33 protein-coding genes and 1 pseudogene are annotated in these 42,305 nt (G+C 54.3%); 22 read left to right on the top strand and 12 right to left on the bottom strand.

The window, feature by feature from the left end; all coding sequences use genetic code 11:
* The first annotated feature begins 67 nt into the window (after positions 1–67).
* From QK300_RS08025 to QK300_RS08050, 6 genes are all read left to right on the top strand, one after another.
* Entirely contained in the window at positions 68–721 is a 654-nt protein-coding gene (locus QK300_RS08025) for a protein phosphatase CheZ (RefSeq protein WP_281301173.1), read from the top strand.
* A 9-nt stretch (positions 722–730) separates the two neighbouring features.
* The gene (locus QK300_RS08030) at positions 731–1,399 is read left to right on the top strand and encodes a hypothetical protein (protein WP_281301174.1); all 669 of its coding nucleotides are present in this window, start codon (positions 731–733) and stop codon (positions 1,397–1,399) included.
* Positions 1,396–2,133: a flagellar motor protein MotB gene (locus QK300_RS08035; RefSeq protein ID WP_281301175.1), complete on the top strand. Its 738-nt coding sequence runs from the start codon at positions 1,396–1,398 to the stop codon at positions 2,131–2,133. Before QK300_RS08030 ends, QK300_RS08035 begins: the two co-directional genes overlap by 4 nt.
* A complete protein-coding gene (locus QK300_RS08040) occupies positions 2,123–5,041 on the top strand; it encodes a hypothetical protein (protein WP_281301176.1) in 2,919 nt (972 codons plus the stop codon). The genes QK300_RS08035 and QK300_RS08040 overlap by 11 nt, the downstream gene beginning before the upstream one ends.
* 180 nt (positions 5,042–5,221) lie before the next feature.
* Positions 5,222–7,099: a DUF885 domain-containing protein gene (locus QK300_RS08045; protein ID WP_281301177.1), complete on the top strand. Its 1,878-nt coding sequence runs from the start codon at positions 5,222–5,224 to the stop codon at positions 7,097–7,099.
* 31 nt (positions 7,100–7,130) lie between these two features.
* A complete protein-coding gene (locus QK300_RS08050; protein WP_281301178.1) occupies positions 7,131–7,598 on the top strand; it encodes a DNA polymerase III subunit chi in 468 nt (155 codons plus the stop codon).
* 32 nt (positions 7,599–7,630) lie between these two features.
* On the opposite strand, the gene QK300_RS08055 is transcribed toward QK300_RS08050, so the two are convergent.
* Positions 7,631–9,520 carry an ATP-binding cassette domain-containing protein gene (locus tag QK300_RS08055; RefSeq protein ID WP_281301179.1) on the bottom strand — a complete coding sequence of 630 codons (1,890 nt, stop codon included), beginning with the start codon at positions 9,518–9,520 and terminating at the stop codon, positions 7,631–7,633.
* A gap of 117 nt (positions 9,521–9,637) precedes the next feature.
* On the opposite strand from QK300_RS08055, the gene ndk reads away from it, so the two are divergent.
* On the top strand, positions 9,638–10,060 hold the full coding sequence (gene ndk, locus QK300_RS08060; protein ID WP_281301180.1) for a nucleoside-diphosphate kinase: 423 nt from the start codon (positions 9,638–9,640) through the stop codon (positions 10,058–10,060).
* A 101-nt stretch (positions 10,061–10,161) separates the two neighbouring features.
* Here the strand turns inward: ndk and purN are convergent, their stop codons facing one another.
* Positions 10,162–10,821 (bottom strand): phosphoribosylglycinamide formyltransferase, encoded by a 660-nt coding sequence (gene purN, locus QK300_RS08065; protein WP_281301181.1) that lies wholly within the window; start codon positions 10,819–10,821, stop codon positions 10,162–10,164.
* 4 nt (positions 10,822–10,825) lie between these two features.
* Positions 10,826–11,935 (bottom strand): phosphoribosylformylglycinamidine cyclo-ligase, encoded by a 1,110-nt coding sequence (purM, locus tag QK300_RS08070; RefSeq protein WP_281301182.1) that lies wholly within the window; start codon positions 11,933–11,935, stop codon positions 10,826–10,828.
* 332 nt (positions 11,936–12,267) lie between these two features.
* Between purM and QK300_RS08075 the strand changes: the two genes are divergently transcribed.
* The 5 genes from QK300_RS08075 (at position 12,268) to QK300_RS08095 (ending at position 19,327) form a co-directional block, all read left to right on the top strand.
* Positions 12,268–13,446 carry a DUF2066 domain-containing protein gene (locus tag QK300_RS08075; RefSeq protein WP_281301183.1) on the top strand — a complete coding sequence of 393 codons (1,179 nt, stop codon included), beginning with the start codon at positions 12,268–12,270 and terminating at the stop codon, positions 13,444–13,446.
* A complete protein-coding gene (locus QK300_RS08080; RefSeq protein WP_281301184.1) occupies positions 13,443–14,570 on the top strand; it encodes an AI-2E family transporter in 1,128 nt (375 codons plus the stop codon). Before QK300_RS08075 ends, QK300_RS08080 begins: the two co-directional genes overlap by 4 nt.
* Positions 14,545–15,228 (top strand): DnaA/Hda family protein, encoded by a 684-nt coding sequence (locus QK300_RS08085; protein ID WP_281301185.1) that lies wholly within the window; start codon positions 14,545–14,547, stop codon positions 15,226–15,228. The genes QK300_RS08080 and QK300_RS08085 overlap by 26 nt, the downstream gene beginning before the upstream one ends.
* Positions 15,229–15,459: 231 nt before the next feature.
* Entirely contained in the window at positions 15,460–17,667 is a 2,208-nt protein-coding gene (locus QK300_RS08090; RefSeq protein ID WP_348651856.1) for an RNA degradosome polyphosphate kinase, read from the top strand.
* A gap of 100 nt (positions 17,668–17,767) precedes the next feature.
* Positions 17,768–19,327: a Ppx/GppA family phosphatase gene (locus QK300_RS08095; protein WP_281301187.1), complete on the top strand. Its 1,560-nt coding sequence runs from the start codon at positions 17,768–17,770 to the stop codon at positions 19,325–19,327.
* Here QK300_RS08095 and QK300_RS08100 read toward each other — a convergent pair.
* Genes QK300_RS08100 through QK300_RS08110 form a run of 3 tightly spaced genes read right to left on the bottom strand, consistent with a single transcriptional unit; the run spans position 19,304 to position 21,255 of the window.
* Complete coding sequence (locus QK300_RS08100) at positions 19,304–19,795, bottom strand: hypothetical protein (protein ID WP_281301188.1); 492 nt, start codon at positions 19,793–19,795, stop codon at positions 19,304–19,306. The genes QK300_RS08095 and QK300_RS08100 overlap by 24 nt on opposite strands.
* Positions 19,796–19,798: 3 nt before the next feature.
* Complete coding sequence (locus QK300_RS08105; protein ID WP_281301189.1) at positions 19,799–20,173, bottom strand: rod-binding protein; 375 nt, start codon at positions 20,171–20,173, stop codon at positions 19,799–19,801.
* Positions 20,173–21,255 (bottom strand): flagellar basal body P-ring protein FlgI, encoded by a 1,083-nt coding sequence (locus tag QK300_RS08110; RefSeq protein ID WP_348651857.1) that lies wholly within the window; start codon positions 21,253–21,255, stop codon positions 20,173–20,175. Before QK300_RS08110 ends, QK300_RS08105 begins: the two co-directional genes overlap by 1 nt.
* A 367-nt stretch (positions 21,256–21,622) precedes the next feature.
* On the opposite strand from QK300_RS08110, the gene QK300_RS08115 reads away from it, so the two are divergent.
* Both QK300_RS08115 and dksA read left to right on the top strand, forming a co-directional pair.
* Positions 21,623–22,051 (top strand): flagellar assembly protein FliX, encoded by a 429-nt coding sequence (locus tag QK300_RS08115; RefSeq protein WP_281301191.1) that lies wholly within the window; start codon positions 21,623–21,625, stop codon positions 22,049–22,051.
* Positions 22,052–22,333: 282 nt separating this feature from the next.
* Positions 22,334–22,750, top strand: coding sequence for an RNA polymerase-binding protein DksA (gene dksA / locus QK300_RS08120; RefSeq protein ID WP_042084340.1), 417 nt, complete (start codon positions 22,334–22,336; stop codon positions 22,748–22,750).
* A 38-nt stretch (positions 22,751–22,788) separates the two neighbouring features.
* On the opposite strand, the gene rnd is transcribed toward dksA, so the two are convergent.
* Positions 22,789–23,958, bottom strand: a complete 1,170-nt coding sequence (gene rnd, locus QK300_RS08125; protein ID WP_281301193.1) for a ribonuclease D — start codon at positions 23,956–23,958, stop codon at positions 22,789–22,791.
* Between the two features lie 273 nt (positions 23,959–24,231).
* Between rnd and aspS the strand changes: the two genes are divergently transcribed.
* A complete protein-coding gene (gene aspS, locus QK300_RS08130) occupies positions 24,232–26,040 on the top strand; it encodes an aspartate--tRNA ligase (protein ID WP_281301194.1) in 1,809 nt (602 codons plus the stop codon).
* Between the two features lie 104 nt (positions 26,041–26,144).
* On the opposite strand, the gene QK300_RS08135 is transcribed toward aspS, so the two are convergent.
* Positions 26,145–27,371 (bottom strand): alpha/beta fold hydrolase, encoded by a 1,227-nt coding sequence (locus QK300_RS08135; protein WP_281301195.1) that lies wholly within the window; start codon positions 27,369–27,371, stop codon positions 26,145–26,147.
* Positions 27,372–27,476: 105 nt separating this feature from the next.
* Between QK300_RS08135 and QK300_RS08140 the strand changes: the two genes are divergently transcribed.
* Both QK300_RS08140 and QK300_RS08145 read left to right on the top strand, forming a co-directional pair.
* Entirely contained in the window at positions 27,477–28,604 is a 1,128-nt protein-coding gene (locus tag QK300_RS08140) for a CaiB/BaiF CoA-transferase family protein (RefSeq protein ID WP_281301196.1), read from the top strand.
* Between the two features lie 21 nt (positions 28,605–28,625).
* Positions 28,626–29,939 (top strand): tetratricopeptide repeat protein, encoded by a 1,314-nt coding sequence (locus QK300_RS08145; RefSeq protein WP_281301197.1) that lies wholly within the window; start codon positions 28,626–28,628, stop codon positions 29,937–29,939.
* On the opposite strand, the gene QK300_RS08150 is transcribed toward QK300_RS08145, so the two are convergent.
* From QK300_RS08150 to QK300_RS08165, 4 genes are all read right to left on the bottom strand, one after another.
* Positions 29,930–30,271, bottom strand: coding sequence for a TraR/DksA C4-type zinc finger protein (locus QK300_RS08150; RefSeq protein WP_042084325.1), 342 nt, complete (start codon positions 30,269–30,271; stop codon positions 29,930–29,932). The two genes, QK300_RS08145 and QK300_RS08150, sit on opposite strands and share 10 nt — an antisense overlap.
* Positions 30,272–30,413: 142 nt before the next feature.
* The gene (locus QK300_RS08155; protein ID WP_281301198.1) at positions 30,414–31,172 is read right to left on the bottom strand and encodes a response regulator transcription factor; all 759 of its coding nucleotides are present in this window, start codon (positions 31,170–31,172) and stop codon (positions 30,414–30,416) included.
* A gap of 47 nt (positions 31,173–31,219) precedes the next feature.
* Positions 31,220–33,877, bottom strand: a complete 2,658-nt coding sequence (locus tag QK300_RS08160; protein ID WP_281301199.1) for a PAS domain S-box protein — start codon at positions 33,875–33,877, stop codon at positions 31,220–31,222.
* A 129-nt stretch (positions 33,878–34,006) separates the two neighbouring features.
* Positions 34,007–34,735: an RNA pseudouridine synthase gene (locus QK300_RS08165; RefSeq protein ID WP_281301200.1), complete on the bottom strand. Its 729-nt coding sequence runs from the start codon at positions 34,733–34,735 to the stop codon at positions 34,007–34,009.
* Positions 34,736–34,879: 144 nt separating this feature from the next.
* Between QK300_RS08165 and QK300_RS08170 the strand changes: the two genes are divergently transcribed.
* From QK300_RS08170 to QK300_RS08190, 5 genes and pseudogenes are all read left to right on the top strand, one after another.
* On the top strand, positions 34,880–36,124 hold the full coding sequence (locus QK300_RS08170; RefSeq protein WP_281301201.1) for a DUF2254 domain-containing protein: 1,245 nt from the start codon (positions 34,880–34,882) through the stop codon (positions 36,122–36,124).
* A gap of 963 nt (positions 36,125–37,087) precedes the next feature.
* Positions 37,088–38,293, top strand: a complete 1,206-nt coding sequence (locus QK300_RS08175; RefSeq protein ID WP_281301202.1) for an AAA family ATPase — start codon at positions 37,088–37,090, stop codon at positions 38,291–38,293.
* Positions 38,286–40,787 (top strand): S8 family peptidase, encoded by a 2,502-nt coding sequence (locus tag QK300_RS08180; protein ID WP_281301203.1) that lies wholly within the window; start codon positions 38,286–38,288, stop codon positions 40,785–40,787. Before QK300_RS08175 ends, QK300_RS08180 begins: the two co-directional genes overlap by 8 nt.
* Positions 40,788–41,350: 563 nt before the next feature.
* Entirely contained in the window at positions 41,351–41,728 is a 378-nt protein-coding gene (locus QK300_RS08185) for a hypothetical protein (protein WP_281301204.1), read from the top strand.
* A 40-nt stretch (positions 41,729–41,768) separates the two neighbouring features.
* A pseudogene (locus tag QK300_RS08190) lies at positions 41,769–42,305 on the top strand (transposase); the annotation flags it as partial.

Consider the following 42,305-nt stretch of genomic DNA (forward strand, 5'->3'; position numbering starts at 1 on the left):
TAAATTGACAGTCATTGACTTGACAGTAACAGATAGTCTCAGGCGCACATAATTTCGGGAGCAGCGGATGACCAAGGCGGTGGCTCTGAGCATTGAGGACAGGCTCAATGCGATTAAAGCCTCAAAGGGTGAGGCTGTAACCGTGGATGAAATCGGGTCCGTGGTCGCCAATCTGCTGACGTCCCTTGATGGTCAGGGCGTGGAAGCCAAGGCGGATGTGGGTTCCGAAGTGCGCGAATTGCTCGATTTCATTGCCCATGCCCGTGATGAACTGGCTTTCATGCGGCCCAAAACCCTGACCGACAAGCATATCGTTACCGCCCGGGATGAATTGGATGCCGTGGTAGCGCATACCGAAGAAGCGGCAGGCAAGATTATGGATGCTGCCGACAAGATGGGTGAGCTTGCAGGCGAAGTTACCGGCGAACATGGTGACCGATTATTTGAATTGAGCACCGAAATCTTTGAAGCATCAAGCTTTCAGGATATTACCGGGCAGCGGGTTTCCAAGGTTGTCAGCGTTTTGCGCCATATCGAAGAGCGCTTGACCGCTTTGGCCGAAGCCATTGGCGACACCACCATTCACGAAGATGAGGAAGAAAACATCTTCAATGAAAAAGGTGAGGTCGTGAATGAAGATGCCTTAAAGCATGGGCCCCAATTGGATGGGAAGGGGAATAATCAGGATGATATCGATGCCCTTCTTGCCAGTTTTGATTGATGAATGGCCATGTCGGCCTTTCATGAACATCATCATCAGCGGGATGGACGGGGCCGTTTCATTGATCCATCCATAGGGCTTTTTGTTTCGCTCTATCTTATTCTTCTGGCTTTTTTCATTGTCATGAATGTGATTTCAAATCGCGAAACGGCGCGCTCTGTTGCGGTGGTGCAAAGCCTTGAAGATGCGTTCGAGCGTCCGTTCGGCCCCCCGGTGCGGCGTCCGGGTTTGCTGCCGCCTGATCGCTATGCCCAATCCGATAGTGAATTTTTTCGTCTTGCCGGTGCGCTGATTTCCGAAATGCCGGGGCTTGTGCGCTCTTATCCTGCCGAAGGCGGCAATATGCTGGTTTTTGAAATGGATGCCCGGGCGATATTTTTCGCCCAAAGCGCTGAATTGAGCGAGCAGGCAACGGCTTTTTTCCAAAAAATATCAACGCTCATCAAAAGCGCCCCTTATGGTGAAAAGCGTGAAATCGCTTTTATCTTCGGGCAGGCCAAGGCGGAAGGGGATCTGGCCTATCGGCGCGCCAATGCCCTGGCCTTGAGCCTTGTGGGGCAGGGCATTCCACAATCGTCTTTGGCCATTGGCCTTGATAAAAAGGCGCCCGGGCGGCGGTTGAAAATCCATCTGCGGGCCAATCAGCCTGCCCTGGAGAGCGGCAGGGGTGCCCAATGATCAGCCCCCCGCCGATCCTTGTCAGAAAATCACAAACATCAGCCTCATGGATGGTTAGCCTTGCGGATTTATTGGCTTTAATGCTGACATTTTTTGTTTTGCTCTTTTCCATGAATGCCGTGCAGCTTTCCGAATGGGAATCGGTTCTGGCGTCGTTTCGCAAGCAATTCAATCCCAATCAGGCGCAGATCGTGGAGTCCGATAAACCCGATGCGGATCAGCTTCGTCGCTATGTGCCTTGGGGGGTTGGGCTGGATTATTTGGCGGCTTTATTGACGCATCAATGGTCAGGTAGCCAAAAAGGCGGCGATGCTCAGCCCATGGCGCAGGTTACCCGCAGTGATGATCGGGTGATCATCAGCCTGTCGTCGGATTTATCCTTTGAATTGGGGTCTACCCGGCTCAATTCAGCAGCTCAGGGAGCTTTGTCTGATCTGGCCCAGCAATTGCGACGGATCGATAATCGGATCGTGATTTCCGGCCATACTGATCCAAGCCCCATGCGGGGGCAGATTTATGCCTCAAATTGGGAGCTTTCCCTGCGCCGCGCCCAAAGCGTTGCAGATTTTTTGACAGTTAAGGGCTATCATTATCCCATGACGATCTATGGCTATGGTGCGGGCCAATTTGACGAACGCAACGCCGATGGCAACAGATCAGAAAAAATGGCGCAGGCGCGTCGGGTCGAGATTGAAATTCTGGCATGGCAAAGGGAGCCGTCCGATGATGGCTAGGCTCTTTTTGTTTCTGCTGATCTGGGGTGTTTGGCTCGTCCCTTATGAAGTCGTTTTTGCTCAGGATGAGGCAACGGCGATCTCCGTTCGCCGGGGCGAGCATCCCACTTTTAGCCGGGTGGTTTTTGATTTTTTGCAGGTTCCCCAATATCAGATCACCAAAGCGGGGGATCGGATCAGGCTTCAGTTTGCCCAAAAACATGCTTTTGATTTCAGTGTGCTGAGAAATGATCCCTTAGCCCATATCATGGCCATTGAGGCACAGGCTGATGATGATCAAAACGGGTCCGGAACGAGCCTTGTTATCACCATCAATCCCCAAAGCAGTTTCAGGCATTTTCTGAGCGGGGCCAGCCTTGTTCTGGATGTTTTTCCTGCTCAAAATGCCGAAGGGATCAGGGCTGAGGCCGCGGCTGAACCCGCCCCGCCGCCCCAAAATCCGCCACAAGACATGCGGTCGGCAGCAGCAGAGCAGGGGGCGGCCGCCTTATCCCCGCTCAGCTACCGGCCTGAGGCCTCAGCCGATCTGTTGCCGCTCAGCCTTGTGAAAGATGCGGATGGTATCGAGCTTGCCTTTGGCTGGCAAAAGGGCACCACAGCGGCTGTTTTCCTGCGATCCGGCTGGCTGTGGACGATTTTCGAGGATAGCCGTCGGGTTGATTTATCGGCCGTGGAGCGATCCGTAGCCGAGGGAAATTCCGGCCCTTTACGCAGTGCCGAACAGATGGATGCCCAAGGCTTTACGGCCTTGCGTTTCGATCTGGTGGGGGCGGTGGGCTTATCAGTGCGGCGCACGGGCCAAATCTGGCGGGTGCGGATCGTGAGCGGGGCATCGGCTCCTGCCCGGGAATTGACCCCTGTGCGTCAGGCGGGGGCACAGGGAACGGTGATTTTCGTTGCCGCCGATGAGGTGGGTGGCCGCCTCAGCCTCGTTGATCCGGCAGTGGGGGATCGGCTTTCGGTGATCCCCTTGGGGGATGATGGTCGCGGCCTGGCGCAAGATCATCAATATGTGGATTTCCATCTTTTGCCTTCAGCTCAAGGGTTGGTCATTGATCCTGTGGCCGATGGGCTTCAGATCGTTCGTTTTGCCACCGGGGTCAGTATCGGCTCGCAAAGGGGCCTGGCGATTTCAGGCTCCGATTTGGCCGCCCGGATGGGTGCGGGGCGGGGCGGCATTGTGGTCTCGCGGATGATTGATCTTGATGCCTGGCGACAAGGAGCCCATGAGGGCACAAAAGCCGATTATACGGCCCGCGAACAGCAGATGCTGGTGGATTTATCCCTGGCGGATGCGGCATCACGTAAATCGGTGCGCTGGGATCTCGCCCGTTATTATGCTGGCCATGGGGCCTATCCCGAAGCTTATGCGATGCTGGCGCTTTTGGCGGATACCGATCCCGAAATCAAAAATACCCTGCAATGGAAGGCCGTTTCGGGGGTTGTTCTGTTGGGTCTCAATCGGCCTCTTGAGGCTTTGTCGGCCCTGCTTGATCCAAATCTGGATGCCGAATCCGATCTATGGTTGTGGCGGGCCTTGGCTGCCAATCGTGCCGAGCGCCATGCCTTGGCTCTTGATTATTTTCGTCGTGGCAGCGAGGCCTTGGCCCTTCATGATCGGCCTTTTCTGGCAAAAATCCATCTCGCCATCGCCCAATCGGCTATGGCGGAAAAAGCCTATGATCTGGCCAGCGGGCAGATCACCAGCCTGCAAAATATGGGGTTGAGCGGCAATCAGGCGCTAGCCGTTGATTATCTTTATGGCCAATTGGTGCAAAGCCGGGGGGATATTGCCACCGCCCGCGCCCGCTATCAGGATGCCGCCAGCGCCCGGGATCGTCATTTAGCCACAAAAGCCCGCCTGCAATTGGCAAGGCTGGAATATGGCGAGGGCAATATCTCGATCAGCGAGGCCACGGCCCGGCTGGAAAGGCTCCGCTTTGCCTGGCGGGGCGACAGGCTGGAGATGGATGTTTTGGAAACGCTGGCGGATCTTTATCGCCAGCAAGAGCAATATCGTCAGGCGCTTTTAACCCTTCAGCTTGCGGCTTCGGCTTTTGCCACCGATGCCCAATCCCGGGATCTGGCGGCACAGATGTCGGCTATTTTTTCCAGACTGTTTCTTGATGGCGCTGCCGATAAACTGCCGCCCTTGGAGGCCTTGGGGCTTTTTTATGATTTCAGCGAATTGACCCCCTTGGGCAGTTCCGGGGATCGGATGATCCGCCATTTGGTTGAGCGGTTGGTTTCCGTTGATCTGGTTGATCGTGCTGCCGAGCTTTTGGAACATCAGGTCAGCTATCGGCTGGAAGGATCGGCACAGGCTTTGGTCGCTGCACAATTGGGCAAGATTTATCTGCTGGATGGCCGCCCGGAAGATACCCTGCGGATCATGCGCGCCACCCGCCAGCCCATCTTGCCTGATGATGTGCTAAAGCAGCGTACCCTTGTTTCGGCCCGGGCCTTGTCTGAATTAAAGCGCTATGAGGAAGCTTTGGTCCTGTTGGAAAACACATCAGGGCGCGAGGCGGATCAGTTGCGCGCCGATATTTACTGGGCGAGCCAGGATTGGTCTGCCTTGGCCACCATATCAGATCGGCTGCTGGGCAATCGCTGGCGGAATGAGGCGCCCCTGGCCTTGCCGGAACGGGAAGTTCTCATCCGTCAGGCCCTGGCGCTTTCCTTTAATGATGCGCGGGAACGTTTGGCGCAATTGCGGTCCCGCTATCGCCCCCTGATCATGGAGGGGGATTATGCCGGGGTCTTTGATTTATTGACCAGCCCATCGGGAACCCCCGCTGGTGAATTGGGGCGGATTGCCGGTGAATTGGGTGGCGTTGATCAATTCCGCTCTTTCCTCTCAGCTTATCGGGCTGAATTCACCCCCACGGGCGGCACGGCTTTTTAATATTTCCAGTACTGGATCATCACAGTCTATGGCTTGCTGTCAGCCGCGCCCGGGTCTAGGATCATCTCCATAAAACCTTAGATAAGATGGCCGCCTGCGGTGCTTTTTTCATTAAGGGCGGCAGAGAATGGTTAATTCATAAAAATGATCGCAAACCAAGATCACTCAAGGGAGCGTAAGATGGTTCAAAAGAGCGTGTTATATCGGCTTATTCTGGGCGGGGCTTCGGCTTTAGCCTTATCGATTGCCGTATCTGCCTGCGATAATGCTGGCAATCAGAATAACCAAACGAGCCAGAGCGAAAGACCGGCCAGCGAACAGGTGCAAACCGAATCCCAACGGCTTTACAGCTTTTTTGAGCAGGCTTTTGAAGACGATGTGGCCCGCTCACCCATGCGCCAGGCCTATCTGGGGCGGAAAACCGAAGATTACGGCAAATGGGATGATCTGTCGGATCAATTTGCCGATGAAACCCTGGCGATCTATCAGCAGCGCCTTGAAACGTTGAAGGGTTTTGATGCGGATGCCCTTGATGCGCAGGCCAAATTATCGCATCGCCTGTTCAAGATCCTCACCCAAAGAGACATCGATGGCGAAAAATGGCGTCATTACAGCTATCCGATCAATCAGATGTTTGGTTGGCAGCAGCAAATTCCCAGCTTTTTGATCAATATCCACCGGGTTACACAGCCTTCGGATATCGAAGCTTATGTATCGCGCCTCGAAGGGGTATCGGGGCTGATGGATCAGATCCTTGCCAATGTCAAAAAAAGCGAGGAACTGGGGGTGGTACCGCCGCGTTTCGTCTATCCCCTCGTGCTTGAAGCCTCGCGCAATGTGATCACGGGCGCTCCCTTTGATGAAAGCGGCGATGATTCTGCTTTGTGGGATGATTTCAATGAAAAGCTCGCCGCCCTTGATTTGAGTGAGGATGAGGCCACCGCTTTGCGCGAGCAGGGCCGCGATGCCTTGCTGACATCGGTGCAGCCCGCCTATGAACGGCTGATTGCCGAATTGGAACGGCAAGAACAGATCGCCACCACCGATGATGGCGTCTGGAAACTGCCCAATGGCGAAGCTTATTATAATGATCGCCTGCAAAATTACACGACCACCGATCTTAGTGCCGCCGAAATTCATCAGATCGGCCTGGATAATGTTGCCCGCATTCATGAAGAAATGCTGGGCATCATGAAGCAGGTGGAGTTTGTGGGGAACTTGCAGGATTTCTTTGAATTCATCCGGACCGATGAGCAGTTCATCTATCCCAATACCGATGAAGGGCGGGCGCAATATCTGAATGAGGCGAAGGCGCTGATTGATCAGATGCGCGACAAACTGCCGGATTATTTCGGCATTCTGCCCAAAGCCGATATGGTGGTGAAGCGGGTTGAACCCTTCCGCGAAAAGGCGGCGGGCAAGGCTTTTTACCAGCAACCGGCGCTTGATGGCTCGCGGCCCGGCACCTATTACGCCAATCTATATGATATGACGGATATGCCCATCTATCAGATGGAAGCCTTGGCCTATCATGAAGGCATTCCCGGCCATCATATGCAGATTGCCATTTCGCAGGAGCTTGAGGGCGTGCCCATGTTCCAAAGGATGGCGCGCTTCACTGCCTATACCGAAGGCTGGGGTCTTTATTCGGAATATCTGCCAAAGGAAATGGGCTTTTATGAAGATCCCTATTCCGATTTCGGGCGGCTGGCGATGGAATTATGGCGGGCAGCGCGGCTGGTGGTGGATACCGGTTTGCACGATAAAAAATGGACTCGTGAAGAGGCCATTGATTATCTGCGGACCAATACCCCCAATCCCGAGGGCGATCTTTCAAAAGCCATTGAACGCTATATCGTAATGCCGGGGCAGGCCACGGCCTATATGATCGGCAAGGAAAAGATCCTCTCCCTGCGTGAAGAAGCCCGTGAAGCCTTGGGCGATGCATTTGATATTCGGGGCTATCATGATGAAGTTCTGAAAGACGGGCCGCTTCCCCTTGATATTCTTGAAGAAAAAATCAATGGCTGGGTCGAAGCCCGGAAAACTGCGGGCTGATGGCGATCCGCCTTTCAAGATGTGATCGCTGATGCTCGAAGAGGTCCGTTTCTACCATCTTCAACGTCAGTCGCTAGAGGCCGCGTTTCCCAAATTACTTGAAAAAGTTATGGGGCGCGGCCTGCGCTGCTTTGTGCGGGTGCCCGATCAGGATGTGCTCGATCGCCTTGATCGTGCCTTATGGGCCTATGATCCGGTATCTTTCCTGCCCCATGGCACGGCAGCCAGCCCTCATGCCGCTTTGCAGCCGGTTTATCTGGCGGCGGGGGATGATGCCATTGCCGATCCCCCTAATGATCCTGATGTGCTGATCTTAATCAATGGCGGCGCGCTGCCCGATGCTCCGCATCCTTATAAGCTGTGTCTCTATATGTTTGATGGCCATGATGATGCCATCGTGCAGAGCGCACGCGCGGATTGGTTGCACTTTAAGGCCAAGGCGGAAAACCAGAGCTATTGGCAGCAAAAAGAGCAGGGCGGCTGGGAGCAGAAAGCCTGATCTGTCAGGCCAGATTTTTCAAGCCAGATCTTTCAAGCCTGAGCCTCTTCCAACTTATCCTGGGCCATCAGCCATTCATCTTCGGCCTTGGCGATCAGCTTTTCCAATCGGCCTTGTTCCTGCTGCAAATGCGCGGCTTTAGCGGGCCCATTGGGCTGGCTACCATCATAAAGGGCAGGGCTGTTCAGCGCTCGGGCAATGCGCTCTTTTTGCTCGTTCAGATAGGCCAGCTTTTGTTCCATATCGCTGACCGCCTGGCGCAAAGGGGCCAATCGGGTGCGTTTATCGGCAGAAGAGCGGCGGCCGATTTTGCGTTTATCGCTGGCGGCATCGCGCTCACTGGATTCGCTGCGGGCCCCGCGTTCGCGCAAAAGCCTTTGGCGATAATCTTCGATATTGCCATCGAAAACATTGATCCCGCCATTTTCCACGATCCACAGGCGATCGGCACAGGCTTCCACCAAACGACGATCATGGCTGATCAAAATCACCGCGCCTTCATAATCATTCAAGGCGCGGATGAGGGATTCGCGGCTATCGATATCCAGATGATTGGTCGGTTCATCCAAAATCATCACCTGAGGTGCGGCATGGGTCATCAAGGCAAAAAGCAGCCGGGCTTTCTCCCCACCCGATAAGGTTTCCACGGGCCTGTCGGCTTTATCGGCGGAAAAGCCAAAGCTGCCCAATCGCGTGCGCACCTTGGTTTCGGTGGCATCCGCCATCAAACGGGCCATATGATCAATGGGCGTTTCTTTTTCATGCAGTTCATCAAGCTGATGCTGGGCGAAATAGCCCACCTTCAGGCTGCGCGGCATGGTCATCTTGCCGCCCATCGGCTTTAATCGTTTCGATAAAAGCTTGGCAAAGGTTGATTTGCCATTGCCGTTCGATCCCAAAAGGGCAATCCGATCATCGGGATCAATGCGCATATCAAGATGGCTCAGGACCGGCTCATTTTCATGATAGCCCACCGAAATCCCATCCAGCGTGATCAGCGGCGGCGACAAGGGCGCGGGCTTTGGAAAATTGAACGGCACGGTATGTTCTTCGACAACCGCCGCGATGGGCTGCATTTTCTCAAGCATTTTCAGGCGGCTTTGGGCCTGGCTTGCCTTATTGGCCTGAGCGCGGAATCGATCAACGAAGGATTGCAGATGACGCCTTTGGGCATCCTGCTTTGATTTCATCGAGGCCAGTTGTTCATTGCGCAGAAGCCGGGCCTGCTCGAAATCATCATAGCCACCGGCATAAGCCACCAGCTTACCACCTTCCAGATGGAGGATCGAGGTGATCGCCCGATTGAGCAAAGACCGATCATGGCTGACCACCACCACGGTATAGGGATAGGTGCGGAGGAAATTTTCCAGCCAGATCACGCCTTCGAGATCGAGATAATTGGTCGGCTCATCCAGCAGCAAAAGATCGGGCCGGGTGAACAAAGCTGCCGCCAAAGCAACCCGCATCCGCCAGCCGCCGGAATAGCTGTCGAGCGGGCGTTCCTGCGCTTCCTGATCAAAACCAAGCCCCGAAAGGATGGCCGCTGCCCGTGCTGGCGCGGAATGAGCATCGATATCGGCCAAACGGGTATGGATTTCCGCGATCCGATTGGGATCGGTTGCGGTTTGGGCTTCGTCCTCCAAAGCCCGCATTTCCTTATGGGCATCGAGAACAGCGGTGATCAATGTGCGCGGGCCGGAAGGGGCTTCCTGCCCCACCAGCGTGAAAGAAGCGCGGGGGCGGATATTGATCGATCCCCCTTCCGGGGTGAGGGCGCCCGTGATCAATCCCAGAAGTGTTGATTTCCCAGTGCCATTCTGACCGATCAGGCCAAGCTTTTGACCAGCGGTGATGCGTGCCGTGGCGTGATCGAGCAAAAGCCGGTCGCCGATGCGGTAGGTGAGATCTTTGATATGTAACATGACGCAGTGCCTCTAACACGACCCGATGAAAAACGGTAGTCCTTGCAGTTCGCTTTCTCATCGCTTAAAAACCGCCGCGAAGCTTCATGCAAACCAATTTTGAGGGAAAAGAGTCTTATGGCACTTCAGCGTACGTTTTCGATCATCAAACCCGATGCCACCCGCCGCAATCTGACCGGCCAGATCAATGCTGTTCTGGAAAACGCCGGGCTGCGGATCATTGCCCAAAAGCGCCTGCACCTCACCAAAGCGCAGGCCGAAGCCTTTTATGCCGTGCATAAGGAACGCCCGTTTTACAATGATCTGGTCGCCTTTATGACCTCTGGCCCTGTGGTTGTTCAGGTTCTGGAAGGCGAAGATGCCGTTGCCAAAAATCGTGAGGTGATGGGGGCCACCAATCCTAAGGAAGCCGCCGAAGGCACTATCCGCAAAAGCTTTGCAGAAAATATCGAAGCCAATTCCGTGCATGGCTCAGACAGTGCGGAAAATGCCGCGATTGAAATCGCCTTTTTCTTTGCCGGGATTGAAATCGTCGGCTGAAGATCTGCTGATATGGCCGCATTTTGGGCCATTCTTTGAATGACGATGATGGCGCGGGGGTTTTCTCGCGCCATTTTCATGGGGACGGGGCCTTTGCAATTTCAGGCGTCGTCAGGCGTCGGGCTGATCAGGCCTTTTTTGGGGAATTTCAAGCCCTTAGTTGCGGTTTTATTGCCCCGGGGGCGGATGTGTCCGCTGGCGATCAGACGCACCGATTCAACATAAATCTTGTGCTCATAAGCCAGAACCCGCCGGGCAAGTTTTTGGGGGGTGTCATGATCATCAATGGGCACAACAGCCTGCATGATGATCGGCCCTTCATCCATTTGCGGCCTGACATAATGCACCGTGCAACCGGTGAAGCGCACGCCATCTTCCAGAACCCGTTCATGGGTTTTCAGGCCGCGATAGGATGGCAGCAGGGACGGATGGATATTGATCATGCGATCATGCCAGCGCTTTACGAAATCCTTATCCAGAAGGCGCATGAAACCGGCGAGACAGACAAGCTCCACACCATGATCACGAAGCGCCTGATCGAGATCTCTCTCAAACTCCGCACGGCTTGGATAGGCCTTGTGATCGATGATCATGGTTTTGATCCCCGCATGACGGGCTGTTTCAAGGCCCTCGGCCGAGGCGACATTGGATAGGACCAACGCGATGTCTGCGGGATAATCGGCCTTTGCACAGGCATCGATCAGGGCTTTCATATTCGAGCCCCGACCGGAAATCAGAATGCCAAGTTGCATCCGGGCCATGGGCTTAGCCTTCATCGGTGATATGATCAAAGCCCTGCCGCGCGCCCCAGGCACCCGCCTTGCCGCGCAGCCTGCACCGTGCCTTGCCGGGTTTTTCTTCAACCATGCCAATGTGCATTGCGCTTTCGCCCGCACCATCGAGAGCAGCCATTATCTGTTCCGCGCGATCAGGATCAACGAACAGCACCATGCCCAGACCGCAATTGAAGGTGCGCCCCAATTCATAGGGGGTAATGTGCCCGGCTTCCTGCAGCCAGCGAAAAACAGGGGGCAGGGGCCAGCGATCCACATCGATGGTGGCGCACAGATCCTTCGGCAAACAACGGGGGACATTTTCCAGCAATCCGCCGCCGGTAATATGGGCCATGCCCTTGATCTCGCCTGATCGCAAAAGCGGCAAACAGCTTTTGATATAAAGGCGGGTGGGGGTGAGTAGAGCCTCGCCTAAGGATTTTTGGCCATCAAAGGGCGCGGGCTGATCATATGCCAGATCAAAATCCGCGACCAGCTTACGCACCAGTGAAAAGCCATTGGAATGAACCCCCGATGAGGCCAGCCCGATGATTGCATCGCCGGGTTTGATCGTGGCGCCGGTGATGATCTGATCCCGTTCCACGGCGCCGACCACAAAACCGGCCAGATCATAATCACCATGGGCATACATGCCGGGCATTTCAGCAGTTTCGCCACCAATCAGGGCGCAACCGGCTTCAACACAGCCCCGCGCGATCCCTTCGATCACTTCGGTAGCGATCTTCGGATCCAGTTTGCCGGTGGCGAAATAATCCAGAAAGAAAAGGGGTTCGGCCCCTTGGACCAGAATATCATTGGCGCACATCGCCACCAGATCGATCCCCACATTTTGATGCAGACCGGTATCGAGGGCGATGCGCAATTTGGTGCCAACCCCATCGGTGCCGGAAACAAGAATGGGATCATGATAGCCCGCCGCTTTCAGATCGAACAAAGCCCCAAAGCCGCCCAAACCGGCATCGGCCCCAATCCTGCGGGTGGAGGCCGCAGCGGGCTTGATCGCGGAAACCAGCGCATTGCCTGCCGCAATATCAACACCGGCAGTGGCATAATCATAAGAGGGGGGGAGGGGGTCGCTCACGGGTTTTAAACCTTTCTGCTTGCCATCCAAAGGCTGTGCAACATGGGGCGAAAGGGTGATCGAGAGCAAGCCCCTTTAGCCAAAATCTGAACAGATTTCATGATCATGAAGATGATGTCTTGTTGCTATAAGGGATTTATGCTGACCCCATCCAGGGTCTTGCCCCTGAGATCGTCGGTTTTATCTGTTTCATGGCTTTGCCTGCGGGCATTGGGGCGCTAAGGTGGTGCGAACCAAAGGAGAACGAAGATATGCGGCTGGGCCTTTCTGCAGTGATGATGATCCCAGTGCTTTTTGTGCCAGTGCTTTTTGTGCCAGTGCTTTTTGCCCTTATGCTATTCGGCATAGGTGGGCCGGCACAGGCGCAAATGCAGGTGCAGGCGGATCGGGATGCTTCGGCGCGCTTGTTTAGTGTGTATGGCATCGATGTTGATGTAGAGGCCGCCAATGCCACCGAAGCCCGCAGGCAGGCTTTGGCCAATGCGCAGGAACGGGCCTGGCAATCGTTGATCGAAAAGCTGGTGGCGGATGAAAGCCTTGGCAATCTGCCCCCGGCCAGCCCGCCTTTATTGCAAAGCCTTGTGCGGTCGGTGGATATTCGCGAGGAAAAATTCTCATCGCGCCGTTATATGGCCGTGCTCGATGTGTCGTTTTCGCCCGATGCGGTGCGTGATATCTTTGCCCGCACCGATGTTGCCTATACAGAATCACTGGGCGGACCTTATCTTTTGGTGCCGGTGCTTTATGATCGCGGCGTGCGCAGGGTTTTTGGGAATCACGAATGGCAACAGGCGCTGGCCGGAGCGGATCTGCAAAACCGCTTGATCGCCTATCGCTTTGCCCCGGATCGGATTTCATCGCGGGCCGTTTTGTCTGATGATCTGCTGGCCAATCCCGATCCATCCAAGCTTGCCAAGGCGGCGCGATTTTTCGCCGTACCGCGAATCGTGATTGCCACGGCAAGGCTGGTGCCAAATTATCGCACCGGCCAGCCCGATTTGCATTATGATCTGGTGGTTGGCCCCTTGGATGATGAAGGGGAAAGCCGCATAAGCCATGCTGAGGGCAGTTTATCGGCTTTTATGGAAGATTTTGGGCCATCGGAAACGGCGGCGTCAGAAACCGAAGCCGAATTGCTGCAGCGGGCGGCTAATCTTATCCTGCGCCGATCCGATGCTTTATGGAAAGAACAGACCCTTTTGGCCGCCACCGGCGATCAATCGGTCATCAGTGTCATGGCGCCGGTCGATCATGCCGAGGATTGGCTGTTGATCCGGCAAAAGCTTGCAAGCGTGGGGATCGTGCGCTCATTTGAAATGATCGAAATCGGGCTGCCGCTTTCGCGTTTTACCATCAGCTATGTGGGAACGATTGAGCAATTGCGGTTGGCTTTAGCCCAAGCCCGGCTTCAACTGTTGAACAGCGATCAGGGACTGGTGCTCATAACCGATACAGCCGATGAAGGGCGAGAGATGCGGGCACCACAAGCGGACAGAGGATCACGGAGATGAGCGACGCCGGGAAAGCGGATGAACAGGGCTTGAGCCCGCGCCTGATGTCGCGTTTGATCCCATGGGGTTTGTTGCTCATAGCCCTTTTATTTGCCTATCTCACCCGGGGTATTTTGCTGCCGTTCCTTGCCGGTTTCGCGCTGGCTTATCTGCTCGATCCCCTGGCTGATCGATTGGAAACCTATCATATCGATCGGGGGCTGGCGGCGGGTTTGATCATCTTTTTGTGCTTCATCATCAGCTTGTGTGTGCTTTTTGGCTTATGGCCATTGTTGCAAGCGCAGCTTGTGGGTCTGGTGCGGGCCGTTCCGGGGGTTATTGCCGATCTGCGGATTTGGACATCTTCCATGATGCTCAATATGGAAACCGAATTTGGCTCAGAAATCGGTCAGCAGGCTCAGGATGTTCTGGAATCGATGGTCCGACAAGGTCTTGGCATGGCGCATCAGATGATCATGGGGGTGTTCACCGGTGGGCTGGCTTTGTTCAATATTTTGGCATTGGTGCTGATTTCGCCGATGGTGGCTTTTTATATCCTGCGTGATTTCGATAAAATCATCAGCCGGGCCAATGCTTTGCTCCCTGCCCATCAAGCCCCCTTTGTGCGCAGAACCATGATCGAGATCGATCAGGTGCTTTCAGGCTTCGTGCGTGGCCAGCTCAGTGTGATGCTGGCGATGGCGGTGTTATACAGCATTGGCTGGTCTGTGGTGGGGCTTGATTATGCTTTGATTTTGGGGATGCTGGCGGGGATTTTGGGGTTCATTCCCTTTTTCGGCACGGCCTTTGCGCTGGCCGTGGCCCTGTTTGTGGGCTTTGGCCAATGGGGGCTTGATTATCCCAATCTGGGACTGGTCGGTCTGGTTTGGGTGTTTGTGCAGATTTTGGAAGGTGCCGTTCTCACGCCGCGCTTATTGGGCCGCCATGTGTGCCTGCATCCGGTTTGGGTGATCTTTGCCGTTTTTGCCGGGGGCGAGGTTGCAGGCTTTGTGGGGGTGCTGGTCGCTGTGCCCGCAGCGGCGGTGATTGCCGTTCTCGTGCGCTCCACGCTCGCCCATTATCGTTTGGAAACCCAACAAACCCCAGCCATCAAAGGGCATGATGATGTATCAACTGCCCCTTGATCTGCCCCACCGGCAAAGCTTCCGTGGTGAAGATTTTTTCATCGCACCCTCGAATGCTGCCGCTGTGGCGACGATTGATCGCTGGCCGGATTGGACATCCCATGCCCTGGCCGTAATCGGTCCGCCGGCATCGGGCAAATCGCATCTGGCCGCGGTTTGGCAGCAAAAATCGGGGGCGGATCGGGTGGCCCCTGAAAATATCGGGGCGCGCAGCCGCCTGATGATCAAGCCCCATCCTGCGGTGATTGTGGAAGATGCCGATATGGCGCTGGCCGAAGGGCGGCTTGATCCAGTGGATTTTTTCCATCTTTATAATTGGATACGTGAACGACAGGGTCATTTGCTCATATCAGGGCGCCTGCCGCCCGCGCGCTGGGGGGTTCGGCTCAATGATCTGCGGTCGCGTTTGATCGCCACCCCGGTGGCGGCGATTGAAGCCCCCGATGATGCTTTGCTCGCGGCCTTGATGGTGAAGAGGCTCAATGATCGCCAATTGCGCACCGATCCCAAAGTGCTGGATTATGTGCTCCCCCGGATCGAGCGGTCTTTTGATGGGGTGGAACAGATCGTTGCGGCCCTTGATAAAGCGTCTTTGTCGCAGAAAAAGCCGCTGACCTTGCCTTTGGCCCGGGCAGTTCTGGCCGCCGCCGGTTTGTAATCACCGGTTTGTCATAAATCTGACGGTCTTGCACGGCAGGTTATCGTCGTCATATCTTTGACTGTTCGTGTTTTTTCGGAGTTGTATTTCATGCCATCCCATAATCAATTGAACGAAGCGGATGAAGCGCCCGCCATGACCACCGAGGCCGAGGCCGAGGCCGCGACGTCAGAAAAGCTGAACATGGGGGCCGAAACCCAAAGCACGGGCAAAACCATGGCCGCCAAATCGATGTCGGCTCGTTCGGCGCGGGCAATCCTCCATCGGATGACGGCAGGTGAGAAATTCATCAATCGCGAATTATCCTGGCTTAATTTCAATCGCCGGGTTCTGGAAGAAGCGGGCAATAGCCACCACCCCCTGTTGGAGCGCTTGCGCTTCTTGTCGATATCCGCATCCAATCTTGATGAATTTTATATGGTGCGGGTGGCGGGTTTGCGCGGGCTGGTGGATTCCGGCATCGAAACAGTAAGCGATGATGGTCTCACACCCAGCCAACAATTGAAAAAAGTCACGGCCCTTGCCGATAAGCTGACATCAGAACAACAGCAGCGCTGGCAGCAATTAAAAGATGAAATGCGCCGTGCCGGGCTGGCCGTTCTCGAAGCCCATGAAATCACTAAAAAAGAACGGCATTGGCTTGAGGGCTATTTTCTATCGAATGTTTTTCCCGTACTCACCCCCTTGGCGATCGATCCGGCACATCCTTTTCCCTTTCTCCCCAATCTGGGGTTCTCCCTCATCCTGTCATTGCAAAGGGCGCTGGATGGCAAGGAAATCCGCGCTTTGCTGCCGATCCCTGATCAGGTTAATCGCTTCATTCGGTTGCCCGGCGAACGGATTCGTTTCGTTCCTCTTGAAACCCTGATCGGGCTGTTTCTCGATCAGTTGTTTCCCGGCTATCAATTGCAGGCCAGCGGGGTTTTCCGCATCGTGCGCGATAGCGATATGGAAATCGAGGAAGAAGCCGAAGATCTGATCAGGCTGTTTGAAACGGCCCTGAAAAGGCGGCGTCGGGGGCGGGTGATCCGGCTCAAGATCAATCAGGAGATGCCCGCCGATCTGGCCGCCATGGTGATTGATCAGCTCGATGCCGATCCCGATACCGTGACCCGGGTGGATGGCATTTTAGGGGTGGGGGAAACCCGGCAATTGATCGTTGATGATCTGCCTGAATGGAAGTTCAAGCCCTATAATCCCCGCTATCCCGAGCGTCTGCGCGATCATGGTGGCGATATTTTCAAGGCTGTGCGGGCCAAGGATTTTGTGGTGCACCACCCTTATGAATCTTTTGATGTGGTGCATGCCTTTTTACGGCAGGCAGCCCGCGATCCTGATGTGGTGGCGATCAAACAAACCCTTTATCGCGCCGGATCACAATCGGAAATCATCAATGCCTTGAAAGAAGCCGCAGAAGCGGGGAAATCCGTGACGGCGCTGGTGGAATTGAAGGCCCGCTTTGATGAGGAGCAGAATATCAAATGGGCGCGTGATCTCGAACGATCCGGCGTGCAGGTGGTTTTTGGATTTCTCGATCTCAAAACCCATGCCAAAGTCTCGATGGTGGTGCGCCGGGAAAGCTCAGGGCTTCAGATTTATGTGCATTTCGGCACCGGTAATTATCATCCCATCACGGCGCGCATCTATACCGATCTCAGCTTTTTTACCGCCGATCCGAAAATGGGGCGCGATGCCGCGCGGCTGTTCAATTATGTGACCGGCTATGCCCGTCCGCGCAATATGGAAAAGCTGGCGATGTCGCCTTTTGATATTCGTCACTCCCTGATCAAGATGATCAATGCTGAAATCGGCCATGCCCGGGCCGGGCGTCCGGCGGCGATCTGGGCCAAGATGAATTCGCTGGTGGATACCCAGATCATTGAAAAACTTTATGAAGCCTCGATGGCCGGGGTCGAGATCGATCTGATCATTCGGGGGATTTGCTGCCTGCGCCCCGGGGTGCCGGATTTATCGGAAAATATCCGGGTTAAAAGCATCGTTGGGCGCTTTTTGGAGCATTCGCGCATTGCCTGTTTTGGGGCCGGGCATGGTTTGCCATCAGCCAAGGCACGGGTGTTCATTTCTTCGGCGGATTGGATGCCGCGTAATTTTGATCGCCGGGTGGAATCGCTGGTGCCGATTGAAAATCCCACGGTTCATGAGCAGATCATGGGGCAGGTGATGGTGGCCAATCTGAAGGATAATCTGCAAAGCTGGTGGCTTCGCGCCGATGGCGATTATCAGCGATCCATATCTGAAGGCGATGAGGAACCTTTTTCCGCCCATACCTATTTCATGAAAAATCCCAGCCTTTCCGGTCGTGGCCGCGCCCTTGAAACCGAACGCCCGGCCAAGCTGGAGGTGGACCTGCATCATATGGAACCGGATGGAACCCGGCCGGATGGCGCGCCACAGCTTATTTTGCCACCGCGTGACTGATCATCGATACCGATGAAGCGTTTATGGGGCCTTGCCTTTTGCGGTGATATCTGGTGTCTTCCGTTTGACTGAATAAGGCCTTTTGTGAAGTATTGAATGCGTGCCGCAATCCTCTTTTAAAGACCGCATCCACGATTCCCGCGAGCATCTGGCGGTGATTGATATCGGGTCCAATTCCGTTCGTCTTGTGGTTTTCGACAAGATGAGCCGCAATCCGCACATCCTTTTCAATGAAAAAGTGCTGTGTGGGCTTGGTCGGATGATCAGCAAAACCGGCGAGATGGATGATGAGGCCATGGCGGCGGCGCTGGCCACCTTGAAACGGTTTCAATTACTTTTGAAAGCCATGCGGATCGAGGCGGGTCATATCGAAGCCGTGGCCACCGCTGCCGTGCGTGAAGCCAGCAATGGAGCGGCTTTTATTGCCCGGATCAAATCGGATACCGGCATCAGGGTCCGGGTTATTTCCGGGAAAGAAGAGGCCGAATTATCTGCTTTGGGGGTTTTATCGGGCATCCCCGATGCTGATGGGATCATTGGTGATCTGGGCGGCGGCAGCCTCGAACTCGTGGAAATTTCCAAAGGCGCGATCACGGAAAAGATCACTTTGCCCATTGGTCCTTTAAGGCTTCAGGGTGATTTTGGCGATGATCAGGCGTTGATCAGCCGCAAGATCATGGCCAGCTTGAAAGATGTGCCATGGCTGAAAGCGCGTCGGAACAAGAATTTTTATATCGTGGGTGGGGCGTGGCGTGCGGTCAGCCGCGTCAATATGGTGCAGAAAAAAACACCCTTGCCCATTTTGCACGCCTTTTCTCTGGATGGTGCGGATGCCCAGGATCTGGCGAAGCTGATTGCGCAACAAGAGCCGCAAAGCCTTGCGAAAATCAATTCTGTGCCATCCCGCCGGGCTACCGTGATGCCCTGTGCCGCACTGATTTTATATCATATTCTGGATCATATGCGCCCCAATAAGGTGATCACATCCTCTTTGGGGCTGCGCGAGGGGCTGGTTTATCAACGATTGCCGCAATCTGTAAAAACCGAAGATCCGTTTATTGCGGCGGCGCGGGATATGGCGGAAATCGGCGGGCGTTTCAAGGAACATGGGGATCGGCTGATGCGCTGGATTGATCCCTTGTTCGAGAGCAAAACGGATCGGCCCGAACTGAAACGCCTGCGCTATGGCACCTGTCTTTTATCGGATATTTCATGGCGGGGGCATCCCGATTACCGGGCAGAGCGAGCGATCATGGAAGCGCTTTATGGCCGGTTTGTAGGTATCGATCATAAGGATCGTGGTTTTGTGGGCCTGGCCCTTGGCCGCATTTATGGAGCATCTGATGGAATGCCGCTGGCAAGCCTGTGCCGCTCCATGCTGGGGGAAGAAGATATCAGGCAAGCCCTGATCCTGGGTGAGGCTTTGCGTTTGGGCCATCGGATATCGGGGGGCACCTCAAATCTTTTAAAGCGGGTCAGCCTGAAGCGTTTTTCGGATCGACTGGTGCTGGATGTGGAGCCCGATGCCCATGAAATCGTTAATGAAGTGGTGGCGCGCCGCTTTCAAAATCTGGCCCAAATCATGAATTTGCGGCCGGAAATCGCCGGACTTTCCGATGATGCCTATGGCGCAATTTCAGATCTGCCGATCCAGGCTTAGGGAAGCCCCCGCTCCATAAGGCGTGTTCATCCGTCCATTCTGGCCATAATTCCGCACCGGATTTTTTTGCTTCATCGCTTCATCACTGATGGATTTAACGATCCCTTCGCTGACCGTTTTCAAGCGGATGATCAGCTTGGCATGACGGGCCAATTCGGCGCGAAAGAGTTCGGTGGTGGCTTTCACCTTTTTGCGGATGGATGAATCCTTGGGGCCAAGATACTGGCTTTCCTTGCTGCGCAAATCCTCCAAAGCCTGTTTATAGGCTTCGGTCAGGCGCAATTTTTCACCCGCAAGCGCTTTCGTTTCACGCGGCCTGCGGGTTTCGAGCAGGGCATTTTCCCGCGCCAAAAGGGCAGTCAGATGATCTGAAATGGTCAGAAAATCCCGAACGGGCTGAGCGAGAACGGGTTGCTCGATAGGGGCCTGGTCTTTTTCGAAGGCATCCTCTGTGATTTGCCGGGTCATGTTTCAAATCTCCTGCAATGTCAGCAATTGTTTATAGATGGTATCGGCAATGCCGATGCCGCCTGATCTGGCAACGCTATTGCCCAGTTCATCAACCATCATCGAGCGAAAAACTTCTTCAGCATGGCCGCCGCCCATAGGGCCATCGGTGGATAATCCACTGAACATCGGGGCCAGCATCTGGCCCATGAACACGGCCTCGAAATCCTCAGCAGCTTTGCGCATTTCCCTGTCGCGGGCCTCGCTATCGCTGATGCGGCTTGAGGAAAAGGCGGCATCCCGGGTGCTATCGAGGCGCGCTTTCATCCCGGCAAAACTTGCCTGGCCAAAATCCGTACCGCCTGATGGAAAGGCACTTTGGACGAGGGTGATATCCATCACATCACCTCGATATCGGCTTGCAGGGCGCCTGCTGCCTTGATCGCCTGCAGGATTGAAATCATATCCCGAGGCCCGATCCCCAAAGCATTGAGGCCATCCACAAGATCCTGCAATGAAACCCCATCATCAACGATGGCAAGGCGCTTGTCGCCATCATCATCAACAGCCACATCGGTACGGGGCAAAACAACTGTTTCCCCTTCGCCAAAGGGGGCAGGCTGGGAAACAATTGGGGTTTCAGTGATGCGGATGGTCAGATTACCCTGGGCGATGGCCACCGTGCTTACCCGCACATCCGCCCCCATCACAATGATCCCGGAGCGATCATCGATCACCACCTTGGCCGGGAAATCAGGCTCGATCACCAGATGTTCGATTTCTGTCACCATTTGAATCAGTGATTTTTCATAGCCCGCCGGGCGCACCAAAGTGACCGTAGAAGGATCGATCATGCTGGCAACCGATCCACTGATCGCACCATTAATGGCCTGGGCGATCCGGTTGGCGGTTGTGAAATCAGGATTTTTCAAGGACAGATGCACCTGCTGCAGGCTGGCAAATTCAAAGGCAACTTCGCGTTCCACAATGGCCCCGTTGGAAATGCGGCCGGATGTAGGCACCCCCACCGTGATGCGAGCGGCATTGCCTGCTGCGGCAAATCCGGCCACCGCGATGGGGCCCTGGGCCACAGCATAAACTTCACCATCGGCCCCCAAAAGTGGGGTCACCATCAGAACACCGCCGCGCAGATCTTCGGCATCGCCCAAAGTGCTGACCTGCACATCGATCCGATTGCCGGGGCGGGCAAAGGCCGGCAGATCGGCGGTCACGATCACGGCGGCTACATTATCCGTCACCATATTATTGGCGGCGCGGGTATTGACGCCTAAGCGTTCCAGCATCGCTTCAAGACTTTGCTGGGTGAAGGGGGCATTGCGCAAGGTATCGCCGGTGCCGTTCAGCCCCACCACAAGCCCATAGCCCACAAGCTGGTTTTCGCGCACACCTTCAACATTGATCAGATCTTTCAGCCGAGAAGCCGCATGAGCGGGCGTTGAAAAGCCCAAAGCCACAGCCATGGCGATCAGATAATATCTGATATCAAGACGGATGATCGCCGATAGCGGCTTTGCTGATAAATGGATGATGCATTTTGCAAACATGGCCAGTCTCTTCCTGTTCCGGTTCATGAACTTTGCTGATCATCTGATTCACATTTGATCCCGCCAAAGCCCATGATGCGTCTTTTCAACGTTTCTCTGGAATTTATGCGAAAATCATGCCAATTATCGCCATCGACTGGTCACAAAATATAAACATTAAAAACAATGACTTGGATAAACACAGTCTGTCGTTGATTTTTGTGGGGGCAAGAATTTTCCGGGTTCTCTCCTGAAGCTTCGGCAAGTCTTGCTCTTTCGGCGGTGCAACGGCTATTGTATCGCCATGCGCATAGATGGCCCCGGTAAATCCAATTCGTTGAAATCGTCACAGAAGGCTTCAAAGTCTTCCGGGGCAGGGGGGGCTGCTTTTTCTGCCTCCATTGATGGCGGGCGGGCCGCATCCTCATCAACCCCTGCTGCCGCCTCTGGGCCGATTGCTTCTGTGGATGCGCTTTTGGCCCTGCAGGAAATGCCGGATGCCTCCGCTGGCCGCTCCAAAGGTTTGGCCCGGGCGCATGATATGCTCGATATGCTTGAAGATGTGCGCAAGGGCCTGTTGATGGGGGCTATTCCCCAATCAAAGCTCAGCCAGCTTTCGCGTCTGGCCCGGGATCAGCGGGATGGCACCCTTGATCCGGCACTCTCTGCGATTTTGGATGACATTGAAGTGCGGGCAGAGGTGGAACTGGCCAAATTGGAACAGGAAAGCTGACGTTCTCCAGGATCGTCCTGTTTTTTTCCATGCCGATCTATTGCATTTTATCTATCCCCCCCAAACAGATTGTAAATTTTTCTTGGGTACGGAGCTAACTGCTTGCCGCAGGCCTTGCAGATCATTATAAATCCGGCGCAGGTCTGGAGCCTTGAGCGAGGCGAGCATTGCCGATGCCCCCCTTTCTTAGGCTTTGGATGAGATTGCCGATGATGAGTATAAGATCATCCTGGGCGGGCCGGGCGATCCGGGCGGCCTTGGTTAAAGGAGCGGATGAGCCTAATGAGTTATGATTTACCATCGGATTATCGTCCATCAAAAGACGAAGACTTCATGAATGAAAGGCAGCAGGAATATTTCCGCCGCAAGCTGCTGAATTGGCGTGAGGAAATCCTAAAAGAATCGCGCGAAACTTTGGCAAGCCTGCAACAGGATAGCCTGAAAGAGCCGGATATTGCCGATCGCGCATCCAGTGAAACCGATTGGTCGATCCAATTGCGCACACGGGATCGTCAGCGCAAGCTGGTTTCCAAAATCGATGCCGCCCTGCGCCGTTTGGAGCAGGGGGAATATGGCTATTGCGAAGTGACCGGCGATCCCATCAGCCTGCAAAGGCTCGATGCTCGGCCCATTGCCACGATGACTTTGGAAGCTCAGGAACGCCACGAAAAAATGGAAAAAGTTCATCGGGACGATTGATCTTGATGCGTAACCGGGCTGTTTGCGCCGATGGATCTTCAGGCGCTGTTGTCAGAAGGTTCGATTTCCACGATTTCGATATGATTGCCATGGGCGGTGAGGGCGATGGCACCTTCGCGCAGGGCTTGGGCATCCCGGCCGAATAATTCATAGCGCCATCCGGTCATCGCGGGAACGGGGGCATGGGCATTACGGGCGATTTCATCGATATCCGCACCGCTGGCCACCAGCTTATGGGCCACACCCGCATCTTCACAGCGGCATTTCAACAACACTTTCAAAAGATCTGCAATCGCAGGCGTTTTTTGAGAAGGGCGGGGCGAATGGGGTTTTTTCGGCAGATCCTGTTCCGATATGGCCTGGGCCTCTTGCAAAGCATCCCACAAGGCTGCGCCCGGATTGCTGGCATGAAAGCCGCGCGATAAACCGCGTACCTGATCCAAAGATTCGATCTGGGCCGGGGGATGCGCTGCGATTTCCAAAAGCACATCATCTTTTGCCACCCGGCTGCGCGGAATATCGCGGGCTTGGGCCATTTCCTCCCGCCAGCGGGCCAAAGCCTGCAATCGAGCAATGAACCGGGGCGTGCCCGAGCGGAATTTTATGCGTTCCCAGGCATTTACAGGATCAAGGCGATAGGTATCGCGGCTGGTGAGGATGTTCATTTCTTCGGCCACCCAGCCTTCGCGACCGTTTTTTGCGAGGCTGTCGCGAAGTTTTTCGTAAATGACCCGCAAATGGGTGACATCGCCCAAGGCATAGGTCAATTGCCGATCCGACAAGGGACGCCGCGACCAATCGGTGAAACGCGCGGTTTTATCCAAGGATTGACCGACAATCTGTTTTACCAGTGTTTCATAGCCTGCAGAATCCCCAAATCCGCAAACCATGGCGGCCACCTGCGTATCGAAAATCGGTGCGGGCAGGCGGCCCTTGGCATGAAAAAAGATTTCCATATCCTGACGGCAGGCATGAAAAACCTTGATCACCAAAGGATCGAACAACAGATCGTAAAAAGGCTCCAGATCAAGATCAGGGCTTAGGGGATCGATCGCAAAAGCGCCATCCTGATCAGCCACCTGAATGAGACACAGCTTTGAATAATAGCTGTTATCACGCATGAATTCGGTATCAACCGTAATATAGGGCGCTTTCGATAGGCGTTCGGTAAGGGCTTTCAGCCCATCTTGATCGGTTATAAGGGACATGACCTGCTATTATATCCTGCAATTGAAATCCGAGCTATACACGGCTCATCAGGTTCATTACAAACCCCATGATTGAAAATTGCCAAATCATGACCGTCAGAACCGTGCACGCCTTGACAATAACCCATAATCCATGTGCTTTACCGCAGCCACAAAGATGAAGCATAAACTGCTATCAGCATATGAACCATTGCCAAAGGTGCTGTTCTCGATCAAATGCAGCGCTTCACCTTTGATCTGTTTCTCCGCCATTATAAAGACCGAGTGATCCCCATGTCCCAGCTTCAAAATCCGTCATCCCTTCATCCTTATCGCAGCCATCGTTGCAATAGTTTGCGCAAGGATCAGGTGGGCGATATCGTTCGGCTTTCGGGTTGGGTGCACAGAAAGCGGGATCATGGCAATTTGTTGTTCATCGATCTGCGCGATCATTATGGCATCACCCAGATCGTGCTCGATTCTGATAGCGAAGGCTTTGCCTTGGCCGAGTCCTTGCGCGCGGAATCGGTGATCCGGGTGGATGGCAAGGTTGTGATGCGCGATCCGCAAACGATCAATTCCGATCTGGAAACCGGCGATATCGAAGTTTATGCCCAGCAGATCGAAATTCTGTCGGCGGCCGAAGAATTACCGATGCCGGTTTTTGGCGAGCAGGATTATCCCGAAGATATTCGGTTGAAATATCGCTTTCTGGATTTGCGCCGTGAAACCATGCACAAAAATATCGTGCTGCGTTCAAAGGTGATTTCATCGATCCGTCGGCGGATGACGGATGAAGGCTTCATGGAATTTCAAACGCCGATCCTGACCGCCTCATCACCGGAAGGCGCGCGGGATTTTCTGGTGCCTTCACGCCTGCATCCCGGCCAGTTTTATGCTTTGCCTCAGGCTCCGCAGCAGTTCAAGCAGCTCATCATGGTGGCGGGATTTGATCGCTATTTCCAGATTGCGCCGTGTTTTCGTGATGAAGATGCCCGCGCGGATCGCAGCCCCGGCGAATTTTATCAGCTCGATGTGGAAATGAGCTTTGTTACCCAAGATGATGTGTTCAATGCCATCGAGCCGGTGCTTTACGGCGTGTTCGAGGAATTCAGCAAGAAGCCGGTGACAAAACCGCCTTTTCCGCGCATTCCCTATGCGCAATCCATGCTCAAATATGGCAATGACAAGCCCGATCTGCGCAATCCCATCGAGATTGTCGATGTGACCGAGCAATTTCGTGGCAGCGGTTTTGGGTTATTTGCCAAGCTGGTTGAAGAAGGATCGGTGGTGCGGGCCATTCCGGCACCGGGGGCAGGGGCGCGCCCCCGCGCCTTTTTCGACAAGATGAACGATTGGGCGCGCAGCGAAGGCTATGCCGGGCTCGGCTATATCAATAGCAAGGATGGGATTCCCGGCGGGCCGATCGCTAAAAATCATGGCCCTGAGAAAACCGCTCAGTTGTTCAAGGATCTGGGCCTTGCCTCAGATGATGGGGTGTTTTTTGCCGCTGGCACCCCCGCGCAGGCCGCAAAATTGGCGGGTTTGGCCCGCACAAGGCTTGGTGAAGAGCTCGAACTGATCGATGCGGAAGCTTATAAATTCTGCTGGATCGTTGATTTTCCGATGTTTGAATATGATGAGGATGAAAAGCGGATCGATTTTTCGCATAATCCTTTCTCCATGCCCCAAGGCGGGCTGGAGGCTTTGGAAACCAAAGATCCCCTCGATATTCTGGCCTATCAATATGATATCGTGTGTAATGGCATCGAATTGAGCTCGGGCGCGATCCGAAATCATCGCCCGGATATCATGGTCAAAGCCTTTGAAATCGCAGGCTATTCAAAGGATGTTTTGGAAGAGAAATTTTCCGGGATGCTCAATGCCTTTCGTTATGGCGCGCCGCCCCATGGTGGCCTTGCCCCCGGGATTGATCGGATCGTGATGTTGTTGGCCGATGAACCCAATATTCGCGAAGTTATTCTGTTTCCCATGAACCAGCGCGCTCAGGATCCCATGATGGGGGCGCCGGGGATGGTGGATTTGAAACAGTTGCGCGAATTGCATATTCGCATTGTGGAGCCACCCAAAAAACAGGGCTGAGCGTTTCGTGCAGCTTTTGATGACATGATCACAGCATGATCCGCCGAAAATAAAGGCCGATCATGCTGTTTTTTTAACCGAGGCGTGCCCCGATGGGGCTGATCTCAGCTCTTTAAAAGGCTGGTGCGGATGCGCACCTCGCCGTGCAGGCTGCGATGAACCGGGCATTTATCGGCGATCTCCAGCAGCTTTTGCCGGGTTTCATCATCAAGATCGCCAACCAGTTCGATTTCCCGCTCGATATCATCGAGCTGCCCGTCTTTGGTGTCGCACTCTTCACAATCACTGGCATGAATTTTTTGATGGCTGAGCTTGACCGAAACATGCTCAAGGGGCAATTTCTTGCGATCGGCATACATGCGGATGGTCATGGCCGTGCAGGCCCCCAAGCCGGATAGCAAAAGGCCATAAGGGCTGGGCCCCAGATTATCGCCCCCCATATCAATAGGCTCATCCGCCAGCAGGCTATGGCCATTGGCATTGATCACCTGCAGGAATTTGCCGCTCTGGGCTTCAGCAACGATGCTGTGATCCGGGCTTGGCTTCCATGGGCTTTTCAGTTCAGGCGTGCTCAACCCCTTCACATAGCGCCGCGCCCAGGCCACAATCACCTGCGCCACATAAAGCGCATCTTCCCGGGCGGTGAGCAGATGATCGGCATCATCCAGGGTGATAAAGCTTTTGGGATGCTTGGCGGCGGCAAAAATATTGGCGGCATTATCCACCCCCACAATCTGATCAGTGGGCGAATGAAAGATCAAAAGTGCCTTTTTCAGATTGGCGATCCGTTCCTTTTGATCATGACCGCCAATATCGTCAAGAAACTGCTTTTTCACCCGGAAAGGGCGGCCACCGATTTTCACTTCGGCTTCACCCTTCTCATTGATGGTTTCGATATGCTGATCGAAATGATGGCGGATATGATCGGGATCATAGGGGGCGCCCACGGTTGCCACAATCTGGGCTTCTTCAACCTTTCCAGCGGCAGCCAGAACGGCGGCACCGCCCAGGCTATGGCCGATCAAAAGCTTGGGGGCTTCATAGCTTTCACGCATAAAATCAACGGCTTTGAGAAGATCTTCGATATTTGACGTGAAGTTGGTATTTTCAAATTCACCATCGCTGGCCCCAAGCCCTGTGAAATCAAAGCGCAAGGTGGCAATGCCCAGATCGGCCAGGCCCGCAGCGATCCGCGATGCGGCAAACACATCCTTGCTACAGGTAAAGCAATGGGCAAAAAGGGCATAGGCTTTGGGCCTGCCTTCTGGCAGATCAAGCCGTGCGGCCAGATTTCCCTGCGTTCCTTCGAATGTCACCTTTTCGCTGCGCATAAAATTCTCCTGATAGGTCTAACCAAAAACGGCAGGTCATGAATGCTGTTATAGCATGGCAAAACAGGCTTTATGAAATAGGCTTTTGGAAAAGGAATTGAAGTGATGGGCGCGCTTTCGGGGATCACGATTGTTGAAATTGCCGGCATCGGTCCGGGGCCTTTTGCCGCCATGATGCTGGCTGATCAGGGGGCGCGGGTGATCCGCATCGATCGGCCCGGCGGTAATCCCATGATGGTGGGTGATCCGGCGCGGGATATTCTCAATCGCGGTCGGCAATCATTGGCGCTGGATTTGAAATCAGAGGCCGGGCAACAGGCGCTTTTGCGGATCATCGCCCGTGCTGATGGCCTGATCGAAGGCTTCCGACCCGGGGTGATGGAGCGGATGGGCCTTGGGCCTGATCAATGCCTTGCCCAAAATCCGCGCCTTGTTTATGGCCGCATGACAGGATGGGGGCAAAGCGGGCCTTTAGCGGGTGCTGCTGGGCATGATATCAATTATATCGCGCTGGCCGGGGCATTGGCCGCGATCGGGCGGCGGAATGAGGCGCCGAGCATCCCCCTCAATCTTGTGGGCGATTTTGGTGGCGGCGCGCTTTATCTGCTGTTTGGGATGCTCTGTGCTCTGATCCATGCCCGTGCCACCGGGGAAGGGCAGGTGGTGGATGCCGCCATGGTGGATGGTGTGGCGAGCCTGATGTCGGTTGTTTATATGATGGATGCCAATCAATTATGGCGCCAGAAACGGGGCAGCAATCTGCTTGATGGCGGTGCGCCTTTTTATGATGTTTATGAAACCAAAGATCGGCTTTTTGTCTCTGTCGGGCCTTTGGAGCCGCAGTTTTTCGCCTTGTTTTTGCAAATGACGGGTTTGGCGGATCATCCGGCTTGCCAAAATCAGCTTGATTTTCGCAGTTGGAAGGGGATGCGCGCAGCGATTACCGAGAAAATGGCCGAAAAAACCCGGCAGGAATGGTGCGATCTTTTGGAAGGCAGCGATCTGTGCTTTGCCCCGGTGCTGGATTATAAAGAAGTGCCCGATCATCCCCATATGAAAGCACGGCAGGCTTTTACTGATTATAATGGCCTGCTTCAGCCATCCCCAGCGCCAAAATTATCCCGCACGCCCGGGCAAATTGCCGGTCCGCCCCCCATGCCGGGTGCCCATAGCCGCGATATTTTGAGCGATTTTGGCTTTTCACCAGAAGAAATCAATGATCTGGTGAAATAAGGTGATTGGAAAAGGGGCAGGATGATGAACCGGGTGCTTTTAAAGCTGGCATTGGGGGTCATGCTTTTATCATCGGCCCTGATGGCAGGCGGCTGCGCATCGCAATCCGCGCGCATGGATCGCGATGAAGGGGTGCGGGCGGGCATCGATGATATGACCGCGCCGCGCCTGAAAAGGCTGGGGGATCGCTTTCAAAAGGCCGGCGATCTGCAATCTGCCCTGCAATTTTATCGTCAGGCGCAGTTAAAGGCCCCAGATGATCCCGATATCGATGCCGCATTGGGTGAGATTTTTCTGGCGATTGGCGAACGGGAACGCGCCCGCACGGCATTGGAACAGGCGCTTTTGAAACAGCCCGATCATGAAGCGGCCACTCTTGCCCTTGCCGGGCTTTTGATTGGCGATGGACAATTCGACCGCAGTGAAAAGCTGATCTTGAAACTGCATGATGCGGGGCGGGACTCGGCGCGCAGCTATAATCTTCTGGCCGTTTCCCTTGATCTGAAAGCCCAGCATGATGCGGCTCGCCTTGCCTATGCCGAAGGGCTTTTGCGCGCCCCGGATGATGCGGATATCCTGAGCAATCTGGCGCTTTCAATGGCTTTATCGGGGGAATATGCGGCAGCGCGCGATCTTTTGCAGGCAACCGATAACCCTGATGCCAACAGTAGGCTTGTTGATGAAAATCTGGCGTTGATCGCAGCCATGGAAGGCCGCCCTGATGAAGCCCAGCGCCTGGCAGCGAAGGCGCTCAATGCCGAGCAGGCCCGACGCAATGCCCCCTTTTATGCACGATTGGGCGATTTATCGGGGCGCGCGCTCGCCTCTGCCGTTTTTTTAGGGCAATTGCCTTATGACGACGAAGCGAACGAAGCGGCAAGCCCGGAAACCGACAGGTCGGAAATCGACAGCCTGGAAATCAACGGAAGTGCAGAGGTAAAGCCCGATCCGCCAAAGAAGCCTGAGTCCATCGCGCCTGAAAAGAAGCCGGAACCAGCCCCTGCATCGGTGAAATCCGCAGAAACGACCAACGAGGCCATCCCCGATTATCATCTTCAATTGGGCACATTTTCGAGCCTTGAGCGCGCGGAAAAAGCCTGGAACATGGTCAATGCCCTGCCATCTTTGGCCGGGTTCAAGCCCTATTATGCCGAAGGGCGCTTCAAAGATCTAAAAACAGTATGGCGGCTTTTAACCGGTCCGGTAAAGGGCTATAGCGCCGGAAAAGCAATTTGTGCGAAGCTTCATGAACAAAACGCCGAATGCACGGTGATGCCCTTTGTCGAAGACCTCAGGCCATTGGAGGCGACCGAAAATATCGGGCTTCAGCCTTGAAAACCGCCTGAAGCGCAGGATGTGCATTGCGATGCGGTGGGATCGATCTCAAGACGCTGGGATGCGATTTCCTCGCCACAGGTGATGCAATAGCCATAGTCGCCATCATCGATCCGTTGCAGGGCCTGATCGATTTTTTTCAGGGTGTTTTCGCGTCTTTGGCGGACCGCCGATGACATGGCCTGGCCCTGGATGGCATCCATGCGCGATAAGCGCCCCACCGAGCTTTGATCGAGCATCACCGGTTTCGTGCGCTCTCCATCTCCATCATGGAAGGCACGCAAGCTTGATTGCAGGGCGATCAATTGGCTTTTGATTTTTTCACTGCTCATGAACGATACCAATTGGCTGCTGATCAAGGCTTATTTTTAGCCCGAATTTTTTATGATTGAGCACAGACCGTTCAAGCCATCAAGGGGGCATTCGCTAAAAAACGAGGCAATTGCCCTCTTGATAGCCTTTTAGGCTCGCGCCTTAGTCTGTTGTCTCGATCTTGTCGGCAACAAGCATATAGCCGGCCCGACGCACCGTGCGAATGAGCTGCGTTTTTTCCTGATCGGTTTCCAGCTTTTTCCGCAAGCGCGTGACCTGAATATCAACGCTGCGCTCGGTGGCTTCCTCCCCGGAATGGGTGAGATCAAGAATATCCTTGCGCGACAGCACCTGATTGGGTTTTTCCATCAATGCCTTCAAAAGCTTGAATTCGGCGTTTGACAGAAAAACCGTTTCACCCGCTTGATTGACAACGGTTTCGCGCAGCGTATCAATGATCCAACCATCGATGACATAGCGTTTGCCGTTTTTCAGGGAAAGGCTTGAGGCCTGCCTGCGGGCGCGCAAAATCGCTTCAATGCGGGCTGCCAGTTCATTGGGCTCGAAGGGTTTGGACAAATAATCATCGGCCCCTTCTTTCAGCCCGCGAATACGCTGTTCGGTTTCAGATTGCCCGCTTAAAACCAGAACCGGAACACCCAGGCGGCGGGAAAATTGGCGCACCAGAATGATGCCATCAATATCCGGCAGGCCAAGATCGATGATGGCCAGATCAAAGCTTTGTTCGGCACCTTTTTCAAGGGCATCAGCCCCATTGGCAACGCTATCCACATGATGCCCACCCCGGGCGAGAAAGCGGGCGATCATCTCCCGATTATCTGTATCATCTTCAACCAAAAGAATGCGTCCGCATTCCACATGATCTGCCTTTTCGGCGTGTAAATAGGCAACTTTGTTCATGAAAATCCCCATCTTCATATTTGCGACTGCAAATCTTCAATTTCAGTTCAAGCTTTGTTTTCCCCATCCAATTGGGCGCAGATCATTTCATACAGATCTTCGGGCACAACCGGTTTTTGTAACAAGGCATTAACGCCCCAAGCGCGATATTCCCTGACAGTTCTTGGCTCGATGATGGCACTGAGCAAAACTATGGGTGTGATTTTATTGTGCAATCTGAAAGTTTTTGCGAAATCTTCACCGCTCATTTCCGGCATTAAATAATCTGTAATCACCAAATTTATATTGGGATTATTTTTTATTATTTCAATGGCGCGCGGTCCGCTTTCGGCACACAATGTTTTGATACCCATTTCATTGAGCATTCTTCTTAGAATTTTCCTTACATCCTCCTCATCATCAATAATCAGAATTGTTTCTTTGTTGTTTCTATATTGATGTTTATCTGAGAATTCAGGCTGATTTGCAGCTATATTATGATCTTTTGTGGCAGGCAGATAAATTTCGAAACAAGCACCATGGGGCTTGATGTTATGCACAAGAATGGTCCCGCCATGGGCCTTGACCACGCCATGTACCACCGACAATCCAAGCCCGTGGCTTTTGGATGAGCCCTTGGTCGTGAAAAAAGGCTCATAGATGTGATTTTTGGTTTTGGCGTCGATCCCCGGCCCGGTATCGCTGATCACCAATCTCACATGATCATCGCCTTTGAGCTGGAATTGTGATCGGATTGCTGCCCAATCGCCTTTCTGATCGGTTTTGATGCTTAATGTGCCGCCATCCTGCATGGCCTGCACCGCATTCCAGCATAAATTCATAAAAAGCTGATCGATCAGTGTTTTATTGCACCGAAGGCGGGTGTCGGCGCAGCCCGGGGTCCATAAAACCTCGATTGACGGGGGGAAGCTGTCTTTGATGAGGGTTAGGGTCGCGGTAATCAGATCATCAAACACCTCGATAGACCGAGTGCTATCAAGCTTTTGGCCGAAAGCCAGGATCTGGCGCACCAGATTGCGGGCCTTTTCCATGCCTTTGATCACGCGATCCATATCATGATAAACGGGTGACTGTTTTTCGACCGCTGATCGCGCCAGATGCGCATAGCCCAGAACCGGGGTCAGCAGATTGTTGAAATCATGGGCGATCCCCCCGGCAATCTTGCCCAAAGATTCAAGGCGCATGGACCGTTCTTTTTGGATCGTCCGCTCATCCTGCTCTTTTTGCCGTCGAATCCGGTCTGTTACATCGCGATGCACGCTGACGATCCTGACGATATCCCCATCCCGGCCGATGACTGGCATGGCCAGGCAATCCATATAAATCGCATCAGGGCTGGCCGGATCGCCGATGACATATTCTTCTTCATGACGGCCCGTTTTCTTAACATTATCGGTAATCTGGATCAGATGCAGCTTGCAGGCTTCATTGGCCGGGCGTTTATCATGCAGGCCCAAAAGGCGGCTGGCGCTGGCATTATATTCTTCGATGCAGCCTTGGGGATCGGTAATGATCACCGCCTCCCACATATGCTCGATGATCTGATTTTGCTGCTTGATCTCCATTTCCGCGCGCTGGCGTTTGGTGATATCGCGATGCACCCCAATCATTCCGATACGATTGCCATGTTCATCGAAAAAGGGCTGAACATTGCAATCCATGACCACCAGATGCCCATCCTTATGACGCAGATTAAGCTCGCCATTCCAGCTTCCACCGGTTCTCAAGGCATTCATGACAAACAGCTTCATGCTGCCGGTATTTTTATACATCTGAACGGTTTCGAGCAGCCGCTTGCCCTTCAGCTCATCAAGCTCATAGCCGAAAATATCGATGGTCGCAGGATTGCAATCGGTTATTTTGCCATTGTGATCGGCAATCACCACAGAATCGTTTAATTGTGAAATCACCCGATCCTGGCGTTCCAATCGCGCCCGATCATGGGCGCTTTTGGTCATATCGCGGAAAATGCCGATATAGCCGATATGATGACCTGAAATATCGCGGCGCGGCAGGCAGGTGCTATGGATGATTTTTTCCTCGTCATCCTGCCCTTTGATGTGCAATTCACATTCATAGCGCCCATGATCGGCAATGGCGCCATCCATGGCTTTGGTAAAGGCTTCAAATTCCATCGTCGCGGCCATGCCATGTGGCGGCAAAAACATGGCATTGGGGTCTTTGAGGGCAAAGCTGAAAAGCTTGAGAAAAGCGGAATTGAAATAGATCAGCCGATAATCCAGATTGGCGACAACCACGCCATCCGATAGCTGCTGAATGATCGCCGTATCCTGCGCGCTGCGTTCTGTTTCAGAACGAAGATGAGTGACATTTGAGCATTCATAAACATAGCTGCCATCGCCTGCCAAGCGACGATCCAATTGCACAATGGGGCCATTGGGGATTTCAATCTCAATAGAGGATGTATCGGAAGCGCCAATTTCGGCCTTTAACTCAGCCGCAACGATCTCTGGCCTTGCTGTGCCATAAAGGCCCCGTTTGCAATCATAGGCCACAAATTGATCGATCGGCATCTCATCCTGATAATAATGCTCAGGATAACCCATTATCTCGCGAAAAATTTGATTGGACCAGATATATTTGAAATGCTTGTCAAAAATGATAATGCCGCGACCGATATGTTCAAAATAGTCCAGAAAGCGGGACTCGGATAATCGCGACAGAACATGAGGGTCATTCAGCATTTCAATATCTTTGCATAAGTGACAGCAGCCTGCAGTGACAATTTATTAACGCGCAAAAATGTGCAAAATTCAACCTCTGGATTTTTAATAAGGCTGTAACTAAAGATAATATTCAATCTTAAGGCGTATTTAAAATGAAAGATGGGATTGATCATATTGATTGATCAGTGTTTTAAAGTGTTCGGGCAGGGGGGCCCTGATATCGATCAAGGGGCGATCAGCATAAAGCGGTAATTCAATACGGCGGGCATGAAGATAGAGCTTTTGATCATTTGAAGGATGCGCTGAGTCTTGATCCCCTGGGGCTGCGGTGCGCACTTTCAGGGCCGGATCATATTTCGGCTCGCCAAGGATGGGGCAGCCGATTTCTGCTAAATGCACCCTGATCTGGTGGGTGCGCCCGGTGCGGGGGTGAAGCTCAAGCAAATGAAACCCATCCCAGGAGTCCAGAAGACGATAATCGGTGATCGCGCTTTTTCCTTTAGGGCTGACAATCATTTTCCAGCCGCCTGCCTTGCTGCTGATTTTCAACAGGGGATGATCGATGATCCCTTTGGTTGCGGGGGGCGGGGATGTGGTGATGGCGAGATAGGTTTTGCGCGCCAAACCCTCGCTGAAAATCCGCCCCAGCTTGCGCAGGGCTTTGGGATGGCGGCCTAAAACGAGACAGCCGCTGGTATCGGCATCAAGGCGATGCGCCAAAGCCGGAAGCCGGGGCAGGCCAAAGCGCAATTGATCGAAATCATCCTCGAGGGATGCTTTTCCGCGCGGCCCGCTATGAACCGCAAGGCCCGCAGGTTTATTGAGGATGATCACCAGATGATCACGAAATAAAACGCGCGAGAGCAGATCCGTCATGGTTGGCTGGCCGATCATTGGGCGGGAAGGGATATTCATTTGCGTGCAAATGCATGAGCCTTCCTAACAAAAAGCTCGACAGGATCCTATGGGCATATTCAGATGCTATGTCACGGAAATCTTCGCTTCTGAAGGAAAGATCAAATGATCGGCAAATGGCACTGGCATCTGCAACAGATCATGCGCCGTATCTGGGTGCGGGCTGTTTCCTATGCTCTGCTCGGGGTGCTAACGGCTTTGGTCTCGGTTCCTTTGGGTCCCATGATCCCCCAAAATATTGGGGCTACATTCGGGGCCGATGCCGTTGATCGGGTTCTGGGCATTCTGGCCACATCGATGCTGGCGGTTACCACCTTCTCCCTCTCGATCATGGTCACCACGCTTTCAGCGGTCTCCAATGCAGCAACCCCCCGTGTTGCAAGGCTTTTACACGAAGACAAAACCAGTCAGATCGTTCTGGCAAGCTTCATCGGATCTTTTCTTTATAGCATCGTTGGCATCATCACCTTGCAGGCTGGCGCTTATGATGATGGTGGGCGGTTGCTGCTGTTTCTGGTCACGATTGCTGTCATTGCGATGGTGGTGGGTGCCTTATTGCGCTGGATTTCCCATCTGATGGAATTTGGCCGGATGAGCGATGCCATCAATCGTGTGGAGCGGGCAGCCATTCACGCCTTGCAATCCAGAAGCCAATCCCCCGGGCTGGGCGGATGCCCTTATGAGGGGCCACCCCCGGATGACAGCCTGCCGGTTTCGTCTCCCCTTTGTGGATATGTTCAGCATATCGATATGGAGCGATTGGCTGAATTTGCCAGCACGCGGCACTGTCGCATCTGGCTATCGGTGCTGCCGGGCAGCTATTGCTATCCCGGTCGCCCCTTGTTCAGCCATTCGGCCGACGATTTATCTGAGGAAGAGATCAACCATCTCAGCTTTGCCTTTACCATCGGCAAGGTGCGAAATTATGATCAGGATCCGCGTTTCGGGGTCATCGTCCTGTCAGAAATCGCCTCGCGCGCCTTGTCGCCTTCGGTCAATGATCCGGGCACAGCCATCGAGGTTTTGGGGCGGATCGTTTCAGTTCTGCTTGAATATGATCCCGAGCAACAAAAAGAGCCGAAATATCCGGATCTTTTCGTGCCTCCCATCAAGCCGATTGAACTGCTCGAAGATGCTTTTCTGCCCATTGCGCGTGATGGAGCAGGGCTGATCGAGGTGCAGATCCGTTTGCAAAAATCCTTGCAGGCCCTGCGGATCGCTGCCCCCGATATTTATAAGAAGGCCGCCCTGATCATTTCGGCGAAGGCTTTGGATCATGCCAAAATCGCCCTTGCCCATCCCGAAGAAAAAGCCCTGCTGGATTCTTTGGTGCAAGATACCAGCGATTGAATGCTCGACAGCCGCTTATGGGCATCCGCACTCTAATCAGAAATTCAGTAGACGAGACATCAGAAGGATAAATATAACAAAACAAAAAAGAGAGAAGACCAATTTAAAACTTGAGAAAGCACATTTGATAGATTCTGTAAAAGTGGGGATATTCTTTATTTCTGACAGCTTTTTTTTATACGAAAATCCATAGATCACAGCAAATATCAAAATTGTTGCGACAAATACAAGGTCTTCTATCCCAAACAAGGCAATATCTAGGGGCATGATCCACCCTACTGTTGATGTCGAAGCATTATAGACCATGGCTCATAAAAGAACCACGGGAACAAGCAATTGATATTAGAAACTACTAAATGCGACCGCAAGTCTGACTGGAACCCGGGACTCATCTTTAAAGGGCTGAGCGTGGGAAAAAGAACTTCCCGGCCCGGGGGTCGGGATGACGGCTATTGGTATAACGATCAGGAAATGAATGGCGGGCCGAGAACGACGAAACTGAGAACTACGTCTACACTATAACGCTCTAATGCCGCACTGTGCGACAATCCGAACTCCACACCATGCTTCCCGCGCCAGCGAGGCAAGCCTCATGCAAAATCCAGACCCGGCGGTGACAACAAGCATGGCGATGCTAGCCCACGAAAACCCTCTTGATCCCAAGGCTTCGGAAATGGCACCGCCAAGAATGGTTATATTCTATGCTGTGACGGTCAACGCCTAACCCACGTCGACCGCTGGACCGGGCGCGCGGGCCGATGTGGTCCGAAGGGGTTCCGCAAATCCGCCAAAGACCGGCCCCGACCAATCTGGTACCTGGTTCACAGAAGAAGCCGCAACGGATTGCTGCAACATCGCACCTAAGGCCGCCACATGCGCAACAAATCAGTATTGACTTGCACATGAAAGTGAGATACGTGCACCATACAGCATAAGTCATGCATCAAATCACGAGCGGGGCGCATGGAGCACTTTTCAATTATTCAAGCCTTGTGCCGGGCGGCCATGAGCGAGCCAACGCCGGCACTGCGCAAACAAGTCGAGCGGTTAAAGGATGCCCTCGCCAAGGATGGCGAGGAAAAACAGGCAGCATCGCTCGCGAGGATTCTTTCCACGGCTGAGCGAATAAAGGAGATGGCTCCGAGCCGAATCGAGCGCTCCCGAGCGAACCTGTCTGGTGAGACGCTGGGCCGCAATACGCCGGTCCCTGTTGATCGGGAAACGTCCGCCGCCTTGGCAGAGATCATTTTTCCATCTGAAGTCGAGAGAGCGGCCCCGCTCTTTAATTCAACTGTGACGCAGGCGGTCGGGACAATCGTCGATGAGTGGACCGATTTCGAGGCGCTCGCGACCGTCGATATCGTACCCTCAAAGACGTGTTTAATCTACGGAGCGCCTGGCACGGGGAAGACACGTCTGGCTCTTTGGATGGCCGGCAGACTGGAACTGCCTGTTGTCCTCGTAAAGTTGGATGGCCTTGTATCTTCATTTCTTGGTACGACAGCACGCAATATCGGAAATCTCTTCGCGTTTGCCAATCGATATCGTTGTGTTCTTCTGCTTGATGAATTCGACGCAATTGCAAAAGTCCGCGACGATCCGCAGGAGGTCGGCGAAATCAAGCGCGTTGTGAATGCTCTTCTCCAAAATCTAGATGTCAGGCAGAATATTGGATTGACGATAGGCATCACCAATCACCAAAAGCTGCTTGATCCAGCGGTCTGGCGCCGTTTCGAAGTTCAGCTTGAGATCCCTAAGCCCGATTTTGAGGTGAGGAAGGCGATCGCCGCCATGTTTATGCCGCCTGTAACTGCTCCCGACAGCCATTTGCGCCTTATTGCTTGGTTCACCGAAGGTTCGACCGGAGCGGAGATCGAATCGCTGGTGAGAACATACAAGAAGGCCACCACGGTTCGCGAGGATGATCGACGGGGATTGCTGGATACTCTTCGCCAATTTGCGACGCTCAACGCGGCCCGAATTCAGAGTGAGCGTCGAACGCTGCTGTTCGACGATCCCGCGACTCTATTCCGGGCTATGCGCGACGACCCCATTCTCGCATTTTCGATGGCCGACATAGGTGAAATCGCAGGCCGGGATAAGTCGACTGTAAGTCGTCAGCTTGGGCGACAGGCGAGCAAAGGTGATGGGAGCGTAAACAATGGCTAGTCCGATCCAGATCGTTCTCAATCCGAACAACTATGAGGAATCCCGAGAGGCAGGCGGTGGCGGCGGTCGCAAGGATTTCTTCGCTCACCGTGATCGGGAGTTCGAGGCTCACAAAGCAGCTCTGATCGATCAGATCGACGCTATTTCCGGGGTTCTTTCCGCGCAAGCACAGGGACCGATCGGATACGTCAAGGTAATCCTCAAACGCGATGCCTGGGCGAAAAGCCATCGCCCCGTGGGTGCGCTGTTTCGCAGCGATCGGGTGCCTGTAGTCGGGGGTGGAGATATTGGCGTGATGATTGTGGAAGGCCGTCCCTCGGCTTTGGCGGTGGTAAAAACGGAAATTGCCAATTCCGAGCCGCAGACCAGAATGCGGTACGACAAAAAAAAGCGGAAAGAGATGCCGAACCCGTCGGCGCAGAGGAGCGAGACGGGGGCAATAGACCGGATCGAACTTTATGGCGCTTCCGACAAGCGCAACTTTTCGGTCGAAGAGGCTGTTGCATGGCTGAGCAATCCGATGACGGGAAGCGGGTATCAAGTCGAGTTGTTCGATGTTCTGCCACCGCGTGCCGAATGGGATCGCCTCGACCCCGCCCACCGACGTCTTGTCGAGTCTTTCGTTGTTGGCTTCAGCGCCCTTGAACAAAATCTGTCAGTGGAGCGTTTGCCGAACTGGCGGCAGCGCCTCCCGATGCTTTCTGTGCGCTTAGACCAAGCAAGCGATGGCGCTGTCCTACGGCTGACAAGCGTGTCGTCCAAGGAACGCCGTGAGCTTGCGCCATTCGATCCGGAGGTTCAACACCACAGCCGCTTGCTGGCATTTCTGGACGCGCATCCCTTGGTCCGCCGGATCGAGTTGCCCGGCATCGTGGTGCGTTCCGCTCGCCCAGTAGCGCCCGGCCGCATTCGGCCGTCTCAGGCAGTAATGCCCGTTCGTGATAGCCGCAGGACTCATCCAAGGATGGGCGTCATCGATGGCGGCATAAGCCCGGCGTTGGCCGACTGGGTTATCGATCGATGGGACGTGCTTGCCGACGAAGATATGGATCTATCTCATGGCACGTTCATTGGCGGACTTGCAGTCGCTGGAGCAGGTATCAATGGTGCGGAAACTTGCCCCGAACCCGACGGAACGGAACTAGTTGACGTGGCCGTCTTCCCCAATGAGCAAAAGGCTGGGGCCTTCGCATCATACTATTCGGGTGGCCTTCCGCAATTCTTCGACGAGATGGATGCGGCTGTCGCGGATGCGCGGGCACGGCACGGTGTCCGTGTCTTCAATATGAGTCTGAATATCCTTCAGCCCGCCGCACCCGATCGCTACAGCCCACATGCGGTCCGACTTGACCAGATTGCAGAAGAGAACAATGCCGTCGTGTTCATTTCTGCCGGTAACATTCAGCCACAAGACCTGCGCCCGGAGTGGCCGACCGATTCAGCAACGGCCCTTTCCAACCTCGCACTTGCGCGAAACGACGGGCTCTTGGCGCCAGCGGAGAGCGCAAGAAATGTTGCCGTTGCTGCACTGAATCCGCCAGGGCATAGCGGTTGCCAGCCTTTCGCCCCAGCTCGTTTCAGCCGTCGGGGGCCTGGGCTTCGCTCAGGCGGGAAACCCGATCTTGCGCACATAGGCGGAGCGGGCACGCAGCACGCGACACTGGGGCATGGTCTTTTCTCCATCCTTCCAGATGGCACAGTAGTCGACGGTTGCGGCACCAGCTATGCCTCGCCGTTAATCGCCAAGACCGCAGCGGTGCTCGACCATGCCATCGAGGGCGAGGTCTCTCGTGAGACCCTCATCGGTTTGCTGGTCCACCACGCGGAGATTCCGGAACCCTTGCGTCCGAAAATGCTGGCGCCGGTGGCACGGCACCTTGTCGGCTTCGGTATGCCGCCGTCTGCTGAACGTATTCTGGAGACGGGTGATCATTCAATCACCTTGGTCTTCGCCTCGCGTATCCAGCACGGTCAGCAGATCAATTTCCGCTTCCCATGGCCGGCGTCCTTGGTCGGACCTGGCGGCAAATGCCGAGGGCGGGCGAAGCTCACACTCGTTTCCACCCCTCCGCTGGATGCCCGGTTCGGCTCCGAGTTCGTCCGGGTCAACGTGAATGCGGTCCTACAGCAGGAGCAGGACGAGGGGAAATGGAAGGGCCGACTTGAACCGCTTTACCTCCCGTCTTCGCGTGAATCGCCGGCGGTCGAGGCGGAACTAATCGAACATGACCTGAAGTGGAGCCCGGTGAAGGTCCACGCCAAGACCTTCCCGCAGGGAGTTGGGCCCTCGTCGAACTGGCGACTGTTTGTTGAGTATCTCACCCGCGCTGGAGAGGTGATGCCGGAGGGAGGCGTGCCCTTCACTGCGATTCTGACCATCAGCGACCCAGAGGCAGAAAAACCGGTCTTCAACGACATGCGCCAAAGTCTTCAGGCGATCGGTACACAGATCGCTGACATTCGGACGGCAGCGCGCATCACGCCGCGCGTCTAGTAGAAAAGAGGGATAAATTACCTTTTAATCAGTAGGCCGCGATCGACGTCAACAACCAGCTTCGTATCCGTCAAAGGAAGAGATTTACGGCGATCCACGGCCATCTTCAGCAAGTCGGCGCGGGTCAAGAGGTCGGGATAGATCTTACTGTCTGACATAGCCAAGCGCCATCGTACATGGCAGTTGCTCGGTGTCCTTCGTGTGGAAGACACTGTTCAGACGTCGCTGTTCTGAAAATGGGATGGCCATTGTTGTCCATACTGGCGCAGACAGGAGCCGAGGAATGCGGGCGCAAGCCGCCATTCGGCTTGCTTCATCATGCACTTGCGGTTTAGTCTGCGCGCGTAAACGGCGGTTCTGTCAGCTCATTTTCGTAGGGCGTTCGGCAAGTCCGTCGCCGCCTGACAGGACATAGGATTGATGATAGCCGCCACCGCGATCCCTACCACAGTGCCTGCCCATCGGCCGCTTGCGGTCGAGCACGCGCATGCCTTGCTTCGCACGTCGCGCGCGGGGCATCTCGGGTGCGGTGCAGCTGCGTGTGAGGGGCGCGAGGGCTGGCAATGTCGCGTCTGACGGATCTGATCGCCCGGGCAAAGGCCAAGGACAGCGCTCTGGGAGAAGAGCTCGAGCGGGAGTTCAAGGCACTGGCGTCTCGTCGGGCCTTCGGTCTGAACTTCGAACGGCACCGACCCGAGAGCGTGGAACTGCCCGGCCGCCCCGTGCGGCGGGGCGACAAGGTGCGTATCCTGCCGCCGCGAGGTTCTGCCCAGCGCGCAGACCAGCGGCTGTGGCGCGTCAAGCGAATTGACGGCGAAGGCGAGGCGCGGATGGCGCTGGTCGAGCTGATCGATACCGAAGCGCCAGAGACAGTGGATGTCGCGGTTGCCGATCTGGTCGTGGTTGCCGAGTTCCGGGATGAGATGCCCCTAGATTTATAGACGCTTTGCTTGGTAACTATGGAACCAAGGAGAAGCACAGATGTCATCGCAAAATCGATTTACGGATGAGTTTAAAAGGGACGCTGTAGCGCAGGTTGTTGATCGCGGCTACGCGGTCAGGGAGGTGGCCAAGCGGCTCGGGATCAGCACTAAATCTCTGTACAGTTGGAAGGCACAGTTTGCGAAGCCAGCCAAGATGCGGGAGGTGGAGGCTGATCTGACCTTTGAGCTCCGTCGGATCAAGAAGGAACTGGCCCGTGTCACCGAGGAGCGTGACATCTTAAAAAAGGCCGCAACATACTTCGCGCGAGAGTCCCGTTGAAGTATGGTTTTATTCGGGCTCATCGATCGGAGTTTTCAGTTCGGGCGATGTGCCACGTGCTGATGGTCCATGTCAGCGGCTTTTACGCATGGCTCAAGAAACCGTTGAGCCGGCGCGCGCAGGAGGATAAGCGACAGACCGAACTGATCCGTCAGGCCTGGATGGACAGTGGCAAGGTCTATGGCTATCGCAAGCTCCGTGACGATCTGTGCGATCAGGGCGAACACTGCTGCGAAAACCGCGTGGCACGTCTGG

It is taken from the genome of Iodidimonas sp. MBR-22 (assembly GCF_029946565.1).
In the GTDB taxonomy this organism is placed as follows: Bacteria; Pseudomonadota; Alphaproteobacteria; order Sphingomonadales; family Rhodothalassiaceae; genus Iodidimonas; species Iodidimonas nitroreducens.

Bases quoted from the DNA above. Each gene is read 5' to 3' on its own strand.
- QK300_RS08090 (WP_348651856.1), top strand. From the start codon at position 15,460: ATGTCGGCTCGTTCGGCGCGGGCAATCCTCCATCGGATGACGGCAGGT.
- QK300_RS08160 (WP_281301199.1), bottom strand. From the start codon at position 33,877: ATGCTGAATGACCCTCATGTTCTGTCGCGATTATCCGAGTCCCGCTTT.
- QK300_RS08105 (WP_281301189.1), bottom strand. From the start codon at position 20,173: ATGGATATCACCCTCGTCCAAAGTGCCTTTCCATCAGGCGGTACGGAT.
- QK300_RS08045 (WP_281301177.1), top strand. From the start codon at position 5,222: ATGGTTCAAAAGAGCGTGTTATATCGGCTTATTCTGGGCGGGGCTTCG.
- QK300_RS08030 (WP_281301174.1), top strand. From the start codon at position 731: ATGTCGGCCTTTCATGAACATCATCATCAGCGGGATGGACGGGGCCGT.
- QK300_RS08050 (WP_281301178.1), top strand. From the start codon at position 7,131: ATGCTCGAAGAGGTCCGTTTCTACCATCTTCAACGTCAGTCGCTAGAG.
- QK300_RS08135 (WP_281301195.1), bottom strand. From the start codon at position 27,371: ATGCGCAGCGAAAAGGTGACATTCGAAGGAACGCAGGGAAATCTGGCC.
- QK300_RS08155 (WP_281301198.1), bottom strand. From the start codon at position 31,172: ATGAACAAAGTTGCCTATTTACACGCCGAAAAGGCAGATCATGTGGAA.
- QK300_RS08040 (WP_281301176.1), top strand. From the start codon at position 2,123: ATGATGGCTAGGCTCTTTTTGTTTCTGCTGATCTGGGGTGTTTGGCTC.
- QK300_RS08170 (WP_281301201.1), top strand. From the start codon at position 34,880: ATGATCGGCAAATGGCACTGGCATCTGCAACAGATCATGCGCCGTATC.
- QK300_RS08165 (WP_281301200.1), bottom strand. From the start codon at position 34,735: ATGACGGATCTGCTCTCGCGCGTTTTATTTCGTGATCATCTGGTGATC.
- QK300_RS08180 (WP_281301203.1), top strand. From the start codon at position 38,286: ATGGCTAGTCCGATCCAGATCGTTCTCAATCCGAACAACTATGAGGAA.
- QK300_RS08055 (WP_281301179.1), bottom strand. From the start codon at position 9,520: ATGTTACATATCAAAGATCTCACCTACCGCATCGGCGACCGGCTTTTG.
- QK300_RS08080 (WP_281301184.1), top strand. From the start codon at position 13,443: ATGAGCGACGCCGGGAAAGCGGATGAACAGGGCTTGAGCCCGCGCCTG.
- QK300_RS08150 (WP_042084325.1), bottom strand. From the start codon at position 30,271: ATGAGCAGTGAAAAAATCAAAAGCCAATTGATCGCCCTGCAATCAAGC.
- QK300_RS08035 (WP_281301175.1), top strand. From the start codon at position 1,396: ATGATCAGCCCCCCGCCGATCCTTGTCAGAAAATCACAAACATCAGCC.
- dksA (WP_042084340.1), top strand. From the start codon at position 22,334: ATGAGTTATGATTTACCATCGGATTATCGTCCATCAAAAGACGAAGAC.
- QK300_RS08115 (WP_281301191.1), top strand. From the start codon at position 21,623: ATGCGCATAGATGGCCCCGGTAAATCCAATTCGTTGAAATCGTCACAG.
- QK300_RS08185 (WP_281301204.1), top strand. From the start codon at position 41,351: ATGTCGCGTCTGACGGATCTGATCGCCCGGGCAAAGGCCAAGGACAGC.
- QK300_RS08025 (WP_281301173.1), top strand. From the start codon at position 68: ATGACCAAGGCGGTGGCTCTGAGCATTGAGGACAGGCTCAATGCGATT.
- QK300_RS08085 (WP_281301185.1), top strand. From the start codon at position 14,545: ATGATGATGTATCAACTGCCCCTTGATCTGCCCCACCGGCAAAGCTTC.
- QK300_RS08110 (WP_348651857.1), bottom strand. From the start codon at position 21,255: ATGGCTGTGGCTTTGGGCTTTTCAACGCCCGCTCATGCGGCTTCTCGG.
- QK300_RS08140 (WP_281301196.1), top strand. From the start codon at position 27,477: ATGGGCGCGCTTTCGGGGATCACGATTGTTGAAATTGCCGGCATCGGT.
- QK300_RS08075 (WP_281301183.1), top strand. From the start codon at position 12,268: ATGCTATTCGGCATAGGTGGGCCGGCACAGGCGCAAATGCAGGTGCAG.
- QK300_RS08175 (WP_281301202.1), top strand. From the start codon at position 37,088: ATGGAGCACTTTTCAATTATTCAAGCCTTGTGCCGGGCGGCCATGAGC.
- QK300_RS08100 (WP_281301188.1), bottom strand. From the start codon at position 19,795: ATGACCCGGCAAATCACAGAGGATGCCTTCGAAAAAGACCAGGCCCCT.
- rnd (WP_281301193.1), bottom strand. From the start codon at position 23,958: ATGTCCCTTATAACCGATCAAGATGGGCTGAAAGCCCTTACCGAACGC.
- QK300_RS08145 (WP_281301197.1), top strand. From the start codon at position 28,626: ATGATGAACCGGGTGCTTTTAAAGCTGGCATTGGGGGTCATGCTTTTA.
- aspS (WP_281301194.1), top strand. From the start codon at position 24,232: ATGTCCCAGCTTCAAAATCCGTCATCCCTTCATCCTTATCGCAGCCAT.
- purN (WP_281301181.1), bottom strand. From the start codon at position 10,821: ATGGCCCGGATGCAACTTGGCATTCTGATTTCCGGTCGGGGCTCGAAT.
- ndk (WP_281301180.1), top strand. From the start codon at position 9,638: ATGGCACTTCAGCGTACGTTTTCGATCATCAAACCCGATGCCACCCGC.